This window comes from Pseudobutyrivibrio xylanivorans, assembly GCF_008935055.1.
Lineage (GTDB): Bacteria > Bacillota > Clostridia > Lachnospirales > Lachnospiraceae > Pseudobutyrivibrio > Pseudobutyrivibrio xylanivorans_A.
Genome location: NZ_CP043028.1, coordinates 137,501 through 195,171, shown reverse-complemented (window position 1 = coordinate 195,171; position 57,671 = coordinate 137,501). Strand labels below are relative to the sequence as shown.

Annotated in this window: 46 protein-coding genes, 1 tRNA gene, 1 rRNA gene, 1 other RNA gene and 1 pseudogene (2 of these 50 running past the window's edge); 49 read left to right on the top strand and 1 reads right to left on the bottom strand. The window is 39.8% G+C overall.

Annotation, left to right across the window (positions count from 1 at the left end; genetic code table 11):
• The 41 genes and pseudogenes from FXF36_RS00890 to FXF36_RS00695 form a co-directional block, all read left to right on the top strand.
• Positions 1 to 368, top strand: the 3' portion of a protein-coding gene (locus tag FXF36_RS00890; RefSeq protein ID WP_151622028.1) for an aminoglycoside adenylyltransferase domain-containing protein. Its footprint begins 709 nt before the window's first position; 368 of the gene's 1,077 nt are visible here — the last part of the coding sequence; the start codon falls outside the window, past its left edge; the stop codon is at positions 366 to 368.
• Between the two features lie 22 nt (positions 369 to 390).
• Complete coding sequence (locus FXF36_RS00885; RefSeq protein ID WP_151622027.1) at positions 391 to 750, top strand: hypothetical protein; 360 nt, start codon at positions 391 to 393, stop codon at positions 748 to 750.
• Positions 751 to 988: 238 nt separating this feature from the next.
• On the top strand, positions 989 to 1,438 hold the full coding sequence (locus FXF36_RS00880; RefSeq protein ID WP_151622026.1) for a GNAT family N-acetyltransferase: 450 nt from the start codon (positions 989 to 991) through the stop codon (positions 1,436 to 1,438).
• 456 nt (positions 1,439 to 1,894) lie between these two features.
• Entirely contained in the window at positions 1,895 to 2,110 is a 216-nt protein-coding gene (locus tag FXF36_RS16515) for a hypothetical protein (RefSeq protein WP_243143548.1), read from the top strand.
• Between the two features lie 76 nt (positions 2,111 to 2,186).
• Positions 2,187 to 2,462 (top strand): hypothetical protein, encoded by a 276-nt coding sequence (locus FXF36_RS16510; protein ID WP_243143547.1) that lies wholly within the window; start codon positions 2,187 to 2,189, stop codon positions 2,460 to 2,462.
• A gap of 72 nt (positions 2,463 to 2,534) precedes the next feature.
• Positions 2,535 to 2,990 (top strand): annotated as a pseudogene (locus FXF36_RS00870) (GNAT family N-acetyltransferase); the annotation flags it as partial.
• Positions 2,991 to 3,438: 448 nt separating this feature from the next.
• Entirely contained in the window at positions 3,439 to 3,666 is a 228-nt protein-coding gene (locus tag FXF36_RS00865; protein WP_151622024.1) for a FeoA family protein, read from the top strand.
• Positions 3,663 to 5,693, top strand: coding sequence for a ferrous iron transport protein B (feoB, locus tag FXF36_RS00860; protein WP_151622023.1), 2,031 nt, complete (start codon positions 3,663 to 3,665; stop codon positions 5,691 to 5,693). The genes FXF36_RS00865 and feoB overlap by 4 nt, the downstream gene beginning before the upstream one ends.
• A 13-nt stretch (positions 5,694 to 5,706) precedes the next feature.
• Complete coding sequence (locus tag FXF36_RS00855) at positions 5,707 to 5,985, top strand: helix-turn-helix domain-containing protein (RefSeq protein WP_151622022.1); 279 nt, start codon at positions 5,707 to 5,709, stop codon at positions 5,983 to 5,985.
• A complete protein-coding gene (locus FXF36_RS00850) occupies positions 5,982 to 6,170 on the top strand; it encodes a hypothetical protein (protein ID WP_151622021.1) in 189 nt (62 codons plus the stop codon). Before FXF36_RS00855 ends, FXF36_RS00850 begins: the two co-directional genes overlap by 4 nt.
• A gap of 10 nt (positions 6,171 to 6,180) precedes the next feature.
• Entirely contained in the window at positions 6,181 to 7,089 is a 909-nt protein-coding gene (locus tag FXF36_RS00845; RefSeq protein ID WP_151622020.1) for an alpha/beta hydrolase, read from the top strand.
• Positions 7,090 to 7,094: 5 nt separating this feature from the next.
• Positions 7,095 to 7,661, top strand: coding sequence for an alpha/beta fold hydrolase (locus FXF36_RS00840; RefSeq protein ID WP_243143546.1), 567 nt, complete (start codon positions 7,095 to 7,097; stop codon positions 7,659 to 7,661).
• A 113-nt stretch (positions 7,662 to 7,774) separates the two neighbouring features.
• On the top strand, positions 7,775 to 8,413 hold the full coding sequence (locus FXF36_RS00835) for a class I SAM-dependent methyltransferase (protein ID WP_151622019.1): 639 nt from the start codon (positions 7,775 to 7,777) through the stop codon (positions 8,411 to 8,413).
• A gap of 330 nt (positions 8,414 to 8,743) precedes the next feature.
• A complete protein-coding gene (locus FXF36_RS00830; RefSeq protein WP_151622018.1) occupies positions 8,744 to 9,217 on the top strand; it encodes a hypothetical protein in 474 nt (157 codons plus the stop codon).
• Between the two features lie 95 nt (positions 9,218 to 9,312).
• A complete protein-coding gene (locus tag FXF36_RS00825; RefSeq protein ID WP_151622017.1) occupies positions 9,313 to 10,059 on the top strand; it encodes a hypothetical protein in 747 nt (248 codons plus the stop codon).
• A gap of 159 nt (positions 10,060 to 10,218) precedes the next feature.
• On the top strand, positions 10,219 to 11,061 hold the full coding sequence (locus tag FXF36_RS00820; RefSeq protein WP_202880051.1) for a Cof-type HAD-IIB family hydrolase: 843 nt from the start codon (positions 10,219 to 10,221) through the stop codon (positions 11,059 to 11,061).
• 94 nt (positions 11,062 to 11,155) lie between these two features.
• Positions 11,156 to 11,521 (top strand): hypothetical protein, encoded by a 366-nt coding sequence (locus FXF36_RS00815; RefSeq protein WP_243143545.1) that lies wholly within the window; start codon positions 11,156 to 11,158, stop codon positions 11,519 to 11,521.
• A gap of 204 nt (positions 11,522 to 11,725) precedes the next feature.
• Positions 11,726 to 12,469 carry a nucleoside/nucleotide kinase family protein gene (locus FXF36_RS00810; RefSeq protein WP_151622016.1) on the top strand — a complete coding sequence of 248 codons (744 nt, stop codon included), beginning with the start codon at positions 11,726 to 11,728 and terminating at the stop codon, positions 12,467 to 12,469.
• 572 nt (positions 12,470 to 13,041) lie between these two features.
• Positions 13,042 to 13,125: transfer RNA gene (locus FXF36_RS00805), tRNA-Leu, on the top strand.
• Between the two features lie 305 nt (positions 13,126 to 13,430).
• Positions 13,431 to 14,447 carry a deoxyguanosinetriphosphate triphosphohydrolase gene (locus FXF36_RS00800; protein WP_151622015.1) on the top strand — a complete coding sequence of 339 codons (1,017 nt, stop codon included), beginning with the start codon at positions 13,431 to 13,433 and terminating at the stop codon, positions 14,445 to 14,447.
• Between the two features lie 12 nt (positions 14,448 to 14,459).
• Positions 14,460 to 16,232, top strand: coding sequence for a DNA primase (gene dnaG, locus FXF36_RS00795; RefSeq protein WP_151622014.1), 1,773 nt, complete (start codon positions 14,460 to 14,462; stop codon positions 16,230 to 16,232).
• A 338-nt stretch (positions 16,233 to 16,570) separates the two neighbouring features.
• Positions 16,571 to 17,671: an RNA polymerase sigma factor RpoD gene (gene rpoD, locus FXF36_RS00790; RefSeq protein WP_151625597.1), complete on the top strand. Its 1,101-nt coding sequence runs from the start codon at positions 16,571 to 16,573 to the stop codon at positions 17,669 to 17,671.
• Positions 17,672 to 17,801: 130 nt separating this feature from the next.
• Positions 17,802 to 18,506 carry a tRNA (adenine(22)-N(1))-methyltransferase gene (locus tag FXF36_RS00785; RefSeq protein WP_167511246.1) on the top strand — a complete coding sequence of 235 codons (705 nt, stop codon included), beginning with the start codon at positions 17,802 to 17,804 and terminating at the stop codon, positions 18,504 to 18,506.
• 14 nt (positions 18,507 to 18,520) lie between these two features.
• Positions 18,521 to 20,185, top strand: coding sequence for a nucleoside kinase (locus FXF36_RS00780; RefSeq protein ID WP_151622012.1), 1,665 nt, complete (start codon positions 18,521 to 18,523; stop codon positions 20,183 to 20,185).
• A gap of 27 nt (positions 20,186 to 20,212) precedes the next feature.
• Positions 20,213 to 20,678, top strand: an RNA gene (gene rnpB / locus FXF36_RS00775) — RNase P RNA component class A.
• 199 nt (positions 20,679 to 20,877) lie between these two features.
• Entirely contained in the window at positions 20,878 to 21,411 is a 534-nt protein-coding gene (locus FXF36_RS00770; RefSeq protein WP_151622011.1) for a CarD family transcriptional regulator, read from the top strand.
• Between the two features lie 3 nt (positions 21,412 to 21,414).
• Positions 21,415 to 21,948, top strand: a complete 534-nt coding sequence (locus FXF36_RS00765) for a phosphatase PAP2 family protein (RefSeq protein WP_151622010.1) — start codon at positions 21,415 to 21,417, stop codon at positions 21,946 to 21,948.
• Positions 21,949 to 21,974: 26 nt separating this feature from the next.
• Positions 21,975 to 22,238 (top strand): hypothetical protein, encoded by a 264-nt coding sequence (locus tag FXF36_RS00760; RefSeq protein WP_151622009.1) that lies wholly within the window; start codon positions 21,975 to 21,977, stop codon positions 22,236 to 22,238.
• A gap of 85 nt (positions 22,239 to 22,323) precedes the next feature.
• Positions 22,324 to 23,562, top strand: coding sequence for a 6-phosphofructokinase (locus FXF36_RS00755; protein WP_151622008.1), 1,239 nt, complete (start codon positions 22,324 to 22,326; stop codon positions 23,560 to 23,562).
• A 34-nt stretch (positions 23,563 to 23,596) separates the two neighbouring features.
• Complete coding sequence (locus FXF36_RS00750) at positions 23,597 to 25,144, top strand: amidohydrolase (RefSeq protein ID WP_151622007.1); 1,548 nt, start codon at positions 23,597 to 23,599, stop codon at positions 25,142 to 25,144.
• 51 nt (positions 25,145 to 25,195) lie between these two features.
• Positions 25,196 to 28,675, top strand: coding sequence for a PD-(D/E)XK nuclease family protein (locus FXF36_RS00745; RefSeq protein WP_151622006.1), 3,480 nt, complete (start codon positions 25,196 to 25,198; stop codon positions 28,673 to 28,675).
• Positions 28,662 to 32,288 carry a helicase-exonuclease AddAB subunit AddA gene (gene addA / locus FXF36_RS00740; RefSeq protein ID WP_167511245.1) on the top strand — a complete coding sequence of 1,209 codons (3,627 nt, stop codon included), beginning with the start codon at positions 28,662 to 28,664 and terminating at the stop codon, positions 32,286 to 32,288. Before FXF36_RS00745 ends, addA begins: the two co-directional genes overlap by 14 nt.
• A 138-nt stretch (positions 32,289 to 32,426) precedes the next feature.
• A complete protein-coding gene (locus FXF36_RS00735) occupies positions 32,427 to 32,681 on the top strand; it encodes a glyoxalase (RefSeq protein ID WP_151622004.1) in 255 nt (84 codons plus the stop codon).
• 2 nt (positions 32,682 to 32,683) lie between these two features.
• A complete protein-coding gene (locus FXF36_RS00730; RefSeq protein ID WP_151622003.1) occupies positions 32,684 to 33,670 on the top strand; it encodes a peptidylprolyl isomerase in 987 nt (328 codons plus the stop codon).
• 252 nt (positions 33,671 to 33,922) lie between these two features.
• The gene (locus tag FXF36_RS00725) at positions 33,923 to 34,384 is read left to right on the top strand and encodes a DUF6465 family protein (protein ID WP_151622002.1); all 462 of its coding nucleotides are present in this window, start codon (positions 33,923 to 33,925) and stop codon (positions 34,382 to 34,384) included.
• Positions 34,385 to 34,716: 332 nt separating this feature from the next.
• Positions 34,717 to 36,018 (top strand): ABC transporter substrate-binding protein, encoded by a 1,302-nt coding sequence (locus tag FXF36_RS00720; RefSeq protein ID WP_151622001.1) that lies wholly within the window; start codon positions 34,717 to 34,719, stop codon positions 36,016 to 36,018.
• A 78-nt stretch (positions 36,019 to 36,096) separates the two neighbouring features.
• Complete coding sequence (locus tag FXF36_RS00715; protein WP_243143544.1) at positions 36,097 to 36,960, top strand: carbohydrate ABC transporter permease; 864 nt, start codon at positions 36,097 to 36,099, stop codon at positions 36,958 to 36,960.
• Entirely contained in the window at positions 36,960 to 37,814 is an 855-nt protein-coding gene (locus FXF36_RS00710) for a carbohydrate ABC transporter permease (protein ID WP_151621999.1), read from the top strand. Before FXF36_RS00715 ends, FXF36_RS00710 begins: the two co-directional genes overlap by 1 nt.
• An 11-nt stretch (positions 37,815 to 37,825) precedes the next feature.
• Complete coding sequence (locus tag FXF36_RS00705) at positions 37,826 to 38,803, top strand: LacI family DNA-binding transcriptional regulator (protein WP_151621998.1); 978 nt, start codon at positions 37,826 to 37,828, stop codon at positions 38,801 to 38,803.
• A 285-nt stretch (positions 38,804 to 39,088) separates the two neighbouring features.
• Complete coding sequence (gene htpG / locus FXF36_RS00700; protein ID WP_151621997.1) at positions 39,089 to 41,164, top strand: molecular chaperone HtpG; 2,076 nt, start codon at positions 39,089 to 39,091, stop codon at positions 41,162 to 41,164.
• Positions 41,165 to 41,382: 218 nt separating this feature from the next.
• Positions 41,383 to 43,020 (top strand): glycoside hydrolase family 13 protein, encoded by a 1,638-nt coding sequence (locus FXF36_RS00695; protein WP_151621996.1) that lies wholly within the window; start codon positions 41,383 to 41,385, stop codon positions 43,018 to 43,020.
• Positions 43,021 to 43,038: 18 nt separating this feature from the next.
• Here FXF36_RS00695 and FXF36_RS00690 read toward each other — a convergent pair whose 3' ends face one another.
• On the bottom strand, positions 43,039 to 47,295 hold the full coding sequence (locus FXF36_RS00690; RefSeq protein ID WP_151621995.1) for a 2-hydroxyacyl-CoA dehydratase: 4,257 nt from the start codon (positions 47,293 to 47,295) through the stop codon (positions 43,039 to 43,041).
• 600 nt (positions 47,296 to 47,895) lie between these two features.
• Between FXF36_RS00690 and pyrG the strand changes: the two genes are divergently transcribed.
• The 8 genes from pyrG to FXF36_RS00650 form a co-directional block, all read left to right on the top strand.
• The gene (pyrG, locus tag FXF36_RS00685; protein WP_151621994.1) at positions 47,896 to 49,488 is read left to right on the top strand and encodes a CTP synthase; all 1,593 of its coding nucleotides are present in this window, start codon (positions 47,896 to 47,898) and stop codon (positions 49,486 to 49,488) included.
• Between the two features lie 35 nt (positions 49,489 to 49,523).
• Positions 49,524 to 50,951: an NCS2 family permease gene (locus FXF36_RS00680; protein WP_151621993.1), complete on the top strand. Its 1,428-nt coding sequence runs from the start codon at positions 49,524 to 49,526 to the stop codon at positions 50,949 to 50,951.
• Between the two features lie 73 nt (positions 50,952 to 51,024).
• Entirely contained in the window at positions 51,025 to 51,216 is a 192-nt protein-coding gene (locus FXF36_RS00675) for a hypothetical protein (protein WP_151621992.1), read from the top strand.
• Between the two features lie 113 nt (positions 51,217 to 51,329).
• Entirely contained in the window at positions 51,330 to 52,775 is a 1,446-nt protein-coding gene (locus tag FXF36_RS00670; protein ID WP_151621991.1) for a hypothetical protein, read from the top strand.
• Positions 52,776 to 52,793: 18 nt separating this feature from the next.
• Positions 52,794 to 55,232 (top strand): ATP-dependent Clp protease ATP-binding subunit, encoded by a 2,439-nt coding sequence (locus FXF36_RS00665; protein WP_151621990.1) that lies wholly within the window; start codon positions 52,794 to 52,796, stop codon positions 55,230 to 55,232.
• Between the two features lie 94 nt (positions 55,233 to 55,326).
• Positions 55,327 to 55,740, top strand: coding sequence for an endosialidase (locus FXF36_RS00660; RefSeq protein ID WP_151621989.1), 414 nt, complete (start codon positions 55,327 to 55,329; stop codon positions 55,738 to 55,740).
• Positions 55,741 to 55,812: 72 nt separating this feature from the next.
• Positions 55,813 to 57,198, top strand: coding sequence for a DNA repair protein RadA (radA, locus tag FXF36_RS00655; protein ID WP_151621988.1), 1,386 nt, complete (start codon positions 55,813 to 55,815; stop codon positions 57,196 to 57,198).
• 407 nt (positions 57,199 to 57,605) lie between these two features.
• A 16S ribosomal RNA gene (locus FXF36_RS00650) occupies positions 57,606 to 57,671 on the top strand (it continues 1,460 nt past the right edge of the window).

The following is a 57,671-nucleotide window of genomic DNA, read 5'->3' as shown; positions in this document are numbered from 1 at the left end:
AATACTCTGCTTATATGCTTGAAGAAATTCAAAAGTCCTGCGAGATAATTGGAACTACCGTAAAAGGGCATATCGACCGTCCATTAGGTTCTACTCATCCCAATTATCCAGGCATGATTTATCCAATTAACTATGGGTATGTTGATGGTGTTTTTGCTGCTGATGGCGAGGAGCAGGATGTTTATGTGTTTGGCACAAACGAGCCTTTAAAGATATTTGAAGGAAAAGTCATTGCTGTTTATCATAGAACTAATGATAATGAGGACAAATGGATTGTTTCATTGGATGGTACCGATTATTCGGATGAAGACATTTTGTCTGCAATTGAGTTTCAGGAACAATACTTTGAAGGTGAGCTTTTAAGATAACACAAGAATAGGGGGAATAATTATGGCAGCAGCAATAATTTATTTATCAATTTCATTTTTAGTTTCATTAATTTTTGTGATTATAGGGATAGTCCAGGTTCATGCAAAAGAGCCAGTAAGTATAAATACAGGAGAAAAACCTCCTAAGGCAGAAGAGTTGGTTAGTGTCACAGAATGGAATCGTAAACATGGTAGAAATTTTATTGTATATGGATGCTTATTATTTTTAACGTTGGTTTTGTTTGGAATATCTCAAATAATGATTGATAATACTAAGCTATCATTAATCCTATTTGCTGTGGCAATAATTGGCGAAATAGCTTGGCTTGAGATAGACCACATCCTTCTTAAGAAAAAGCTTATTATAAAAGATGTTGCATAAACATTTTCAAAAATGTATGATGGATACATAAATTACAGGAAAGTGAGGTGTTCAATTATGATGAATAGCAAGAAAAATACAAAATCTGAATATCTATTGAAAACCTCGGCATTTCTAAAATAAGAATTCTACTGTACCGTGGTTTATTAGCCACGGTATTTTTTTGCCATTCCTTCATAAGATATTCATACAAGACTTTTGTTACCAATCAATTATTTTAATTTTATGGAGGAATCTTATGATTAATCTTAGAAAAATCTCAGAAGAAAATTTTATTGATGCATTTAATCTTAAGTTGGGACATGGTCAGGACAAGTTCGTTTCCCATCCAATTCGAAGTCTGGCACAGGCTTATGTTTATAGAGACCAATGTCAGCCATTTGGAATTTATGATGATGACATTATGGTTGGATATGTTATGGTAATTTATGATTATGACATTCCAGAATACAACATCTGGCATATGATGATTGATGAAAAGCATCAAGGAAAAGGTTATGGGAAAGCAGCTCTTGAGCAGATTCTAGCATATATAAGCACAAAGCCATTTGGAAATTCGATTAGAGTTACACTAACTTGCAATAAAGATAACAAGACTGCACTGGCATTGTATCGAAATATAGGTTTTATAGAGACAGGTGTGGTAGACGATGATGAAATTGAGCTTACACTAGATATATCTATGTAACATATACATTAAATATTGCTGTAGTATACCGTATTCTGGGTGAACTTCAAGGGTTCCCTTTCGGGAGACGGTGTCAGAACCTCCTTTCTTAGCGGGTTTCTGGACTGACAGAACTGTTCAAGGCCCGCCTTCCTTTGGATCTGCTACGTCATTATTGTCATTTTTGGGAAATTACCACGTAGTTTTTTCGTGAGTGTCCATAAACTTATACTCGATATATTAAGAAGCGTTGTTTATCTTTGGCGTTATGGACATTTGAATGATAATATAAGAGTTAAACTTTGGGTTTATGTTCAAATACAAGAATTTACTACGTGCCATATATGGAATTTCATTATTTGCCACGTAGTCACCAAAAAGATAAGCCTCACTATAGAAGATATAATTGTCCAATCACGATTGCACAATTACCAAATATACGATATTGTAGAATAACGAGAATGCTGGGGGAATACTATGAGTAATGTATATGCGGAATGTCCAATTTTTGAAAGTGAGAGATTTGTACTGAGGTTTGTTACTAAAGAAGATTCTACTGATTTACTGAAGGTATATAGTGATAAAAATGCTTTACCATTTTTCAATAGTGATAACTGTCACGGGGATAACTTCTATTATCCTACAAAGGAAAAGATGGATAAGGCTATAGATTTTTTGGTTCTATTATTTTAATCAAAAATTCTTTGTACGTTGGACAATTATTGATAAGAAGACAGAAGAAGCTATTGGAACTATAGAGCTATTTCATATGACTGTTGAAGATGATTTTAATCACGTTGGAGTGCTTAGGTTGGATGTCAGAAGTGATCATGAAAAAGCTGAGACAATAAATGAATTGTTATCAATTATTATTTCACCTGCATTTGATTTGTTTGAATGTACAGAAATAATATCTAAGGTTCCAGTTTATGGCATAGAGCGTATGGATGCCTTTTTAAAGTTTGGATTTGAAAAGAGCGAGTCTATGATTGAAGGCACAATGAATCACTATTTATATAAAGATTACTGGAAGATAATAAAATGAAAAATATTACCAAAAGCCATTATAAGAACTTCATAACCTGGGCTAAAGAAAGAAAATACAGCCAACACAGTATACCCATGTTCCATTGCAGAGGGCTTTCAATCTGGGGATATTTATGTGAATGATGGAGCTGTTGTGGAGGCAGTTTTCTTCTGGCATTATTGTGGCTTTGGATATGTTTCTGGTAATCCATCAGAAGAGTTTTTTGAAGAAATATACAAGAAAATCATATCACCTAGTGAACGAAGATTAGTTTTGATTACATCCGATAAGAATGTAATAGAATTCTTTCAGAATAAGGATGTTTTGATAGATTCCAGAGCTGAATATTCTTTCCTTAAAGCGGAAATGAACACTTCAAAAGATTTTAATTCTTTTCAGATAGAACTGATTGATGAGAATAACATATCAGCGATTGAGGGAAGAATTAACCCTTCATTTTCCTGGAAATCGGCAGAGCAGTTCTTAAAAGATGGATTTGGGTATATTGCCATAGAACAAGGAAAAGTCTGTGCTGTTGCTTTTTAAGCAGCTGTTAGCTCAGATGAAATAGATATAGGTGTAGAAACACATGAAGATTATCGGAGGAATGGACTGGCAGCAGCAATAATTTATTTATCAATTTCATTTTTAGTTTCATTAATTTTTGTGATTATAGGAATAGTCCAGGTTCATGCAAAAGAGCCAGTAAGTATAAACACAGGAGAGAAGCCACCTAAGGCTGAAGAACTAATTAGTGTTGAAGTATGTTTCTCATCCAATTCGAAGCCTTGCCCAGGCTTATGTTTACAGAGATCATAAGTGGAATACTTATATTTAATGGAACGTCCTCGTAAAAGAGGACGTTCTTTTTGATAGAAGTAAATGTTTCATAAAGAAAAGCTTGTTGACAAAATAATAATAGTGGGGTAGATTTTACACGAGGGTTAGATAGAACTAACGCGAAATAGATTAGTCTAATAAAAGGAGGAAATGTATGAGTTTAAACGAAGTAAAAGAGAATCGTGAGGCAGTTATCACTCAGGTTGAGGGTGATACAAGGTTTATGAGCAGAATTACATCTATTGGACTTACTCCTGGATGTAAGGTGAGCGTTGTGAAGAATGATAAGAATAGGCCTATGCTTGTTTATTCGAGAGACACAATGATTGCTTTGAATCGAAATGAATGTAAGGGTATCCAAGTAGAGGAGGTGGCACAGTGAGCACAGCAACTATAGCACTTCTGGGACAACCAAATTCAGGTAAATCAACTCTATTTAATGCTCTTACAGGTATGAGGCAGCATGTAGGTAACTGGCCTGGCAAAACCGTAGAAAAGAAGGAGGGCTCCTTTACATACGCAGGTAAAGAATATAATGTGGCTGACTTACCTGGTTCCTACAGCCTTTCTGCCAATTCAGACGAAGAGGTAATTACAAGAGATTTTATTACTTCTGGCAAGGCTGATGTTGTGTGCATTTTGGCTGATAGCTCACAGCTTCAGAGAAGTCTTTTTATGCTGGCAGATTATGCTGGTATCAATGCACCATGTTTTCTTCTTTTAAACATGGCAGATGTGGCAGCTGATCAGGGAAAGAAAATTGATGCGAAGGCTATTGAAGAGAAGCTTGGAATTCCAGTTATTCCATTTTCAGCAACAGATCTAAAATCTTATACTGGCTTTTATAAAACTTTGGAGAAAGCTCTTAGCAAGGGCTCAAAGTTAAATGTAGCAGAGCTTGAAAAACAGTATGACAGCATCAGGGGATATCAGGAAATATGTAATCTTATTCCTGAGAATACAATTCCTGGTTATTCATCAATGTGGCTTGCTACAAAGGTTCTTGAAAATGACAAGGTTGTTATCGAAAAGCTAAAGCAGGCTTTAGGTGCTGCATCATTTGCGGCTATTGAAGAGATAAAGAGGAATGCGCAGGGCGCTGTTGCTGTAGGTGGATGTAAGTTCGCATGGATTGATGATGTGATTGCAGGTGCAGTTGAAGCTAAAACACAAAAGGTATCTCTGGGAAAATTAGATAGAATTTACACCAGCAAGAGATGGGGAAAGCTTGCAGTTGTTCTTACTGTATTACTTGGACTTATAGCTTCATTTATTCCGGCCCTTCCACTTATGTTTGTGGGGGAAGGTGTTTTGGCCTTAAAGGGTCCTGTAAATGCATTATTAATTGCAATCGACTGTCACGAATTCGTAAGACTTATTGTTACTGATGTTATTATTCAGTCTTTCTCATACATTTTTAAAATGTTAGGATTTGTCTTCGGCGTTACACTTGTGTTTGGACTTCTCGAGGAAGTGGGAATTATGGCACGTATCTCATATGTGTTTGATAACACAATGGGAAAGCTTGGATTACAGGGAAAATCAGTGATGCCATTTTTAGTTAGCTTTGGTTGTACAATGGGTGGTGCTGCAGGTTCTCGTGTTATTGATAACTGGGGTCAGAAGGTTCTTACTATAGCTCTTGCATGGGCTGTACCATGTGGAGCTGCATGGGCTACTATTCCAATGCTGGCTTCAATTTTCTTTGGGCCAGGTGCAGTACTTGTCATTGTAGTTATTCTTCTTACAATGCTTTTACATATGTGGGTTACTGCAAAAGTATTTGGTGCAAAGCTTGTTCAAAAGGAAGATAGATATGGAATGATTATGGAGCTACCTCCTTATCATAAGCCGAAGTGGGGAGCACTTTTCAGATATGTATTTGGCAGAACGAAAGAGACATTCGTCAGAGTAACAAGAGTTGTTCTTTTGGTATGTGGAGTGTTCTGGTTACTTAGTTATTCACCATCTGGTACAGGTGGAATTCTTTATACAATTGGTGTTGTTATTGAGCCGGTTACAAAGTTATTTGGTATGCCATGGCAGTTGTTCTTATCATATATTGCTTCAGCTGTAGGTAAGGAAGGAGCAGTAGGTGTTATCAGTGCATTATACAGCGGTGGCTCTTATAGTACCGCATTTACGAATGCAATGAGTGGTGCAGGCAGTACAGCTGCAATTACTGGACCAGGAAGTCTGAGTTCTGTTCTTCTTGCAAATGTTTCAAAACCGGAGGCATTAGCATTTATTTTCGCTATGACCTTTAATATGCCATGTGTTGTTGCTCTTGCTGCAACATATCAGGAAACACACTCGGCAAAATGGACTGGAAGAATCGTACTTTACTACACCGTGGTTTCATTGATTCTTGCATTTATCGCTTATCACATTGGTTTGCTTATCTGGTAAGAAGGTGATTTGAGTGGAGCAACTACTGGAATTATTAAAAGATGGCAATGCCAGAACGATTGATTTACTAGCACTAGAAATGAACACAACTGTTGATGATGTTAACAGGCAGCTGGAGTATTTGGAAAACATGGGGATAATCAAGAAGGTTATTTTCAATGTTCATGGGTGTAATAGCTGTGAAGATTGTTCATCAGAGGGAGGGCACACCTGTAAAGGTTGCCTTCCTGATGGTGGTTTTGAAAACATGGGACAGATGTGGGAGATTACTACAAGGGAGGATTTTAAATGAGATTATTTAAGAATTTTGTTAGTCAGACCAGAAAACCTGAAGGATTTTTAGGTCAGATGATGGTAAATGGAATGAACAGTGGGCATGCTGAAATTGAAGGAGCACTAAAAGACGCTGGTTTTTCAGCTATAAAAACAGACCATCATGAGAGCAAACCTTGGATTACTGTGATTGCAGAGAAATGAGGTTGATATTATGAGTGCAAAATACGAAATACTTAAGTTTTTGGTGAAGGCTTTAAATTTGAAAAAGCTTTATTTTGGTGGTAATGATGAGGATTTTATTGATAGTAAAAGAAAATTAAATGCTAGAATTACTGTTCCTGATTTACAGGATGATGAATTTAACATAAGTCAAATTCAGGTTATGGGATGTAAAGTTCTGAAATTGATTCATAAGAAAAAAGTAAATAGAGCCAATATGTTTATCATAGGTGGTGGTATGGTTATAGCTCCCAGAGCTGGTTCAATAAAAAAAGCACTTAGATTTGCTAAGGAAACAGGTTTAGATTTGTACATACCTTATTATCCTTTATGTTTAGATTATCCAATTTCAAAAGCCTATGAAATGATACACGAAACATACAAGGAGATGCTTAAAGATTATGATGAAAAGAATATAAGCATACTTGGTTCATCTTCGGGCGGAAACTTAGCTCTGGGATTGGTAGCTTATATTAACGATGGACATAATGATGTTCCGATGCCAGCACATATCATTGCGCTTTCGCCAGGTACTTGTGTAAATTCAGAGGAAGAATGGAAGCGTATGCTTGAACTTGAAAAAAAGGATGTCATGGTTCCAGCAGATTATATGAAAAGAGCTGTGGATATTATGAGACATGGTGATAATTCAGTTCCTGATTACATGATTTGGTTACAAAAAGGTGACTTTACAAATTGCCCACCAGTTACTTTTATATATGGTTCTGATGAAACTTTATATGCTTGTGCTCCATCTTTTGAGAGAGTAATGAAACGATATAGTGTTAGCTACAATATGATTGTAGGAAAAGGAATGTTCCATTGTTATCCAGTGTTCCCAATAGTAAAAGAAGCAAAAGAGGGGTGGGAGCAGATGGTTCAATTAGCGAGAGAGGCTTAGATATTATGCAATTTGAAGAAATAGGAAACATGTCAGGAAAGACGCTTATGCTACTTCCTGGAACGTGCTGCGATTGGCAGACAAATTTTGGAACAGTCATACCGGAGCTTGCTGAAAAATATCATCTTATATGTGTAAACTATGATGGTTTTGATGGAAGTGATGATATATTTCCTGACATGATAACTGTAACAGAGAAAATTGAGAATTATATAAGGGAGAATCACTATGGCAGACTTGATGGTGCTATAGGTTCTTCTCTTGGTTCCAGCTTTGTAGGACAGCTTGTTATGAGAAAAAATGTGCATATAGACCATGCCATTTTTGGTAGTCCAGACCTTGACCAAAGTGGAAAAGTAGCTGCAAAGCTTCAGTCTATGCTTGTAGTTCCGCTACTTACCAGCTTTACAAAGAGCGAAAAGAAGCGGAATAAGACTAAAGAAAAATTGAAGAGTTTTTTTCTGATGAATGACGAGACTGCTGAGAAGTTTATGACCCTGATATTAGAGAGTTTGATATGCAACATGAGCAGTGGCTTTTCGGAGAAAAAGAATATTCTGAGCCTGTGCTGAAAGCTATAGATGAATTTATGGATGTGGCAGTTTAAGGGCGGCCAGAATTTTAGAAGCCATTTCTATTAGAATATTGATGGCATAATTTATTTACTAGAAGAGGTGATGGTTTTATGAGAACGGCAGAAGAATATAAGGACTTAACAATTAAAGAGTTTACCAAGGCAGCAGATATTTATGAGTCGAATCAGGCTGGTATTTATGAAATGTGTAAGGATGATTATCCATACATAGCATCTGAATTAGCTCAAGAAGATTATCAGGATTTATTAGATTGTGGATGTGGTACTGGACCTATGATTTCTTTATTACATGAAAAGGATTCAACAAAGCATTACACAGGTCTAGATATCACCCCTAGGATGATAGAGGTCGCTAAGTCAAAGAATTTAAATGGTGTAGATTGGGTTGTTGGAGATTGCGAGAATTTACCATTTGAAGACAATTCTTTTGATGTAATTATATGCTCAAACAGTTTTCATCATTATCCAAATCCACAGAAATTTTTTAACAGTGTGAAGCGTGTATTAAGACCAAATGGAAGGCTAATTCTGCAGGATTATACAGCGCCAAGTATCGTTCTTTGGTTTATGAATCATACAGAAATGCCACTTGCAAACTTAATCGGACATGGAGATGTTAAGGCATATTCATTAGATGAGATTAGAAAGTTTTGTTCTGTCGCAGATCTTAAGATAGATAACCTAGAGGCATGCGAGAAATTTAGAATGCATTTGGTAGCAAGAAAATAGTAGAGGTGAGTAATGTTAAAGAATTACATGAGTGAGGGACAAAAGACACTTTCTTCCAAAACAAATGAATAGCATTGTAGTCAGAATCCAGCTGAATGGATAAGCCCATATGATAAAAGTGATATCTTCCATACTAAGGGCACTAGTTTTACTGTTTCTGCATCGCTTTTTATTTTGGCGTATGCATCCTGTGATGTGGCAGCGGTAGTGGAGTTTGGTAAAACGACCGCAAGTTCTTGAAAACTTCCTGAAGTTATACTATACTAACTTGGCCGGTACATATTACTCAAAATGAGTAATAAATATACTGTACCCAGGAAGAGGATATATATGAAAAGAAAGGTATTAAAATTACTTCGCTCAGGTGTTGCAGTTATGGGTGTGGTAGCTATGCTTAGCACGACGCACTCATATACTTTGACTGTTGCAGCAGCTGAACAGGGAGTCATCAAGAACCACGAAAGTATCACTCTTGAAATTGGAGATACCGTCATTCTCCAAGGTGAGCGTGCTTATGGTTACAGTGATTATGAAATCTCATGGACATCAGACAATGATGGAATTATTAGTATTGAATCTACTGATGATGGTAATTCATGGGATAAATATACCACTGCAGAGATAAAGGCTGTTTCTCCAGGAACTGCCACAGTTAATCTTAAGGCAGATTATCACGGAATGTGGTCATATGATGAAAGCTTTACAATTACCGTAAATGGAACTGCATCAGAGGAACCTCCAGTAGATGAGCCTGTTATGGTCGAAGATGATAAGAATCTTTTTCTACTATCGAAGGTATATTAGAGGTTCGCAGAGGAGGAACACTTTCTGTAGATTATATTGATTACGGTGAGGATGCTGGATTCACTCATGGCTCGGTAATCAATGGTCAGATTAGAATGATGAATGGTTCTACATTAGAAAATGCCAGAATCGTTTCGCATACAAATTATTCAGCGAGAGATGACATTAATCGCAATAACAGCAATCCAGTAGTAGTTACTAATGGAACTGTTTATGTAAAAGGAAATGTTTATATCAAGGGTGATGAAGCTGCTGATTATGGCGTAGGTCAAAAAGGACTTGCCGTAAAAGGAAAACTAGTTGTACCAGATGGTTCTGTATTGGCTGTATTTGGCGGTGGAGAGTCTCAGCTTTCTTCTATGGGTGGAGATGCAATCACACTTAATAATGGTACTATTTATGGCGATGGAAAAGTAATTGCAGTCGGTGGATTTGGCATGAATCTAACAGGTAATCGTGATATCCTCGGTGGTGGAGCAGCCGTTTCTGGAATAGGAACAATTGACACAGACAGAGCATATCTTGAGGGCGGTTATAGTTTTGAAAAAGAGACTCAGCCTATCAATGGAAACATTACTCTGTCTTATAGAACTGACCGTAATCTGGTTACTGGAAAGTGCATTATGGGTACAGAAGAAACTACTAGTCCAAATTATTGGCATGGTACAGGTGATTCAGATGGAATCTGTCCTGATTTAAGCAAATATGTTGTAGAGGACAATGCTCCAATCAGAAGACACTCATATCGTAATTCATACTGGTATCCATCATATGGTTGCAGTTATTACAATTGGTATTCTAATTATTTATTTAATACCATAATGTGGTATTGGTTTTTCTAAAATCTAAGAATTATAAGACGGGAGTGGTTACTAGTAGTAGCCACTCTCTTTCTTGGTACTACCATTTGAAATTTGTTATGTCAATTCCTTAGACAATCATATACAATATATGTCATTAGTGTATTATCATAAAAAAGCGAAAGTTCTTGGAGAAGCGAAATGAATAAAGATAATATGAAAAAAGTAATTTTTATAGATGTAGATGGTACCTTGGTTGATTATGAAAATAACCTACCAGAAAGTGCTGTAAGAGCCATTAGAGAAGCACGTAAAAACGGCCACAAAGTATATATCTGCACAGGTAGAAGTGAGGCAGAGGTATATCAGAATATTTGGGACATTGGGCTGGATGGAATGATTGGTGGAAATGGTTCATATGTTAAGGATGGGGACAATGTGGTGATGCACCAGCTGATAACAACAGAGCAGTGTAAACATATTGTTGACTGGTGCCATTCCCGGAATTTGGATTTTTATCTTGAAAGTAATAATGGACTTTTTGGCAGTGAGCACTTTGAAGAAAATGCTTTACCAGTGCTTCAGGAGTATTCAGCTCGCAAAGGTAGAGATACTAACATAACTATTCGCCAGATTTTCCCTGATATGATTTTTGATGGAGATTTGTATCGCTCAGATGTAAACAAGGTTTCCTTCGTTCTTAGTACATATCAGGATCACTTGGATTCCATTATGGAGTTCTCTGATTTAACGGCAGGCACCTGGGGTGGCGCTGGTGAGAAAGCACTCTTTGGAGATTTAGGTGTAAAAGATATTTCAAAAAAACGCGCGGTGGATGTATTACTTGAGCATCTCGGGGCCACAAAAGAAGATACCATAGCGTTTGGCGATGCAAAGGTTGATATTCCAATGTTTGAGGCTTGTGGTTATTCGGTGGCTATGGGCTCTGGCGGTGAAGAATGTAAGGCAGCTGCAGACTATGTTACGGATGATGTAGACAAAGACGGTTTATACAATGCGTTTAAGTATTTAAGATTGATATAGTAGAAATAGCTTCTTGCGGGCAATCTCAGAGGAGGACATATGAATACGGACAGAATTAACGAACTAAGAAAAGCATGGGAAGCTGAGGAGAAAATTGCTCATATTCACGGATGGCATTTTTATCACAGAACAGGTTGGCGGTGATAATGACAGAGATTTGGTAGAGATGGTATTACCGGAAGTTCCGGCACCATTTCCTGAACTTACATTAGCTATTCAGAAAGAGAAGTTTGAGAAGGCAGGTTTTGAAATTGTTAGAGCTGAGGAGGCTTATCGTCCAATTCGTTTTTACGATATAGGTGCCTTCGTTTGGTTCGCCCACATCATTGAATGGGAGTTCCCAGGATTCTCTGTAGATAAATGTTTTGACAAGCTTTTAGAAATGCAGGAAGTAATAGATAAAAACGGAGTTGTAGAGGGAACAATCCACAGATATCTTATTGTTGCCAAGAAGAAGTAATAACATATAGTGGGAGAAGGCTATTGTCATGAGCTAAATGCTGGCATAGCAAACAGTGAACTGTATATTTTTGATGGATATGGTCATGGTGTGTTTGAAGAGGATAAGGATTTTTACAATAAAGTACTGGAATTTTGCAACAGAGTCTAGCGGACAAAATAAAGTCCAGACTAATGGAGTGAAGAAGAGGGTTTTGAAGAGGAAATGGTAGATTATAAAATTAACATAAATGGCCTAGATGTAGATGCCCATTATAGCGAAGAGAATATCAATGAGATATTCCTTCCATTATTGGAGCGTCTGACAAAGCTTCAAAAGGATAAGAATAGACGAATCCTTGTTATGCTTGCTGCGCCTCCGGGAGCAGGGAAGAGCACTTTAGTTTCATTTTTGGAGAAGCTAGCAAAGGAGACTGAGGGAATCACAGAGCTTCAGGCTGTTGGCATGGATGGATTCCACAGAAGACAGGAATATCTCACTAGCCACACCACAGTTCGTGATGGGCAGGAGATGCTTATGGTGAAAATCAAGGGTGCACCCATCACCTTTGATTTGCCTCTTCTTAAGGAACGTATTGAAAAAGTTGCAGCAGGACATAACTGTGGATGGCCAATTTATGACAGGACCTTGCACAATCCAGTGGATAATGTAATCACTGTATCCGCTCCAATTGTGTTGCTAGAGGGGAATTATCTGCTTTTGGATGAAACAGGTTGGGATGAACTGGCAAGCTTTGCGGACTACACAATTAGAATAACGGCAGAAGAGGAGCATCTGAAAAAACGTCTTATAGAAAGAAAGGCTGCTAGTGGAAACTCAATAGAAGATGCTACAGCTTTTGTGGACTTTTCGGATATGGCAAATGTACATACCTGTCTCACAAAATCAAAGAAGGCTGATCTAACACTAGAGGTTTTGGAAGATGATACCTTAAGAATTGAGGCATAAATAATTCAATAATATGTACAATCCTTTGCCCATGCGAGTTCCCAAAAATACAACCCGTAATCTTTACCAAAACATTAAATCGAACTTTGAACTATCTGACAAATATGATTAAAATGGATAAATTATCTTGCAATTTATAAATCTCACGCTATAATGATAATTACAAAATAGAAAACAGCAAAGAGAAAGGGAGGTAAAGACCACCAGAGAATTAAGTTTTAAAACTAATTGTATTATTAAAATCTAGTGATTGGAGGTACGGTCCACCAGAGATTTAAGTTTTAAAACCAAAGTTATTTGTTAAAATCTAGGAAATGGAGGTATGGTCCACCAGAGGTTTAACATTTTAACACACGCGACAATTTCATTATGAGGTCCATCACTGATTAAAAGTTTTCAAATGGACAGCAACAATGAAAAATAAAGCTGAATGAGAGGTATAGTCCATTGGGATCGAATTTCAGGGGCGGCACTAGTTAGGAATCAAGAGATTTCGAATTAGTGTCGCCCGTTTTTTATTATAAAAACGGGCTTGACTTGGAACGTATAATTCCATACAATATTAAATGTTCGCAGAAGTGGCGGAATTGGCAGACGCGCAGGCTTCAGGTGCCTGTGGTAGCAATATCGTGTGGGTTCAAGTCCCATCTTCTGCATAAAAATATCCCTCAGGTTATCCTGAGGGATATTTTTTTGCAGAAGATAGAAATAACTCAATTTCATGAAATTGCTCGCAATATCGAGTGGGGTGCGGTCATCCAGTGGATGACCCTCGCGAAGCGAGGAGCACCGACCGAGCCGGCAGGCGAGACTCAAGTCCCATTCCCTACGGTGCAATACCAAGGCTTGTATTCGTGACTGGCGTAAATTTTATAGAATTTCAAATAAAAAAAGGATATCCTTTTTTTCTACGTAATACGTTTTATAGGAGTGTCGTTTGCTACATGTATGGGAGGCTAAAATGGGCACAATTCGCGAGATGATTGAGCAGATGGAGAGGGAGACTTTGAGCCCTTATGCCACACTCAATGAAAATTCACGTGGCCGCGAGAAGGATGAGCCACAATGTGACATTCGCCCTCTATTTCAGAGGGATAGAGATAGAATTCTTCACAGCAAGGCTTTTCGCCGCTTGAAGAATAAAACTCAGGTTTTTCTTACACCTCAGGGTGATCACTACAGAACCAGATTATCTCACACTTTGGAAGTTTCACAGAATGCCAGGACAATTGCCAAGGCTTTGAGACTCAATGAGGATTTGGTGGAGGCAATTGCGCTTGGTCATGATTTGGGCCACACCCCGTTTGGACATGCAGGAGAGGCTCAGCTTAATGCTATGTGCTCTACAGGTTTTGTTCATTCGGAGCAGAGCGTTCGTATAGTGGAAAAGCTGGAAAAGGGCGGCCAGGGATTGAACCTTACATGGGAGGTTCGTGATGGAATTCGTAATCACAGAACCAGTGGCAAGCCAGCTACACCTGAGGGGCAGATTGTGCGCCTTTCTGACAAGATTGCCTATGTTAACAGCGATATTGATGATGCTATCCGCGCCCAGATTTTAAAGGAAGAGGATATTCCTATAGAGATTCGAAGGACTCTTGGTATGACTTCAGCCCTACGTCTGGACACGCTTATTCATGATGTTATCATCGAAAGTCAGGATAGTCCTCAGATAAAGATGTCTCCAGAGATTGAGGAGGCAATGTCGGATCTTCGTAAATTCATGTTTGCCAATGTTTACAAGGATTCAGTGGCAAAGGTGGAAGAGGTGAAGGCGAAGCGAATGATTCGCGAGCTTTACGAGTACTATACATACCATTTTGAGGAACTTCCACCACGCTATCGTGCAATGGAGGAGGAAGGCGAGACACAGGAGCGCATTATTTGTGACTATATTTCTGGTATGACAGACCAGTATTGTATTACTAAATTTAATGAATTCTTCATGCCAAAGGCATGGGTTGTAGACGGATTTTAATCGGGAGAATAAATGCCTTATTATTCAGACGACATCGTTGAGGAGGTCCGCTCGCGGTCAGATATTGTCGATGTCATTTCACACTATGTTAATTTACAAAAAAAGGGCAGTCAGTATTTTGGACTTTGTCCCTTTCATAATGAGAAAACAGGTTCATTCTCTGTAAGCCCTCAGAAGCAGATGTATTATTGCTTTGGTTGTGGCGCAGGCGGTAATGTTTTCAGCTTCCTAATGAACTATGAGAATATGACCTTCAAGGAGGCTGTGGAGGAACTGGCTGGAAAGGCCGGTGTCACCTTGCCTCAGCGAGAGATGACCTATCAGGAACGCCTGCGAGCCGACAGGCGTAGCCGTCTTTTTGAAATTAATAAAGAAGCGGCGGCCTACTATTATAAGATGCTTCGTTCTGATGCAGGTAAGCAGGCGATGGAGTATTTCACAAAGCGTGAGCTCACTCCTGATACTATGCACAGGTTTGGATTGGGTTGCACCAGCAAGTATTCCGATTCCCTATATAAATATCTGAAGGGAAAGGGATACGAGGATGATATTCTGAAGGATTGCGGCCTTATCACTATCGATGAGAAACGAGGCGGCCATGACAAGTTCTGGAATCGTGCGATGTTTCCAATCTTTGATGCCAATGGCAAGGTTGTTGCCTTTGGTGGACGTGTTATGGGTGATGGAGAGCCGAAATATCTGAACTCACCAGAGACAGAGATTTTCAACAAATCAAAGACTCTGTTTGGGCTATATTTCGCCAGAAAGACAAGGCGGCAGCAGTTTATACTATGCGAAGGCTATATGGATGTTATTTCCCTACACCAGGCAGGCTTTGATAATGCGGTTGCTTCCCTTGGAACTGCTCTGACAGAGGGGCACGCAGGAATTCTGAAGCGCTATGTAAAGGATGTTTACCTTAGCTATGATTCCGACGGCGCAGGTCAGAAGGCTGCACTTCGAGCAATTCCTATATTGAAGAATGCGGGAATTTCCTGCAGGGTTATCAACATGTCGCCTTACAAGGACCCTGATGAGTTCATCAAGAACCTGGGAGCCGAGGAATATGAAAAGCGAATTCAGAATGCTGAAAACAGCTTCATGTATCAGATTCGCATGCTACAGAACAATTACGATATGACTGATCCTGAAAAGAAGTCGGACTTCCAAAAAGAAGCGGCGCGGATGATTGTTCTGGAATTTCCAACTCAGCTTGAGAGGGAAAATTACACAGAGTCTGTGGCGGACAGGTTTGGAATTCCAAAGGCTGCTCTTTCGAAATATATTTTGGAGCTTGGCCAGTCAGGAATCACTGCGAAGCGCGACAGCGGGCAGCAGACAGAGCATAGGCGTGCAATTAAGCCTAAAGATGATGGAATGAAGATGTCTCAGAGGTTGCTTTTGACATGGATTGTTGAGACACCTACCATATATACAAAGATAAGGCCATACGTTGATCCAGCGGATTTTGAAGATGGCGTTTATCGAACAGTTGCGTATGAGGTTTTCAAATATTGTGATGAAAACACTCCTGTAGACACCGCACGAATCGTCGATTTATTCATGGATGACGAGGACCGCAAGACAGTTGCGGCATTGTTTAACACCACAGTTGGCGAACTTACAGACAATAGTGATCTTAGCAAGGCTCTTAAGGAGACCCTGCTTAGAATAAAAAAGAACTCCCTGGAGCTGGCTCAGAAAAATGGAGCGGATTTTAAAAGCCTGGTGGAGGGCAAGAAGACACTACAACGCCTTGAGCGTTTAGACATTTCACTTGGTTAGTTTTTTACCTATCAAGATTTTTTACATGGAAAGGATTAAAAATGGCAAAAAAGAAAGTTGATGAGTTAATCGAAAGCGGAGACTTAAATGCTGCTGCGGAGGCATTTCTTGCTGAAGCAGAGGAAGATGTGGATGACGTTGATGATGCCGAGGTAGAGGACAAGGACGTTGATTTTGGCGACCTTGAGGAAATCTCTGTTGAGGATCTTGAGTTCAACGAGCATGATTTCGACAACATTGACGAGACAGAAGAGGATGATGATGTTGATGAATTCCTTGCTTCAGTTGGAGCAAAGACATCTATCGATGACGATTTGGATGACGATGAGGATGACGACATCGATACATTCGGAAGCGATGAGCTCGATTCAAAGATTGCAGAGCTTATCAAAATTGCTAAGACACAGAAGAACATCCTTGAAGACTACGAAATTTCTGAGTTCTTAAAGGATTACAAAATCGATGCAAAGCAGATGGAGCGCATCCTTACTCACCTTGACAAGAAGGGTATCGATGTAAACTTCTCATCTGGTCCATCTGATGCACTTTTACTTGCTAGCAATGACGAGGATTTAGAAGATATCGATATGTCAGTGCCTGACTCAGTCAGCATTGAGGATCCGGTTCGTATGTACCTTAAGGAAATCGGTAAGGTACCACTTCTTTCTGCTGATGAAGAGGTTGAGCTTGCAAAGCGCATGGAGAATGGTGATCAGGAAGCTAAGAACAAGCTTGCTGAGGCAAACCTTCGTCTTGTTGTTTCTATTGCAAAGCGTTACGTTGGCCGTGGTATGCTTTTCCTTGATTTGATTCAGGAAGGTAACCTTGGTCTTATGAAGGCTGTTGAGAAGTTCGATTATACAAAGGGTTACAAGTTCTCTACATATGCTACATGGTGGATTCGTCAGGCTATCACACGTGCTATCGCTGATCAGGCTCGTACAATTCGTATTCCTGTACATATGGTTGAAACTATCAACAAGCTCATCAGAGTTTCTCGTCAGTTACTTCAGGAGTATGGCCGCGAACCGACTCCAGAGGAAATCGCTGCAGCTATGGGCATCACAGTAGACAGAGTTCATGAGATTCTTAAGATTTCTCAGGAGCCAGTTTCACTTGAGACACCTATCGGTGAGGAGGAAGACAGCCACCTTGGAGACTTCCTTCCAGATGAAAATGTACCAGTGCCAGCAGAGGCAGCTACTTTCACACTTTTGAAAGAGCAGCTCCACGAGGTGCTTGATACACTTACAGAGCGTGAGCAGAGAGTTCTTATCCTTAGATTTGGTCTTGAGGATGGCAAGGCTCGCACACTTGAAGAGGTAGGTAAGGAGTTCAACGTTACTCGTGAGCGTATTCGTCAGATCGAGGCGAAGGCTCTTAGAAAGCTTCGTCACCCTAGCCGTAGTAGAAAATTAAAGGATTACTTGGATCAGTAATCGCATGATAAAATCCGAACAATAGTGAAGGATTTTATTATGCTCAAGAACTGCCCATTGCCGAAGGCAATTATAATGGCAGTTTTTCCTTAGAAATGAAACAAGAAAAGAACATATTTTAATGATAAAATTGTCACCAAGATTACAAATTGTATATGACATGATTCCTCATTGTGAAACTGTTGCAGATGTTGGCTGTGACCACGGTTACCTCAGCATCGCACTTCTGGAAAATGGAGTCGCAAAAAAGGTTATCCCAATGGATGTAAACAAGGGCCCTCTCAGTAAGGCACGCGAAAATATCCAGGCGGCTGGCTTTGAAGCACAGGCAGATCTTCGTTTATCGGATGGTCTTGCCAAGCTTTCAGGAGATGAGGCTGATGTCATATGCATTTGTGGCATGGGTGGTGCACTTATCGCTCGTATTATCAGGGCAGGACTCCAGGTTGCAAAAAGTGCCAGCTGTCTCGTTATAGAGCCACAGTCTGAGTACTATGAACTTAGAAGCTTCCTTATGGATGCCGGCTTCGTGATTGATGATGAAGACTTAATCTCAGAGGAAAATAAGATTTATCCTATCATCAAGCTTCACTATGAATCAGACAATGCCAAGCGTTTGTCTTATTCATCTGCGCAGCTTGAATACGGTCCAGTGATAATCGAAAAGGCGCCACAGCTTTTACATACGCTTTTAGACAAAAATGAAAGTGAATACAGCTCAATTATTAACAAGCTTGAAAATGGGGGAGTTCCATCAACAGAGGCTACAATGGCTCGCTGTCAGGAACTTAAAGAAAAGCTTGAAATAATAACTCAAATTAAAAATTCACTGTAGGAGGAGAAGGTGCTATGGCAAAAGTAATCATTAATGGCAATGAAGAAACCTACGAGGAAGGCACACGACTTTTGGATATCGCCGAAAAACACAAGGCTGATTTTAAAGACGATATCGTCCTTGCAAAGTACAAGGGAAGCCTCACAGAGTTGAACAAGGCTGTTACCGGCGTTGCCGATTTGGAGTTTCTTACAACAGCTGACAAGGATGGACGCAGAGCATACAGACGAAGCGTTGTTTTCCTTCTTCAGCGTGCCCTTATGGATGTTTATCCATTGCCGGCAAATCCATATCTTAGGGTTGAACATTCTCTTGGACAGGGCGATTTCTGCACCTTGGAAGGTGTAGGAGAGGTCACCGAAGAGGATTTGAAAGAGCTAAAAAGGGTTATGCTTGATTTAGTGGACAAGAATATTCCACTAAAGAAATATTCCATCAAGACTACTCAGGCAAAGGAGATGTTCCATAGCTTCAATATGAAGGACAAGGAACAGCTTTTAAAATACCGCACAAGCTCGAATATTAATGTATATGATTTGGATGGATGCATTGACTATTTCTATGGTTACATGGTTCCATCCACTAAATATCTTCAGTATTTTGATTTACTGAAGTTTGAAAATGGCTTTATGCTCATGTATCCTGACGGAAGTCTGCCAGGAATTGACACTCGCGAGGTAGCAGAATTCAAAAAGCCTATGAAGCTTTTTAGTGTACAGCAGGCTGCTTCAGAGTTTGGCCAGACCATGGGCGTTCCAACAGTTGGAGCCTTGAATGAGGCTATAGCCAATGGAAGAATTCGTGATATCGTCCTTTCACAGGAGGCTATTATGGAGCGCAACATTGGCGATTTGGCTCGCACAATTGCAGCCAACAAGGATGTTAAGTTTGTCATGATGGCAGGTCCTTCTTCATCAGGAAAGACGACCTTCTCACACAAGCTGTCAGCTCACCTTAGAGCCTTAGGCTGTGTGCCACATCCCCTTCCATTGGATGATTTCTATTTAGACAGAGATAAGATGCCAATTGATGAGTATGGTGAGAAGGATTTTGAGGCTATTGAAGGCTTGGATATTCCATATTTCAACGAATGCATGGTGAAGCTCCTTAATGGAGAGCGTGTTCTTTTGCCAAACTTTAACTTTAAAATTGGTAGAAGAGAGTACAATGACCATTACATGCAGTTGGGCAAGAATGATATTCTTGTCATTGAAGGAATTCACGGCCTCAACGACAGAATGAGTGCGTCCCTTCCAGCAGAGTCTAAGTACAAGATTTATCTTTCTGCTTTGACCCAGCTTTCCATTGATGAGCACAATCCACTATCTACAGCAGACGGTCGATTGATTCGTCGAATTGTTAGAGATGCCAGAACAAGAGCCACTACAGCGGCAGAGACTATAGCTATGTGGGACTCAGTTCGTCGTGGAGAGGAGAAGAATATCTTCCCATTCCAGGAAAAGGCTGATTATATATTCAATACAGCCTTGATTTATGAAATGGCTGTGCTAAAATTATATGTCGACCCAATGCTTTATGCTATCGAGCCTGACCACCCAATGTATGCGGAGGCCAAGCGCTTGATTAAGCTTTTGGATTATTTCATTCCAATGGCACCAGATGTAATTCCAAATAATTCACTGGTTAGAGAGTTCATTGGAGGTTCATGCATCCTGTAGAATTAGGATGCTATAAAACAGTTAAATAAGGTCCGATGAGTAGTCGCTGCTTCATTGTAATGGTGGAGGAGAGGAAAGTCCGGGCTTCACAGGGCAAGGATGCCGGCTAACGGCCGGTGGAGGTAACTCCAAGGATAGTGCAACAGAGATATACCGCTCAGCTATGAGCGGAGTATGGCTGTAATAATGCACAGATTCAAGCTTGCTTGAGTATCTGTGTATTATTGCAGCTGTACTGGGCGACAGCCCGTACCGAGAAAAGTGTAACTTTTCGAGGGACCGCTCATTTGAGTAAGGGTGGAAAGGCGGTGTAAGAGACCACCGTACCGCTGGTAACAGCGGTAGCCATGTAAACCCCATCCGAAGCAAGTTCTAAGAGGTGCGTACGCGGCCCGCCAGCACCAGGTTGAACGCTTGAGGCTGTTGGCAACAGCAGTCCTAGATAGATGACTACTTTAAATGACATAACCCGGCTCACAGTCGGGCCTTTTTTTATTCACTGGAAAGTGTCAGACTATATTGTGATTTTTCACTAAATGACAACGCAAAACACACGAACCTGTGTATATTATTAACGAATGTGAACTTTTTGTGTCTTAAAAGTTTTTTTCGTGGTATAATGAAAGCAGATTATGCGGGAGAATGGAGTTGTGGTTTACGTGTTGTTTTTGTTTTAGTAAGGATGGTGAAAAATGGAATATCAGGTAGGCGATTTTTTAGTTCATGAGGCAAGTGGTGTGTGTCAGATTGAGGATATCGATGACATGGAGCTTATGGGCAAAGGTTCAAAAAAGACCTACTACTGCATGTCACCTGTATTTAAGGCAGGGGCAAAAGTTTTTACTCCAACTATTGGTTCAACCGTTAGACTTCGTCCGGTAGCAGACCAGACAAGATTCTCCCAGATACTCGATAATATTGACAATATCGAATGTATTCATGAGCCAAATGACAGAATGCTTCAGGAACGTTTCAAGGAGGTCATGGGTGATTTTACACCAGAGGCTCTTGCCAGAGTGGTAAAGACTGTCCTCATCAGAAAGTGGCAGCGTATCGAATCTGGAAAGAAGGTCATGGCCTTAGATGAAAAGGTACTGAGCGTTGCAGGTCGCAAGCTATATGAGGAAATGGCATTTTCCATGGGAAAGGATATCCAGTCAGTTCAGAATATGTTTGAGGATGCAGTAAAGCATCATTCTCTTCAGTCTGTTTTGATTGGCGCTTAATTTATGATTTCATACTCGAATTTATCAGCTAGAATAAAAGATAATAATGGTCTTGTTACAGCCTTAAATGTGCTGGACAAGGCCATTACTTATATTACAGTTTTATTTTACGTAGGCCTTCTTGCCTATTGTCTCTACATCATTCCTGTCAGTGGAGGAACTCTGCTTTACAGGTGTCTTTTAGTTCCAGGGGTGTCTTTTGCCCTTGTCAGTTTTTTCAGAAAGGTAATCAGTTCTCCAAGACCTTACGAGGCCTATAATTTTGTCCCAGCCTTGAAAAAGGATACAAAAGGAAAAAGCTTTCCTAGCAGGCATGTTTTTTCGATTTTTATGGTGGCTTTCACTTATTTTCAGGTGAGTACAGTAATAGGAATCGTTCTTTTAGTACTTGGCGTGGCCCTTGCTGTGATTCGCGTGGTAGGTGGAGTTCATTTTATCAAGGACGTTGTAGCAGGCGCAGCAATGGCATTTCTTGTTGCTACCATATGCTATTGGATTTTTTGTGGCGTTTTTGGTCTTATTATGCTACCATTTTAGATATAAATAATTACCGGAGAAAATTTATGAAGAAGAATGCAAAAAGAGCGCTTGCTGTGTTGTTTAGCATTCTTGGCACGGTTTTGGGGCTGTACATAGGTGGCTATGTACTGTTCGTGCGCTCAGTTTATTGGTTAGTTACAGGTTTTACTGCAGGTACACTTTCGGCGGGAATGTTGCTTGTAAATGTCATAAAGATTTTTATTGCATCGACAGTCGGCGGGGCTATTTGGTGCTTATGTGACATTATTGCCAGCCATATCAAAGGCTTGCCGGAGGATGACGATTAGTTTTGGCATTATAGTTGTTTGCAACAATTTGTGGGTGAATGACTAAAAAATATAATGTAACAAAAGAATTGGGAGGTAAAATGTAATGACTGGAAACGTAATTGTGGGACAATCAGGCGGACCGACCGCCGCAATCAACTCCTCTTTAGCAGGAGTTATCAGGACAGCAAAAGACCGTGGCGCTGGTAAAGTCTACGGAATGTTAAACGGTATTAAGGGACTCATGGAAGAGAAATACATTGATCTTTCCGATTACATCAAAAATGATTTGGATGTAGAGCTTCTTAAAAGAACACCAGCAGCATATTTGGGCTCATGCCGCTTTAAGTTACCTGAAATTCACGAGGACATGAGCACCTACGAAAAAATCTTTGAAATTCTCAACAAATTAGAGATTGAAGCTCTGATTTACATTGGTGGAAATGATTCCATGGACACTATCAAAAAACTTTCTGATTACGCCATCTTAACTGGCTCTCAGATCAGGTTTATCGGTTGCCCAAAGACTATCGATAATGACCTGGCTCTCACCGATCATACACCAGGATTTGGTAGCGCAGCTAAATATATCGGTACCTCTGTAAAGGAGATTATCCGCGATAGCTTTTGCCTTGAGTATAGCAAGGGACTTGTTACTATCGTAGAGATTATGGGACGTAATGCAGGCTGGCTTACAGGTGCCTCTATTCTTGCAAAGGGCGAGGATTGTGATGGCCCAGATTTGATTTATCTGCCAGAGGTTCCATTTGATATTGAGAAATTCAAGGAGCGTGTTGAGAAACTCCTTAAGACACAGCCATCAGTTGTCGTATGTATTTCTGAAGGTATTCATACTAAGGAAGGTAAATATGTCTGCGAGTACGCTCACAACAATGAGTTTGTAGATGCTTTCAACCACAAGCAGCTTACAGGAACAGCAGCTTACCTTTGCAATTACATTGGCGCAGAGCTTGGCTGTAAAACTAGAGCAATCGAGCTTTCAACACTTCAGCGTGCAGGCTCACATCTTGCATCTCGTATCGATATCCTTGAGGCCTATCAGGTAGGTGGTGCCGCAGTTCTTGCTGCTGATGAGGGCGATACTGGAAAGATGGTTACACTCATCCGCCATTCTGATGATCCATATCAGTGTGGAACAGAGGTAAAGGATGTTCACAAGATTGCCAATGATGAAAAGCTTGTTCCACGTAACTGGATTACACATGATGGTTCATACGTAACTGAAGCATTCATCACTTATGTTAGACCACTTATTCAGGGAGATGTTTCACCTATCATGGTAGACGGTATCCCAAGACATATTATTCGTCCTACCAAAAAGTAGGATGTTCTAAACATTTGATTTCGGAGGGGATCATATGCAGGTATTTCATGGAACGATTATTACTTGCGACGAGAACAATACTATAGCCAATTATTTGGTTGAACGAGAGGGAAGAATTGCCTACATCGGCAAGAAGCTTCCTACTCAGTACGAGGTTGTGCCACCAATTGAGCTTGGAGATAATGTGCTTGTTCCAGCATTTGCTGATACACATATGCATTATTCTGGTTTTTCTGTTCTGCACAAGATGTTTCCTATCAATGATACGGATTCGAATGCTAAGATTTTAGAGCAGCTACGTGCATACGCAAACAATACCAGAGAGAATATTATTGTTGGTTTTGGTGCTACTGAGTTTGCGGTTTCCGAGGGACACTTGATTTTACGTGAGCAGATGGATATGTCGTGCCCAGATAAGCCAGCTTTCATTATCAAGCATGATGCACATTCGGGTGTTGCCAATAGTTTATTCATGGATGCTATCAAATCCAAGGTATCAAACCTGAGAGGCTACAATCCTGAGACAGGTGAGTTAAAGCAGGAGGCATTTTTATCTGCATGCGAGTTCATTACCCATGGCATGTCTACCAAAAAGGTGATTGATTCCATGGTCGAGACTTCAGATTTCCTTGCCAGCAAAGGCATAGGACTTATCTGTTCTGCCAGCGGAATGGGCTTCATTCGTGATTATGATTTCGATATGGAGCGCTCAGTTGCCAAAGGTCTTGATAATGGTATGCAGGTCAAGGTAGCTTACCAATGCTCAAATGTTGATAAGATTTCCAAGAAGGATATGACTCGAGTAGTCTTTGGAAATCTTGATGGTACCTTCGCAAACAAAGATGCGTCATTGAACGAAGACTACATTACAATAAATAATAAAGGTGTTTCATTTTTCAGTGACGCTGATGTTCAAAAATTCTGTATAAATGCCAACAGAGCTGGTTATCAGATAGCTCTTCACGCTGTTGGTGATGCGGCATTTGAACAGGCTGTTAATTCAATTGCGATGGCACTTGAGGATTACCCTCGCTATGACCACAGGCATATTATTATCCATGGATGTCTTCCATCGGAGAGCGCATTAAAGACCTGTGCAAAGTACAACATCATGATTTCGGTACAGCCTTCGTTACTTTCGCACATCGATGGAGTTTATGGTTTCGTTGAGTCAATTCTTTCAAAGGAAAGAGCGCAGCGTATTAATCCTCTGAAGACAATTTCTGAGCTTGGAGTTAAGGTTTGCTTTAATTCTGATGCACCAGCCTCAGACCCGAACCCTGTAATGTGGATTCATGATGCATGCAACAACAAGAATCCTGAGCAGTCGGTTTCAGTTTACGAAGCCTTTCGAATGGCTACATACAACGGAGCTTTCTCGTGCTTCGATGAGAAGGAACGAGGCACCCTGGAAATGGGTAAGAGCTGCGATCTTGTCGTATTAGACAAGAATCCTTACGAAATTCCAGTTGAGGAATTGAAGACAATAAACGTCTTGGAACTTTATCTGAAGGGTAAGCCATATAAACGGTCACGTACCGGTTCCATGGCAACCATGCTTCGAGGAATGTTTCCACAATAAATATTTATCCCTCCCTGAAAAGGGAGGGTGTTATTTTCTTTAGGAGAATTTATGTCGTTATCACTTGTTATCGGAAGTTCTGGAAGTGGCAAATCCACGTCCATTTACAATAGAATAATTCAGGAATCAATTGCCAACAAAGATAAAAATTTTTTGGTGATTGTTCCTGAACAGTATACAATGTCAACCCAGCGTCTGCTGGTATCTATGCACCCAAATCACTGTATCATGAATATTGATGTTTTGTCCTTTAATCGCTTGGCTTATCGTGTATTTGAGGAGCTTGGTGCGGCAGTTCACGGCGTCCTTGATGATACGGGAAAGGCTCTTGTCATTCGAAAGCTGGTAAATAACCATTTGAATGAGATGACTACCCTCAGAAATAATATAACCCGCATCACTTATATCACTCAGGTGAAGTCACTAATTTCAGAGCTTACACAGTACAACATTACTCCAGAGCGACTGAAAGATATGATTGATACACCGGTTATGTCCCAGAGTTTCAAGCGCAGAGCCTCAGATTTGTTGGTTTTGTATCAGGCGTTTCTTGATTTCATTGATGGAAAATATGTTACTACCGAGTCGATTCTTTCAATGCTAAATTCTATGCTTGATAACTCGGAAATTGTGCTTGGTTCGACAGTAGTATTGGATGGCTTTACTGGATTCACGCCAATTCAGTATCAGCTTGTTGAGCATATGCTAAAGCTATGTGATGAGGTGGCTGTCACAATCACAGCAGATGAGTCGGATTCATTATTGGAGCAAAAGCCAGATGATGAGCTTTTTGCCATGTCCTCAGAGTTCGCCCTGAAGATGACAGGTCTTGCCAAAAAGGCAAAGGTTGAGATTAACGAGCCTGTGATTATCTCTGATGAGAGTGGCTGGCTTTCTGAGAATGAACCACTTAAATTTTTAGAGCGAAATATTTTTAGAAATAAAAAAGTTGTTTATGATGGGATGAATGCAGCCGATTCGTTGGAAATTATTAGCCTCCGCAGTCCTCGAGAGGAGCTTAGAAATATTGCTATCACTATCAATCAGCTTGTTCGAGGTGGTATGCATTACAAGGACATTGCTGTGGTTGCGCCAGATTTGGAACAATATAGATATCTTTTGACTGGAATTTGGAAGGAATATGATATTCCATATTTCATTGACACTAAGACCGAGATTTTGTTCCATCCAATGTCTGAGGCTATCGATGCTCTGTTTGATATTTTCAACAGAAATTTCAGACGAGAGGATGTGGTTAGATTCCTTAGGGCAGGTCTTACGGATTTATCTTTTGAAGAGATAGATTTTGTTGATAATTATCTTCTTGCAACAGGTATTCGTGGAAAGAATAAATACTTCCATCCATTTGCTATTCGCGCAAACAGTTTTTCAGAGGATGAGGATATGCTTCGGGTTAATGAAATTCGAAGCAGATTCATTGAGCCTTTTGAAGCTTTTGACAGAGCTATTTCAAAGACGACAACAGTGCGTGAAATCGCTACTGCTCTCTATGATTTTATCGTCGCATTTGATTTTGAAAATAAAATTTCAGCCCGTCAGGAAATCTATGAGGATAGTGACAATGCAGTAAAGGCAAAAGAGTATAGCCAAATTTATCATGTCATCATGAATGTGCTTGATAAGATGGTTTCCATCCTGGATGATGAGGTGATGGATCTGGAGGAGTTCAAGGATGTCTTCAAGGCTGGACTTTCTGCTGCTACAATCGGTGTTATTCCGCCTGCAAATGATAGTGTCATTGTGGGTGATATTGAGCGTACCAGGCTTTCAAATATCAAGGTTCTATTTTGTATGGGGGCCTCTGATAATGCCATCCCTAAAAAGGTAGAGAACGGAGGTATCCTTTCTCAGCTTGAGAGAGAGCAGCTTTTGGAAGCCGGTTTTGAGCTTGCACCATCAGACAGACAGAAGAATTTCCGTCAGAGATTTTATCTCTATCTGATGCTTACAAAACCAAATCAGAAGCTATATATCACAATGCCTCGTGTAGATGCAAGTGGCGCTGCAGTGAACCCCTCGTATTTAATTGGAATTCTAACCAAGATGTTTCCAGAAGTTACCATGAAGGAAATCGAGGATTTCAATATGTCAGTCAGGCTCCTTTCGAAGAAGAGTGCTGTGGACTATTTAATTGAGCTTTTGAAAAATGCAGTTTTCCTTGGCATGGATAGTCTTTCAGAAGACGAGCTTCGTGTTTTTGAACAGCTGCTTTCCTGGGCAGTAAATGATTCAGAGGTGGACATAGATTCCATCATTGATGCAGCATTTTATGTTCACAATAAGGAAACGGTTTCTGCTGACATTATGGATGCTGTTAATGAAGCCTTCAATGAAGATGAGACTGTATCAGGTTCGGTTTCACGATTTGAACTGTACAATGAGTGTGCCTACAAATATTTCCTTACATATATTATGCAGCTTCAGGAAAGAGAAAAGTTTGAGCTTTCCAGCATTGACTTGGGAAATTTCTGCCATGAGGCTTTGCAGCGCTATTCTGACAGAATTAAAGAAGATGAAAGAACCTGGAAATCATTATCAGCTGATGAGCGTAATGCATATATCGACCTTGCCATTGGTCAGACCATAGATTCTATGCCAAAGGTTGGAACCCTTGAGGATAGCACTCAGCGCTATATCGTAAATACGATGAAGACCACACTTAAGAGAACTGTTGAGGTCATCACAACTCAGGTTAGTCGTGGTGAGTTTGAACCTGCCTTTTTTGAAGAAAGAATTGATTCTGAAATTAAGGATTTTGAAACGGGTGAGGTTATGGCAAACCTTAAGGGCAAGGTGGATAGAATTGATTTAACAGATTCGGTTGATAAAGCTGTTCGTATTATTGATTACAAATCAAGCGGTCGCGAGCTCAGCCTTGAGGAGTGCTATTATGGTATATCAATGCAGCTTCCAATTTATATGGGAGTTGTGCTGAACAAGCTGAAGGATAAATATCCAAATGCTACATTACACCCTTCAGCAATGCTTTATTACGAGATGACAGATAAATATCTTAGCGGTGAGGGGGACAGCCCATCTGATACGAAGGAGAAGCGTCTTACTCTAAATAAAATGAATGGGCTTCTCTCTTCAGAGGAGTCGGATTTGCGCGCCAATGATTCAACAGTTGGACTGGAAGATGGTCAGGTTAAGACTTCAGCTATTGTTCCTTACGGCGTGACAACCAAGGGAGAACTGTCCAAGCGCTCAAAGGTAGTAAGTCGGGAGGATATGCAGACTGTCATTGATTATGGCTTTTATTCTGCCGCAAATACGGCTGGGAAAATCATAGCAGGTGAGTTTGATTGTGAGCCTGTAAAGCTTGGCTCGGTGGATGCCTGCGAATACTGTAGCTTTAAGAGCGTTTGTCATTTTGATGAAAATGCAGAGGGCTTTTCTGTAAAAAAGATTAATAAGCTTGGAGAAAATTCTGTGATAATCCAACTTATGAAGGATGCAATGAATCCAGATAATAATCAGGAAGGAGATGAGAGCAGTGGGGCTGACTAAAGAACAGGAATTAGTTCGTGATACAAGACACAAAAATATGCTTGTTAGCGCTGCGGCTGGCTCAGGTAAAACCTTTGTATTAGTTAAGCGAATTATTTCAGAAATATTAGATGAGAAAAATGGAATAGATGTAGATAGAATTTTGGTGGTGACCTTCACCAATGCTGCTGCGGCAGAGATGAAGGATAGAATCCGAGTTGCCATTGACGAGGCCGTTGCAAAGAACAGCTCTGATCTTCGAATCAGAGCCCAGGCAACCCTTATTCATGGTGCTCATATTCGAACCATTGATAGTTTTTGTAACTGGGTTGTGAAGAACTATTTCTATGAGATAGACCGGGACCCATCATTTCGAATTGCAACCACAGGTGAACTTCGTATGCTTGAGGACGAGGTTTTTACAGACCTTCTTTCAGAAAGCTTAGAGTCTGGTGACGAGGATTTCAAGCTTTTGGCTGATGCTTATATCACAGGTCGTAAAACTGGTGCTCTGAAAGAGATGGTTACCTCACTTCACGATAAGGCCACAAGCTTCCCTTGGGTTGATGAGTGGTATGATGACGCACTTCGTATATACGATATTAATACTGAAGAGGAGTTGGCATCTTCGGAATTTATCAAGTGTATTTTAGAAAGGACGAATCTTATTGTAGGGCAGCTTTCAGAGAAGCTTTCTAATATAGTTTCTCTCTATGATGAAGACTGCGGCTCAAAAGATAAGGAGCTATTCAATAATGAGTTAAACCAGATGCTTAGGATTCTGGAAGCAGAAACCTTTAAAGAAAAATACCAGGTGTTTTCAAATTTATCTTTTTCAACTTTCCCTCGTTCAACTAAGGATTCAAGCCTTAGTGCTGAGGAGCTTGAAATGGCAAAGGATTTTAGGACCAACGATTATAAGCCGATGTTAAATGACTTGGCTTCAGATTTTTATTCAGAAAATCTTGAAGAAATGCTTGCCTCAATTCAGTTTATTGGAAGACAGGCGAAGGCGCTGATTCATTTTTCAAAGGAATATACCAATCGCCTTTTCGCTGAAAAATCAAAGAAAAATATTTTCAGCTTTAATGATATCGAGCACATGGCTCTTGAAATCCTTCGAAATAAGGATTCAAAGGAGCATGAGCGACGCCCTGTAGCAATTGAACTTTCAAACCATTTTAAAGAGGTAATGGTTGACGAGTATCAGGATTCAAATGAGCTACAGGAACAGATTTTGACAGCAGTTTGCTCAGGTGATAATTATTTTACAGTAGGTGATGTTAAGCAGTCGATTTATGCATTTAGACAGGCCAGCCCACAGCTGTTTATTGATAAGCTTTCTTCCTATCCAAGTGATGGTTCTACTGGCTCAATCAGAATTGATCTAGATAATAATTTCCGAAGCCGAGGCGAGGTTCTAAATTTCTGCAATGAGGTTTTTGAACCATTGATGCAGGAGGATATGGGAGGCGTACGCTACGATGAAAAGGCAGCCCTAAAGGTTGGAGATAAAACTTTTAAGGGGAACACCTTAGATTATCAGTCAGAAATTATTATAGCCACACAAAATCCTCAGGATATGGCTGAGCTTGAAATAGATAATAAGGATACGTTAGAGGCTCTGGTTGTTGCCAAGCGCATCAAGGAGCTTATGCAGGATAATTTTCAGGTTAGCACAAAGGTGGACGACGAGCGTCAGCTTCGCCCTATGAAATATTCGGACGTTGTTATTTTGATGAACGCAGTGTCAGGTCATGCTACCAATTTTATAAATGCACTTAAGGAAAGCGGAATTCCTGCTTATGTTGCCGAGGAAAAAGGCTTCTTTGAACGTGAGGAAATTGAAACGGTTTTATCCATGCTGATGGTTATCGACAATCCATTTAATGATATTCCGTTGGCTGCTGTTTTACATTCGCCGATGTTTAAATTTACGTCGAATCGTCTGGCACAGATAAAGGCAGGTGGACAAGGTGAGTCGTTATATGCGTCCCTTTTGGATTACAGCAAAAATCATCAGGCGCAGGATATCAATTCGTTTATACGAATTCTTAACCGGTATCGTGATATGGCAATTGATACCCCTATTCACGAGCTGCTTGAGTCAGTTTTAGAGGAAACAGGGTATGGTACATATGTCAGCGCACTTCCGATGGGAAAGATGGCTGCTGCCAACCTGAACAAGCTGGTTGATGAGGCTGTTGCTTTTGAGAGTACCAGTTACAAGGGGCTCTCCAGATTTGTTGCCTATATCGAAGGATTGAAAACCTATGATGAGGATTTAGGCCTTGCCAAAACAGTGGGAGAGAATGATGATGCAGTCAGAATCATGACTATTCATAAGAGTAAAGGTCTGGAATTTCCGATAGTGTTTGTCTGCGGCTGTGGCTCGTCAGGTCGTAATAATACCGATAGTTTTTCTGTGGATAGAGATTTTGGTATTGCACTTAAATATAAAAATCCAGAAACCAGAATTGAGCGCTCAACAGCCTTTTTCAACTTTCTTCGAATAAAGGCAAATGCTTATGATAAGGGAGAGCTCTTTAGAAAATATTATGTTGCACTTACTCGTCCTGTGGACAAGCTTATAATAACGGCAAGCATAAAGCCTACCACAAAGCTATCAGTGCCTGATATTATTGAAAGCTACAAGCCGTCTTCTGGAGTGCTTGACTATCTTACAAAGGAAAAGGCGAGCACTATTATAGAGCTTATTATAAGGGCAATCAGGACTTCAAAATCTCAGGTTCCAATCAGGATTGTGGACTGCGCAGATCTTTTTATAGATGATGTGAAAAAAGAGATTCTTAAAAAGGATACTAGGGATAGAATCAATGCACTTGTGACAGCAGCAAGAGCAAATAAGGATGAGGATAACATTATCGTAAATACGTTATCTTATAATTATCCAAATGCCTTGGATAGCAAATATAAGAGTAAATATTCGGTATCGGAAATTAAGCATCAGGCCATGGAAGAGGCCTTTGAATTTGAGGCTGATGCAGCGCCAGCATTCATTCATAATGAGGACGCAAGCTATGTACCTGCCTTCATCCGAAGACGTGATATGGAAGCGTTAGAAAAAGATGAGGGAGAAGAGAAATCTTCTGTTCCAGCAGGTGCTCTTTATGGAACTGCCATGCACAGATTTATGGAGTGTTTTGACTTTGCAAGAGAGGATTTTGCAAACTCTTTTTCAGAGCAGCTTGATTATATGAAATCAGTAGGCAGCCTTTCTGAGGAAGAACAAAATCGAATCAGATATAAGAAGCTCATTACGTTTATTAATTCACCTATTGCAAAGCGCATGTCTGATGCGGCACTTAATGGAAAACTTTATAAGGAAAAACCATTCGTCTTTGGCAGCAATGCAGATAGTCTTTTTGGTGATGAAATTGCCAGTGATGAAATGATTCTTGTCCAAGGAATAATCGATGTGTATTTCGAGGAAAATGACGGTATAGTTCTTTTGGATTATAAGACTGATAGAGTGGACGAAGACCAGGAATTAGTGCTAAGATATGAGAAGCAATTACAGCTTTACAAATCCGCAATCGAAAAAGCATACAACGTTCCAGTAAAGGAAGTTGTAATCTACTCGTTTGCGTTGGATAAAGCGATACCTTTATAAGATGTAGTTCACATAATAGCTTATATTTTTAAATGAGGCGGTAGGCAGCAAGCTCTTAGGTTTCTCAAGCGCATTCTAAGCTGAGCGGAGAAACACTAAGGCTTGTAGCTGTAACCGCCGGATTAGGAGAATTAGATCATGTATGATAAGAAAGTAATAGAAGTATTTTTAAAGGACCAGCTTAAGCTCTTCCCAGAGAAGGTTGCAGAAGATGAGCAGGAAGCCGCAGAATTCCTTGAGGATGTCTGTGCTGTTGTTTGCAAGAATAAAAAAGAAGTCCTTGAATATCTTGAAGATGCCATGGATACCACTGGTATGACAGAGGATGAAATCCTCTCTGCAGAGGAAGTCTTTGCGATTGGTGATGGAAGATATTTGATAGTAGAGGGATAGGAATGAAGCTTTACAAAAAAATCTGTGCAGCACTTTTAGTGGGTGCAATTTCAATTTCTTTTTCTGGCTGCACATATAATGATAAAACTGTTTATTTTGACACTAATAGTGGCCGAAATACAGTGTTTAAAATCGGTGATATGAAGTGCTCAAAGAAAGAAGCACTTACATATCTTTTAAACGAAAAAAATATCTATGGTTCAGTTGATGGTGTGAACCTTTGGACAGAGGATTTTGATACCGACACAATGACTGGTTCCATCAAGGATTTAACAATGGAACATTTAACACGTGTTTTTGTTTTAAATCTCTACGCAGAGGAACATGAAATTGTACTGACAGAGACTGAGCAAAAAGCATGCCAGGATGCAGCAAAGGAATATTATTCTTCACTTAATTCTGCAGAAAAATCTTTCACCGGTGCAAGCAAAAAAGACATTGCTGCAATGTATGAAAAATACGTTCTAGCAATGAAGGTATATAGAAGCTTAATGGACTCAGTTGATGAGGAAGTTTCAGAAGATGAATCCCGTGTTATGGAAGCATTTGTTTTGTTTGTCTCCGATAAGGAAAAGGCAAATGAAATCCAAGGCATGATTGATTATGGATATACATTTGAACGTCTTGCGTCCACTTATACAGAGCTTGATTCTTACCAGGTTACATTTGCTCGTGGAGAGTACCCAGACGAGGTTGATAAGGTAGTTTTCAATCTTGATACAGATGAAGTTTCAACTGCAATTTCTGCAGATGGTGGTTACTACTTTTTCCAGTGTTTGGATAAGTATAATGAAGAGCTTTCTGAAGCAAATAAACAGGTCATAATCGATAATAGAAGAAAGCAGGTTTTGAATGATATTGTTACTGATTTAGAGGAGAGATATTTCTCTGATATGAATACTAAATTATGGGATGAAATTTCATTCCCAGAGGATGTTTCTGAACTCACATCTGCATCATTTTTTAAAACCTTAAACGACAATTTATAAGGCTTCATAATTTCAAAAAAAATAAAAGTTATTATTCGTAATAAAGTTCATACGAATAATAATTTTTTTCTTTTTATTAAGAATAGTGATTCTTTTGATGTAAAATTATCATAAAAAGAATTTATATATTTGGTTTTATTGTTAATTTGGTAGAAAATTACACCAATAGACTAGCAATTAAAATAGAGAATGACTATAATATGTTTTAAATAAAAAAACAAAGAATTTATTACTCAAATAGGAGGGTGAAAAATGGTTACTAATGTAAAGAGCGCTAGTGCAAAAGTTACAGTTGAAGATGTTAAAAAATCAGCTGCATCTGCAGCATCAACTGTAAAGGCAGCAGTCGCTAGTACAACAGAGGCTACTAAGAAAGCAGTAGAAGAAGTTAAGAAAGAAGCTACAGCAGCAAAGAAGACTGCGACAGCTGCTAAGAAGACAGCTACAAAGAAAGCTACTACAGCAAAGAAGGCTGCAACAAAGACAGTTAAGAAGACAGCTGCAAAGGCTAAGAAGGCAGTTTCTACTTCAGCAGTTATTCAGTATCAGGGACTTGAGTTCTCAGAGGCTGATTGCTTAAAGAAGGCACAGGCTGCTTTCAAGAAAGACTACAAGGGCAAGACACTTGAAGAGCTTAGCATCTATATCAAGCCAGAAGAGCGTAAGATTTATTACGTTGCTAATAAGGACAGTGTTGGTTCAGTAGATCTTTAATTATTATTTTTGAGAAGTAAATTTTATTGTTGTAACGTATGGTCATATCGTATATACGATATGACCTTTTTTAACGGGTGTATGTCATTCGTATGACATACACCCGTTAAAAGAATATCTACAGGATTACCCTAAATACTCAAAAACAATCAAATGTACTCAAACATTGTAGTAAATTTACACAAATTCACTATATTATTTTTGCATTCTATTCACAAATCTAGTATTTTACACAATAAATCGTATGTCAACCGATTGACACAATCACATAGCAATGATAATATCTTCACATAAACAACACACAACCTATTTTTGAAGGAGGGTTAATTGTAATGAAGAAGAAGTTAGTGTCACTTGCAATGGTAGCTGCTATGTCAGCTTCACTTGTAGCATGTGGTGGTTCTGATGGAGGAGCAGCTTCATCAGGTGAGAAGGCAGAGAGCACAGGGGTTTCAATCACAATCCTTAACTCTAAGACAGAGATTCAGACTCAGTTCGAGGAGATGGCTGAGGAGTACGAAGCAGCAAAGGGTGTTCACGTTGAAGTATATAATGCTGATACAGATACAACAGTTGCATCTCAGGTTGCTACAAAGTATGCATCAAACGATCCATACACAATTACAATGGTAGATGCAAAGGATATTTACTCACTTGCAGATGATTATGCTTATGATCTTTCAGGTCAGGATTGGGCTAGTCATACAACACTTGGTATCACAGTTAATAATAAGCTCGCAGGTTTCCCATTCTGCGTAGAGGCTAGAGGAATTATTTACAACGCTGACGCAATCGAGAAGGTTACAGGCGAAGCTTTTGATCCATCATCTGTTGCAACACTTGATGATTTCCAGGCACTTCTTGATAAGCTCGTAGCTGGTGGCATGGAGCAGCCAGTAGGTATTCTTTCAGAGTACTGGTCACTTGGAGCTCACTGGTTCCCAATGGTTTATGAGGAGCAGGCTGATCCAGATGCTTATGTAAACGGACTTCTTGCTGGTACAGAGGACCTTGCTGGAAATCAGAAGTACAACGAGCTTATGGATACATTTGAGACACTTGTTAAGTACAACTACGCTAAGGGTTCTGCTTCAAATGCTGATCGTGAAGAGACATCTATGAAGCTTGCTCAGGGCGATATCGCTTTCATGTTTGGTGGTAACTGGGATTGGTCAGTAATCAACCAGTATGACTACACAGAGCACCTTGGCATGATGCCAGTTCCACAGAACACAACAGATGGTTCTAATGGAAAGCTTGTTGGTGGTGGTTCTAAGTACATCTTCGTTGATAGCTCTGATGCAACATCTGAGGAGCAGAGACAGGCTGCACTTGATTTCCTTAACTGGCTTGTAAACGATGCTGAAGGAAATACATTCCTTACAGAGAAGTGTGCACTTGTTCCAGCATTTGATAATATCGATGCTTCAGCACTTGACCCACTTTCACTTTCAGTTAAGAACTACGCTGATGCAAACAATCTTATCCCTAACTACAACTATCTTCCAGATGATCACATGACAGTTGTTGGACAGGAGATTATGCAGAAGTATCTTGACGAGGCTATTGATAGAGCAGAGGTAGCAAAGGAAGTTACTGACTACTTCAAGACAGCAACTCCTATTGCTCACTAATCCTTAATTGACATGATAGGGCCTTGGGATAACCTAAGGCCCTAATATATGAAAGGGAATAATATGAAAACAAATACAATGAGCTACAAATTAAAGCAGTATTTGCTTTTTGCAGGTGTATCCACAGTGATTTTCGCTTGCGTTGTAATCATACCTTTTATTTATGGTTTATACCTTACATTTACAAGCTGGGATGGTGTATCTCGTAGCAAACCATTTGTTGGAATTACCAACTACGTAAATGCGTTTGCAGACGCTGGATACTGGACATCTCTTGGACGTACATTTATCTATTCAGCAATCGCTGTAATTTTGGTAAATGCGGTGGCCTTCATTATCGCTTACATGGTTACAAGTGGTATCAAAGGTCAGAATTTCTTTAGAGCAGGTTTCTTTGTTCCAAACCTTATCGGTGGTATCGTACTCGGTTATGTTTGGAAGTTTGTATTCAATAAAGCTTTGGTTTCGTTGGCAGGCTCTATCTCATCAGGCCAGGCTAAGTCACTCCTTGCAACAGAAACAGGGGCGATAGCAGCACTTATCATCGTATCTGTTTGGCAGTACGCTGGTTATATGATGCTTATCTATGTTGCAGGTTTCATGAGCGTTTCAGAAGATGTTATTGAGGCGGCAAAAATTGATGGCTGTACAGGAACACAGTCAATCATTCACATATCAATTCCACTTATGACAGCATCATTTGTTCAGTGCTTGTTCCTTACAATCACAAGATGCTTCATGGTTTACGATGTTAACCTTTCATTGACAAATGGCGATCCTTACGGTAGCTCAGCACTTGCAGCTATGCATGTGTACAATCAGGCATTCGTCAATAAGAATTATGGTACAGGCCAGGCTGAGGCTCTTATCCTCTTCGTAATCTGTGCAATTATTGGTGGAATTCAAGTATACGTTGGTAAGAAAGGGGAGGTGCAGGCATAATGGAAAACGAAAAGGCAGCTCGCAACAAAAAAATAAGACATGCCATTATGATTATTTTCCTTACACTTTTGTTTATAGCATTTGTATTCCCTTTCATAATGGTTATCATCAATGTGTTCAAGGTTAAGGCAGATATTACTGCAAATCCTTTGGCACTTATCGGTAAGCATGGATTTACCTTGGAAAATTTCCCAAATGCGGTAAAGAAGATGAACTTCTTCCTCTCATTTGGAAATTCACTTTTCATCACAATTCTTTCTACAATCGGAACTATCATTTTATCATCAATGACAGCTTATCTTATTGTTAGAAATAATTGGAAGGCAAACAAAATCTTATTTGTACTTATGATTGCTTCAATGGTTATTCCATTCCAGGTTCTCATGATTCCTCTTGTTTCTCTTTATGGTGGAATCTTTGGTGTACTCAATCATAGAATTACATTGATTTTCATGCACATAGGTTTTTCACTTTCAATGGCTACATTTATGTTCCATGGAAGTATTCACACAAATGTGCCTATCTCTCTTGAGGAGGCAGCTACAATTGATGGATGTAACAAATGGCAGATTTTCTCTCAAATCGTATTTCCGATATTGAAGCCAACAATTGCTACAGTTGCTATTATCGACGCAATGGCATTTTGGAATGATTATCTCCTTCCATCACTTGTTCTTGGACGCAAGGAATTATATACTATTCCTATTGCAACAAAAGTATTCTACGGCACCTATTCAACAGATACAGGATTGATTATGGCAGCACTTCTTTTAGCAATGCTTCCTATTCTTCTTTTGTATTTGTTCCTGCAAAGATATATCGTAGAAGGAATTACTGCTGGGGCAGTTAAATAAGGAGAGAGTATATGGCGACACTAAAGGATGTGGCAGCAGAATGCGGACTGACTGTTACAACTGTTTCAAGGGTTTTAAACAACAGGGGGTATATTAGCGACGAGACTCGGAAGAAGGTATACGCTGCTATGGATAAGCTCAATTATAGGCCCAATGAAGTCGCTAGATCTCTATCTAAAAAAACTACAAATACAATCGGGGTAATTGTGCCACACATTAGGCATCCATATTTTTCGGAAATGATTAGCAACATCGAAAATGCTGCTAGTAAAAAAGGGTACAAGATTATCCTTTGTAATACTAAGGGGAGAAATAACAAAGAAAAAGAGTATCTGGACATGTGCACTAGCAATCGTGTGGCTGGAATTATACTTTTCTCAGCCAGCGTTGCAGTGCAGGAGTTCACTGACAGCAATATTGCACTTGTCACTGTTGAGCGATTCGTTGAAAACGGTACTGCGGCCGTTGAATGCGATAACCGACAGGGCGGTGAGCTTGCTGCTCAGCATTTGATTGATTGCGGTTGTAAAAAGCTTTTGATGGTCAGTGGTGTTTCAGAAAATTTGATGCCTGCTGATGATCGAGCTATAGGATTTGAGGATGTTTGTAAGCGGAACAATGTCTTCTACCAAATAGTTTCAACTTCAATTGGTCAGTATAATAGTTTGGATTATCATGAGCTGTTGGAAGGGGCTCTTGAGTTGGACGAAGAGATAGACGGTGTTTTCGCCAGCTCGGATCTTATCGCTGCACAGGTTCTTCAGGTCTGCGCAAAGATAGGTCGAAGAGTTCCAGAGGATTTAAAGATTGTGGGCTTTGATGATGTTATGATTTCACAAATCACCGACCCACCGATTTCCACAATCCATCAGCCAATAAAAGAAATGGCAGAGGCAGCTGTTGATATGGTTATCGACGCCTCAGAAGGCAAAACTGTTCCAAAGCGAACCCTCTTGCCAGTTACGCTAGTAAAACGAGAAAGTACATAAATACGAAAGCACTTTGCAAAGTTTGTAAAGTGCTTTTATTTGTATGACATTTTATGGCATGAAAGTGTAACAGCCAGAAATATCGTATTTTTGTTAGCACTCTTATTAATAGAGTGCTAAAAATCTATTGACTTCTCAAATCCTCAGTATTATCATATATTTCAGTGATAAATAATGAGCTGTAGCTAACAAGCTCTTAGGTTTCTGAATGAGGCATTCTATAGCCGAAAGAAGAAACTCTAAGGCTTGTTAGCGTAACAGCGGTGTATATAAGGAGTGAGGATAATGAGTAACAAAAAAGGTAGTTTATCAATCACAAGTGAAAATATTTTTCCAGTAATTAAGAAGTGGTTATATAGTGACCATGATATTTTTTATAGAGAGCTTATCTCAAATGGCTGTGATGCTATCACAAAGCTTAAGAAGTTAGACATGATGGGAGAATATTCTCTTCCACTTGATTACAAGGCAAAGATTCAGGTTATCGTAAGCCCTGAGGACAAGACTCTTACATTCATTGATAATGGTCTTGGTATGACAGCTGAAGAGGTTGATGAATACATTAATCAGATTGCTTTCTCTGGCGCTACAGATTTCCTTGAGAAATACAAGGACAAGGCTGATTCGGATCAGATTATTGGACATTTCGGTCTTGGATTTTATTCTGCATTCATGGTTGCAGATGAGGTTCACATTGATACTCTTTCATATAAGGATGGCGCTACAGCAGTTCATTGGGAATGTGATGGCGGCACAGAGTTTGAAATGGGCGATGGCGACTGGGATTCAGTTGGAACAAAGATTACACTTTTCTTGAATGAAGATTGCCTTGAGTTTGCTAACGAGTATCGTGCTCGTGAGGTTATCGAGAAGTATTGCTCATTCATGCCTACAGAGATTTATCTTTCAAAGAAGGATGCACCTGAAGAGTATGAGACAATCGATGCAGCTGACAAGAGAGACACAGATAAAGTAATCGAAGAGATTCACGAGGAAGCCAAGTTTGAAGAAAAGGAAAACGAAAACGGAGAGAAGGAGCAGGTAGAGGTTTCTCCAGCAAAGGACAAACTGAAGATTGTTAAGCGCCCAGTTCCTCTTAATGAGACTCAGCCACTTTGGACAAAGTCTCCATCTGAGTGCACAGAAGAAGACTACAAGAAGTTCTATCGTGATGTTTTCCGTGATTATAAGGAGCCACTTTTCTGGATTCATCTTAACATGGATTATCCATTCAATCTCAAGGGTATTTTATATTTCCCTAAGATTAATACTGAGTACGATTCAATTGAAGGAACAATCAAGCTTTACAATAATCAGGTATTTATCGCTGATAATATTAAGGAAGTCATTCCTGAATTCTTAATGCTCCTTAAGGGTGTCATTGACTGTCCAGATCTTCCTCTTAATGTATCACGTTCTGCACTTCAGAATGATGGATTTGTTACAAAGATTTCTGAGTACATTACAAAGAAGGTTGCTGATAAGCTTACTGGAATGTGCAAGACTGAAAAGGAATCTTATGAGAAGTATTGGGATGATATCGCTCCATTCATCAAGTTCGGTTGCTTAAAGGATAATAAGTTCTGCGATAAGATGAATGACTACATCTTATTCAAGGATATTAATGATGCTTATATTACTCTTCCAGAGCTTCTAGTTAAGGAAGAAAAGGCTACAGATGAAAATGGCGATAAGGTTGAGGCAGAGGTTGTCGATGAGACAAAGGATGCAGATGCAAACAAGGAGCCAGAGGACACTAGAAAGACAGTTTACTATGTAACAGATCTTCAGCAGCAGTCACAGTATGTAAACATGTTCAAGGAGCAGGGACAGAATGCGGTTATCCTTGATCACGCAATTGATACTTCATTTATTACTCAGCTTGAGCAGCGTAATGAGAATTATAAGTTCTGCCGTATCGATGCAGATGTTACAGATACTATGGTAGAGGAGACAGCCGAGGACGAGCTTAAGTCTGAGACAGAGACTCTTACTGAAGTATTCCGTAAGGCACTTAATAATGAAGGCCTTGATGTTAAGGTTGAGAAGTTCAAGAACAAGGATCTTTCTTCAATGCTCACAGTATCTGAAGAGAGCCGCCGTATGCAGGACATGATGAAGATGTATGCTATGGGTGGAATGGACATGGGAATGTTTGGCTCAGCTTCAGAGACACTTGTACTTAATGCAAACAATGATTTAGTTCAGTACATTCTTAACAATAAGGACTCTGAAAACGTGCCAACTTTTGCAGCTCAGCTATATGATTTGGCTAAGATTGCAAATGCACCATTATCACCTGAGGCAATGACTGAATTTGTTGCACGTTCTAACAAAATCATGATGTTATTAGCAAAGTAATATTTGAATGCAAGCTTGCATTTATAACGAATGGCAGACAGAAATGTCTGCCATTTTCTAATAATTGCTATAATGTAGAGCAAGAATTCGTAATAATATGTTAGTAATGTGATAGAAGTGTGAATAAATTATTGAAAAACTATGTACATTAGACTATCATAGATTCATGGGGAGGATACGCACTATAATCAGCGTATTTTTTATGAGTTGGGGGAAATATGGCGACAGCTAGTAACAAAAAATGGTGGAAGAATTCTATTGTATATCAAATCTATCCACGCTCTTTTTGCGACAGTAATGGGGATGGAATAGGTGATATTCCTGGAATCATTTCTAAACTTCATTATCTTAAGGATTTAGGGGTCGATATTATTTGGCTCAGTCCTGTTTATCAAAGCCCTGGCTATGACAATGGCTATGATATTTCTGATTATAAGGGCATCAATCCAGAATATGGCACAATGGAGGATATGGAACGGCTTATCAGTCGTGCCAAAAGACTCGGTATAAAAATAATAATGGACCTTGTTATTAATCACACCTCGGATGAGCATGAGTGGTTCAAAAAGGCTCTTGATGGTGATGAAAAGTATAGAGACTTCTATTATTTTAGAGAGGGCAAGGGAAGAAAAAGGCCAAATAATTGGGGGTCTTTTTTTGGCGGCGCAGCATGGTCGAAGACAGATAAAGGTGATTACTATCTTCATCTTTTTAGCAAAAAACAACCAGATTTGAATTGGCATAATCCTGAAGTCTATAATGAAATTACAGATATTATGCGCTTCTGGCTTGATAAAGGTATTGCAGGTTTCAGATGTGATGTCATTAACATCATATACAAAACAAGTCTGGATAATGGAAAAAAACATTTAGCCCTAACAGGAAAGGAATATTACTTAAATACCGAGGGCTGCCATGACTTGCTCAGACGTTTTAATGAAGATGTTTGGTCTAAGTACAAGACATTTATTGTTGGGGAAACGGTGCTGGTTACGCCTGACGATGCTAAGCAGCTGTGTGACGAGGAAAAAAGAGAGCTTGATACGGTATTCTTTTTTGAACACATGGATGTAGATAGCAGGGGCGGAATTAAATGGTTTAAAAAGCGTTATAAGCCATATAAATTGATAAAGGTATTGGATAAGTGGCAGAATGCCCTAGAGATTCCAGCAAATTATCTAGAGAACCATGATCAGGTTCGTTCGATAAATCATTTTGGAAATACTAAGGAGTACTGGGAGAAAAGTGCGAAGCTTTTGTGCGGGCTAAATCTTTCTTTAAAAGGTATTCCGTTTATATATGAAGGCGAAGAAATTGGAATGACAAATGGTGATTTCCGAGGTCTTAGCGATATAAGAGATATAGAATCCTATAATGTAAATAAAGCGTTAAAGCGTATGCTTCTGACACATTCAATTAGAAGAAAAATCATTCTTCGCACAAGCCGCGATAATGCTCGTACACCAGTGCAGTGGGATTCAACTGATAATGCAGGTTTTACAAATGGTGAGCCTTGGCTGAAGATAAATGAAAATAAATCATTTATAAACGTAGCTTCTGAATCAGATGATGAAAATAGCATCCTGAATTTCTATAAGAAAATGATTGAGTTTAGAAAGAACTCAAAGGCTCTATCAGAGGGGACATATAGAAAGGTTGCATCACCAAGTGATGTCTTTATCTATACCCGTGAGGCAAAAGAGGAACGCCTTTACGTTTATTGTAATCTTACCTCTTATCCACGTGAGGTTGAGTTCTATGGAGACCGTATTATCTTCGGTAACTACGATGAAGACGACCGACAGGACTTTATTCTCCAACCATATGAATATCGTATAGTAGCATCAAATATCTAATGATATAAAAAAAGAGGCCTAGGCCTCTTTTTTGTTTAGATTTTTATTAGCTGTTGAAAGCATAAGTTTAATTCGATTAAGCTGATTTACTTCTGATGCGCCTGGATCATAGTCAATTGCTACTATATTTGCATCAGGATGCTCGTGTCTGATTCGCTTGATAACACCTTTACCTACAACGTGGTTAGGCAAGCATCCGAAAGGCTGGATACATACAATATTGCTAGCTCCCATCTCAATGAGTTCGAGCATCTCGCCTGTAAGGAACCAACCCTCACCTGTTTGGTTACCAATAGAAACAATATCTTTTGCTTTGTCTGCAGTATCAAGAATATACGCAGGAGCAGTAAATCTCTTTGATTTATTAAATTCATCTCTTGCGGCACTTCTGAGCCACTCGAAGAACTTGATTCCCAGGTCACAGACAATTCTGGTCTTCTTGCTTGCTCCAAGATTCTCTTCCTTGAAGGTTGCATCGTAGAAGCAGTAGAGAAGGAAGTCTGTTAAATCAGGAATAACAGCCTCAGCGCCTTCCTGTTCAAGCAAGTCTGCTAAGTGATTGTTAGCAGCTGGAAGGAACTTAACAAGGATTTCTCCAACGATACCAACACGTGGTTTAACAAGTCCTTCGATGATTGGGAGATTGTCAAAGTCTCTAATCATCTCGCGACACATCTTCTTGAACTTTCTATGAGAAAGAATCTTCTTGTTGGAAACGAATTCAACAATCTTTTCTTTCCATTTTTCATGGAGTTCATTTGTTGAACCCTTAATTGCTTCATAAGGACGAACTCTGTAAACACATCTGAGGAGAATATCACCAAATGTAAGAGCATAAAGTCCGTGCTGAATAAGGCTAGGTGAAAGCTTAAAGCCTGGGTTACCCTCAAGACCACTAAGGTTAAGAGAGATAACAGGTACATCTGGGTAACCTGCCTTGGCAAGCGCTCTACGGATAAATCCAATGTAGTTTGAAGCACGGCAACCACCACCAGTCTGAGAAATCAATAGGGCAGTACGGCTCATATCAAATTCGCCTGTATCGATTGCAGCCATGAGTTGTCCAACAACCATAAGTGAAGGATAGCATGCATCGTTGTTAACGTACTTAAGACCTTCATCGACACAAGTACGTGTTGGAATGTCAGGAATCACAAGATTATATCCAGCCGCGTTAAATGCAGGCTCAATTAAATCAAAGTGGATAGGTGACATCTGAGGACAAAGAATTGTGTAATTCTTCTTCATTTCCTCTGTAAATATAATACGGTTATAGTTTGCAGGAACAATCTTTCTTTCCTGTTTCTTCTTTTTCTTTACGCGAAGCGCAGCAAGGAGTGAACGCACACGAATTCTTGCTGCACCAAGGTTGTTAACCTCATCAATCTTAAGGCAGGTATAAATTTTGCCTGAGTTTGTAAGGATATCAGCAACCTGATCAGTTGTAACGGCATCAAGACCACAACCGAATGAGTTAAGCTGAATTAAATCAATGTTGTCATGCTTTTTAACATAGTTTGCTGCAGCATACATTCTTGAGTGGAACATCCATTGATCCATTACGATGAGAGGACGCTCAACTTCGCCGAGATTAGAAATAGAATCCTCGGTCAAAACAGCAATACCATAGCTGTTGATAAGCTCTGGAATACCATGGTTAATCTCTGGATCAACGTGGTATGGACGGCCAGCAAGTACAATACCATGCTTTCCTGTTTCCTCAAGGTACTTAAGAACTTCAGCACCCTTTGCATACATATCGTTACGGAAGTTTTCCTGCTCAGCCCATGCAGCATGTGCAGCACTTCTAACTTCAGACTCGCCAATGTTGAATTCTGCTTTGAATACCTTTACGAGCTGTGAAGCTAAAATCTCTTCACTTGTGAATGCCATAAATGGATTCAGGAAACGGACCTTGCCACTGGTAATCTCATCTACGTTGTTCTTAATATTTTCAGCGTATGAGGTAACGATAGGGCAGTTGTAGTGGTTGTTAGAATCAGGGAACTCGTTTCTTTCATATGGAATACATGGATAATAAATGAAATCAACGTTTCCTTCATTGATAAGCCACTGCACATGACCGTGCGCCATCTTTGCTGGATAACATTCTGACTCAGATGGGATTGATTCAATACCAAGCTCATATACCTTTCGGTTTGAACGTGGAGAAAGAACAACTCTGAATCCAAGCTTTTTAAAGAAAGTTGCCCAATAAGGATAGTTTTCATACATATTTAAAACTCTTGGAATACCAACGGTTCCGCGAGTAGCCTCTTCTTCTGTTAGAGGCTCATATTCGAATAATCTATTGTATTTATAATCGAAAAGGTTTGGAATGTTTTCTTTATTCTTGACACCGCCTGCACCCTTTTCACAACGGTTTCCAGTGATGAATGAGCGACCACCTGAAAAACGGTTAATTGTAAGTAAGCAGTGGTTTACGCATCCCTGACAACGTGTGAGCTTTGTATCGAAAGTAAGCTCGTTAATCTCGTCAATGCCAAGTGTTGTAGTAGTAGGATTTTCCTCGTAACGCTCTTTTGCAATGAGGGCACAACCGAAGGCACCCATAATACCAGCAATATCAGGACGAACGACATTTACACCAGCTGTCTTCTCAAGAGAACGAAGAACAGCATCATTGTAGAAAGTTCCACCCTGAACTACGATATTCTTACCAAGCTCTGAAGCGTCAGAAAGCTTGATAACCTTGAATAATGCGTTCTTAATTACTGAGTAAGCAAGACCAGAAGAAATGTCTGCTACAGATGCACCTTCTTTTTGAGCCTGCTTAACCTTTGAATTCATAAATACAGTACAGCGAGTTCCAAGGTCAATAGGGTTAAGTGCGAATAAAGCTTCCTCAGCGAAATCCTGAACAGTGAAGTCAAGAGACTTTGCGAAGGTTTCGATAAATGAACCACAACCAGAAGAACAAGCCTCGTTAAGCTGAACGCTATCAACAACACCATTCTTGATGCGGATACATTTCATATCCTGTCCACCGATATCCAAAATACAGTCTACATCTGGATTGAAGAATGCAGCTGCATAATAATGTGCAATGGTCTCAACTTCGCCATCGTCAAGCTGAAGTGCAGCCTTTAAAAGTGCTTCGCCGTAACCAGTAGAGCAGGAGTGTACAATATGTGTATCCTCAGGCATGATAGAGTAAATCTCCTTCAAAGCCTTGAGAGAAGTAGCAAGAGGGCTACCATTGTTGCTTGAGTAGAATGAGTAAAGAAGAGTTCCGTCCTCGCCTACAACTGCAAGCTTTGTAGTTGTAGAACCTGCATCAATACCAAGGTAAACATTGCCGTGATATGTGGATAAATCACCCTTCTTAACCTCTGCCTGTGCATGACGGTCCTTGAATTCACGAAAATCCTCTTCGGATTCAAATAATGGCTCAAGTCTTGCAACTTCAAATTCCATTTTTATGCCATCTGCAAGTTTATCAATAAGATCATCCATAGGAACGTGATTTTCTTCCTTTGAATTAAGTGCAGAACCAATTGCTGCAAAAAGGTGAGAATTATCAAGCTCGATAGCGTGCTCCTCGTCAAGCTTTAAGGTGCGAACAAATGCCTCTTTAAGCTGATCCAGGAAGTGAAGGGGGCCACCGAGGAATGCAACGTGTCCACGGATTGGCTTACCACAGGCAAGACCAGAAATTGTCTGGTTAACTACTGCCTGGAAGATAGAAGCTGAAAGGTCTTCCTTTGAAGCGCCCTCGTTGATAAGTGGCTGTATATCTGTTTTGGCGAATACACCGCAACGAGCTGCGATAGGATAGATCGCCTTGTAATCTTTTGCATAAGTATTAAGACCAGGAGCATCTGTCTGTAAAAGTGATGCCATCTGATCAATGAAAGAACCTGTACCACCAGCGCAAATACCATTCATACGCTGCTCAACATTTCCATTTTCAAAATAGATAATCTTTGCATCCTCGCCACCAAGCTCAATAGCAACATCTGTCTGTGGAGCGTAGTGAGTGAGTGAGGTTGAAACGGCAATAACCTCCTGTACAAATTCAACGCCAAGATGCTTAGCAAGTGTAAGTCCGCCTGAACCAGTAATCATTGGACGAACTTCTATCTTTCCAAGCTTAGACTTAGCCTGTGTTAATAAATCAGTGAGAGTTTGCTGGATGTTAGCAAAGTGTCTCTGATAATCAGAAAATAATAAATTGTTTTTGTCATCTAAAACGGCAATTTTTACAGTAGTAGAGCCGATATCGATTCCGAGTTTGAATAATTTGTTTTCCATAGTTCTCCTAATTCTAGGCTTCCCCTGGAGGGAAAGCTATCACCGAAGGTGACTGATAAGGTGTTAACCTTCTTATTATATGTACTTAAATAATTAACCTCAGCTATTATAAATGTAGACGCAAAAAATGACAATAAACAAAATCTTAATTTTGTCCTGAGGCCGCTGTAGACCCCACAGCTGATTTATGAGGTGTTTTCTTTTTTTTCTCTTTACAAAAATTAAACCTTGTTGTATATTCTTTAAGTACAGGGCGTACATTTTTGCAGGAACGAAAGTTCTTGTAAAAAAAAACGCTTTTTTTTATTTTCAGGAGGAAATATGTGGCAGCTATACCATTGTGCAATAGTTGGAATTCATATTTGAATATTTAGGAGTTGAAGGCACCTTAGTCTAAGGGTGTAACTTTCGACTCCTTTTTTGTTTACTATTCAGAGCCAAGTAATATTTAATAGAAAAAACTTACTTGTAAGTGCTTTTCTATTAAATATTATTTGGAGAGAACACCACATGAGCAAAAGGAAAACACTGTAAGTGTGATTTTGCGAATGTGTTCTGAATAGTAAACACAGATATTATTATTTTATAAAGGAGTATAAGATGACAAAACACGTATTTGTTACTGGTGGTGTAGTATCAGGTTTAGGAAAAGGTATTACAGCAGCGTCTTTGGGACGTCTACTTAAAATGAGGGGTTATAAGGTTGCTTCACAGAAGCTTGATCCTTACATGAACGTAGACCCAGGCACCATGAGTCCATATCAGCATGGTGAGGTTTTCGTTACAGATGATGGAGCAGAGACTGACCTTGATCTTGGTCACTATGAGCGTTTCATTGACGAAAGTCTTAACAAATATTCTAATCTTACTTCTGGTAGAGTTTACTGGAATGTTTTGAACCGTGAGCGTAAGGGTGAGTACCTTGGCCAGACAGTTCAGGTTATTCCTCATATCACAGAAGAGATTAAGCGTTTTATATACATGGGCGCAGAGACATCTGATTGTGATGTTCTTATTACCGAGATTGGTGGTACAACAGGTGATATCGAGTCTCAGCCATTCCTTGAAGCTATCAGACAGGTTTCATTGGAAAAGGGTCGTGAGAATTGTCTATTCATCCATGTTACACTTGTTCCTTGGCTTTCTGGCTCAGAAGAGCACAAGTCAAAGCCTACACAGCACTCTGTTAAGGAGCTTCAGTCACTTGGTATCGCTCCAAATATTATCGTTTGTCGTGTAGATCATCCACTTGAGCAGTCTATCAAGGATAAGATTTCTCTTTTCTGTAATGTTAAGAAGGACTGCGTAATTGAGAATGATACTCTTGATTGCTTATACGAGGCTCCACTTATGATGCATAAGTATGGCCTTGATGATGTTGTTTGCCGTGAGCTTGGTCTTGAAAACCGCACTCCTAAGATTGATGAGTGGGAGAAGATGGTTAAGACTATCAAGGGTCTTAAGAAGACAACTAAAATTGCTATCGTTGGAAAGTATGTTGCTCTTCACGATGCATATCTTTCAGTTCGTGAAGCTCTTTACCACGGTGGCTATGCTAACAATGCTCACGTTGAAGTTGAATGGGTTGATTCAGAAGAAATCACAAAAGACAATGTTAAGGAAAAGCTTGGAATGTGCGATGGTATTTTAGTTCCAGGTGGTTTCGGCGACAGAGGTGTAGAAGGAAAGATTGCTGCTTGTCAGTTTGCTCGTGAAAACGACATTCCTTATCTTGGTATCTGCCTTGGTATGCAGGTTGCTGCTATCGAGTTTGCCAGAAATGTTTGCGGACTTACAGATGCAAACTCTCGTGAGTTCAATAGCACAGGCAAGAACTGCGTAATCGACCTTATGGAAGAGCAGATGGCTGTTCTTAGAAAGGGCGGAACAATGAGACTTGGTGCTTATCCATGTGCAGTTCGTACTGGTACAAAGCTTTATGAAGCATACGGCGCAGAAAATATTTCAGAGCGTCATAGACATAGATTTGAGTTTAACAATTCGTACAGAGATATTATGACTGAAAAGGGACTTACTATTTCTGGTACATCACCTAATGATGAGGTTGTTGAGGCAGTGGAAGTTTCTACAAACAAGTTCCACGTGGGTGTTCAGTTCCATCCAGAATTCAAGAGCCGTCCAAACAAGCCACATCCATTATTCTCAGCTTTTATTAAGGCGAGCTTGAACTAGGAATCAATAAATTTTCATATATAAGGAGAGAAAATATGTTAGAAAAAAGATTCAAACTCAGTGCTAACAACACTACAGTAAAGACTGAGATTTTAGCCGGTCTTACCACATTCATGACAATGGCTTATATCATTGCCTTGAATCCAAACATCCTTACAAACTATGGAGCTGGTGGAGCACAGCTTTGGAATGGTGTATTCCTTGCAACTTGTCTTTCATCAGCAGTTGCAATGCTTGTAATGGCATTACTTGCTAACAAGCCTTTCTGTCTTGCTCCAGGTATGGGTCTTAACTCATTCATGGCAATCGTTATTGGCAACCTTGTAGCAGCTACATCAATGGATTATGTACAGTCTTTCCAGGCTATGCTTTGCATCATCCTTATCGAAGGTATTGTATTCTTCATCCTTTCACTTCTTAATGTTCGTGAGAAGATTGTAGATGCTATTCCACTTGGAATTCGTCTTGGTATTTCACCTGCAATTGGCCTTATGCTTCTTAACATCGGCTTTGGTTCAAATGTTTACATTGCAGATTCTAACTACAATCAGTTCTATGTAATGAGAGATTTCTTTGGAGCACTTACAGCTTCACACGCTAAGGAAATGATGACAGACGCTTATCCAGTAATGGTTCTTTCAGCTGTTACAATGTTTGTTGGACTTTTTGTTATCGTTGTACTTGCAACAAAGGGCTTCAAGGGTGCTGTTATCACAGGTATGCTCGTAGCTTCAGTTCTTTATTGGATTTGCGATGCTGTATTCCTTGGACAGAATCCATTTGCTTCACTTGAGACAGCTTCATTTGTTCCAGCATTTGGTGACATGGCAGCTACAACACTCTTCAAGTTCAACTTCGCTGGTCTTGCTCAGATGGGCTGGTTCACAGCAGTTACACTTGTTATTACTTTCTGCATCATCGATATGTTCGATACAATTGGTACACTTGTTGGTACAGCATCACGTGCAGGTATGGTAGACCGTGAAGGTAACATGCCAAACATGAAGGAAGCACTTCTTTCAGATTCAGTTGGAACAATGTTTGGTGCTTGCACAGGTACTTCTACAGTTACAACTTTCATCGAGTCAGCTTCAGGTGTTGAGGCAGGCGGACGCACAGGTCTTACATCACTTACATGTGGTATTGCATTCTTCCTTTGCATCTTCCTTGCACCAATCGCAGCAATCATTCCAGCAGCAGCTACATCAGCAGCTCTTATCTATGTTGGTGTACTTATGATGACTGGTCTTAAGAAGGTTAACTTTGATGATCTTACAGTTTGTGTACCTGTTACAATCATGCTTATTGCTATGCCAATATCTGGTTCAATCGGACATGGTATCGGTCTTGCAATGATTTCATACACATTCATCAAGGTTTTCACAGGAAAGGCAAAGGAAGTTTCAGCACTTACATATGTAATTTCTGTTCTCTTCCTCATTAAGTTCTTCTTAGCAGTATAGGCTGTCCATAATTAGACACACTTACCTCCGCTATACTACATTCATAAGAAATGTAGAAGCGGAGGTATTTTTTATGAAAAAGAAGCTGGATAAAGAATTAATTATCTCATTTGGAACTTTGGCATTATTATTTGCCATGGGAATTATTTTCTTCATTTTATATGTTTTTAATATCGATGTTTCATCCCATATTACTGGAATAGTGGGTTCCTATTCGGGTTTATCAGGTGGTATTTGGCTATTCCTTCTTTGCCGAAATTGTTGACTATGTATAGGGGTTTATCTATAATTAAATTATCTATATATAGTGTGATAAGTAGGGGATTATAGCAATCTCTTGTGTTATCGCCTCTTTTGAGAAATGGAAGGTAATTTGTTATGAAGAAACTGTTTAAACGAACTATGAATGTAATCGCCGTGTGCGCTTTTGTATTTGCATTAAATCTTGTGGCTTTTGCACAGGGTACCACTATGATTTCTGTGTCTAAGAATGCACCTGCTGTAGGGGACTCTGTCACAATTTCAGTTACTGCGTCAGAGTCTGGTACTATCACTGTGAAGTACACCTCAAGCATGCTTACATTTTCTAGTTGTAATGTTTCCGGTTATAGTGCTTCTGGAAACACAGTTTCTTTCTCTGGCAAAAATGGAGATATCGTATTTTCGGCCACTTCTGCAGGTACAGCATCTATAATTGTTTCGTCATCAAGCTGTTCAGGAAGTAGTACAACTCTTGCAATTGGCGGAAGTGCACCAGCAGAGCCAGCTGCTCAGGAAAAGCCAGCTGAGACTACTCAGGAGACAACTGTAGACGAAGCACCAGTTGAAGTTGAAGAGGCTCCAGCAGAGGAACCAACTGAAACATCAGAGGCTAGTGTACCTACTGCAGGTAGCATCGGTACTCTCAATTCAAATGGTGGATTTGATATTAATGGCGTTTCTTATGTTGTTTCTGAAAGATATTCAGATTCTGAAATGCCTTCAGGCTTTTCAAAGACTACAGTAAAAATCGGAAGCAGCACATACAGCGAGCCAACAAATGGTTCAATCACACTGTTGTACCTTAAGCCAGCAGATAATATTGCAGGTTCAGGTGTATTCTACCTCTACAATGCTGAGGCGGGCACAGTTTCTGATTTTCTTTTACTTAGCGGAAGTGATGATTTTGTTATTATTTCTTCATCTGATTCAGCACCTTCATCTGCATTTCAGGCTACAACTCTTGAAGTAACAGGTGGCACAGCATCAGCTTATACACTTGATGGCTCCTTCTATTATGTTTATGGAACTAACAAATCAGGCGATTCTGGCTGGTTTGTATATGACAGTGCAAATGGTACAGTTTCACGCCTGGACGAGAGTCTTCTTAGTGCTACAACTACTGCATCTTCTAGTGAAGTAGATGATGAGACTGCTACATCTAATGATAATGTGGATGTTTATGTTAAGAAGCTTGACATTTACCGCAAGGTAATCATGGGACTTATTGTTCTTTGCGTAGTCCTTGTTTTTATTATCATTAATTCACTTGTCAGATCACGTGACAGAGACGATTTTGATGGTGATATTTTCGCTAAAGCTCCAGTAAGATCTTCTTCAAAGAAGGTTCCTCGTTCAATTGTATTTAAAGGTTCTTCAAAAAATGACGATTATTATGATGAAGAGGATGATGAATACGACGAAGAATTCGACGAGGAAGAGGAGTACGAAGAAGAGTACGAGGATGAATATGATGAGCCAGCCATCTCATCACGTGAACCAATTTCAAATTACAATGCTCGTAGAACTTCGAGCTTAAAAATGATGGATCTTAATGATCTTTAAACCTAAAAGGAGACGAGAATGGAATATTCAAAACAGGCAAAGCGAGCTATAACAGGTGCATCCAAACTTTCTAAATCTTTAAATCACAGTTATGTTGGAACTGAGCACCTCCTTATCTCTATTATCGAGCAGGAGAATTCTCTTGCTGCCAAAGTTTTGAACTCTAATGGAGTTAACAGGGATGCATTATTGAAGTTGGTGGAGGAGCTTATTTCACCAGGTGGAGATGTTGTTATTCGTGAGAGGGATGGTTACACTCCAAAGATGGAGCAACTTCTTGACCATGCTGCCGAAGAGGCAGACAAATGCAATTCTAAAACTATAGGAACTGAGCACCTGCTTCTTGCAATGATTCGTATGCAGGATTGCTCTGGCGCGAGACTTCTTAATTCACTTGATGTAAATCCTCACAAGCTCTTTTCAGAATTGGTTGCTGGAATGGGCGCAGAGGGTGCAGTTTATAAGGAAGAAATGCAGGCTATGAACAGTGGCCGCAAGCGAAATGAGACTTCTTACCTCGAACAGTTTTCCAGAGATCTTACAGCTATGGCTGAGGATGGAGAGCTTGATCCTATTGTAGGGCGTGACTCAGAAATACAGCGTGTAATTCAGATTTTATCTCGACGCGGCAAGAATAATCCTTGTCTTATTGGCGAGCCAGGTGTTGGAAAGACAGCAATTGTTGAGGGGCTTGCTCAGCGAATAGTCGAGGGCAATGTGCCTGATTCAGTGATGGGGATTAGAGTTTTATCTCTTGATTTGTCTGGTATGGTTGCCGGTTCGAAGTATCGCGGAGAGTTTGAGGAGCGCATCAAGCGAGTTATTGCAGAGGTGATTGAGGAAGGGAATATCCTTCTTTTCATAGATGAAATCCATACACTTATTGGTGCTGGTGGAGCCGAGGGAGCTATTGATGCTTCCAATATTCTCAAACCTGCCATGGCTAGAGGTGAAATACAAATCCTTGGTGCGACAACCATAACAGAATATCGTAAATATGTGGAGAAGGACGCTGCTCTTGAGCGCCGTTTCCAACCGGTTATGGTAGAGGAGCCTAGCACAGAGGAAACTATCGAAATTTTAAAGGGTGTTCGTCATTTATATGAGGAGCATCACGGTGTAACAATACCAGACGATGCGGTAGAGGCTTGTGTAAATCTTTCTGAAAGATATATTGCAGATCGTTTTCTCCCTGATAAAGCTATCGATTTGATGGATGAGGCAGCTGCATCGCTCAAGCTTACTTTTGTAAAGAATAACACAAAGGACGATACCTTATCTTCAAGAATAGATGAGCTTGCAGTGGAGATGGAGGAAGCAATCATTTCTGGAGATATTGCTCTTGCCAGCTCTCTTAAAAAGGAAAAAGATGAGCTCATTGCAAAGAAAGAAGCAGATGACAAAAAGCTTTCAAGAAAGCGCAAGACAAAACCTGCCGTTCTCACAGAAAATGATGTAGCAGCAGTTGTTGCTCTTTGGACAAAGATTCCAGTTACTAAGTTGACTGAACAAGAGTCTGTTCGTCTTAGAAAGATTGAAAGCATATTACATAAGCGTGTAATTGGTCAGGAGGAAGCTGTTTCAGCTGTTGCTCGTGCCGTTAGACGTGGACGTGTTGGACTTAAGGAAAAGGGAAGACCTATTGGTTCATTCTTGTTCTTGGGTCCTACAGGTGTAGGTAAAACTGAGATTTCAAAGGCTTTGGCTGAGGCAGTTTTTGGCACGGAAAATGCCATGATTCGTGTAGATATGAGTGAATACATGGAGAAACACTCAGTGTCAAAGATGATAGGTTCACCTCCAGGTTATGTTGGTTATGAGGAAGGTGGTCAGCTTTCTGAAAAGGTTAGAAGAAATCCGTATTCAGTTATTCTTTTTGACGAGATTGAGAAGGCGCATCCAGATGTATTCAATGTTCTTCTTCAGATTCTTGATGATGGACATGTTACAGATTCTCAGGGCCGCAAGGTCGACTTCAAGAACACTATTATCATCATGACATCCAATGCCGGAGCGCAGGCAATCATAGAGCCTAAAAAACTTGGATTTGCATCAAAGGAAGATGCAAGCAAGGACTACGAGTTCATGAAGAATGGTGTTATGGAAGAGGTGAAGCGAATATTTAAACCAGAGTTCCTTAACCGAATCGATGAGACTATAGTATTTAGAGCTCTGAACAAAGATGATATGAAGGAAATTGCAGGTCTTCAGGTTAAACAGTTTGTTGAACGCTGCAAGGAGCAGATGGATATTACTGTTACTATTCCTGCTACGGTCAAGACATGGATTGTTGAAAAATCTTTCGATCCTAAATATGGTGCACGACCAATTCGTAGAAAAATACAGACAGCATTGGAAGATGTTATGGCAGAGGAGATTCTTGCCGGCAAGATTAAATCCTCTGATACAGTCAAAGCTAAGGTTAAAAATGATGCTGTAGTTTTTGAAAAATGCTAATTTTATTTGCTCCCATTTATTGTTAAAACCAAATTCGTTTGCTATAATTTGTCTAAGACAATCTGCAAACAGGCAGTACATAGGAGGAATGAGAATGGCTGTAATTAGCGAGTTGATTCGCAGTGAAGCAGATGGAAGCATCAGCTTTGGGGATTACACATTAGCTGACAAGAAGAAGCTAGAGGACTACAAGCATGAAGGGGATTTGTACAAGGTAAAGACATTTGCTGATATTACCAAGCTTGAACGAAATGGAATGTTCGTATATGAATCTGTTCCAGGTACGGCAGTTGAGAAGTTCGCTTGCTCAGCTGATTTGGTTTCCTTTACCGTAGAAGGTAAGGAAGATGCAATGATTACCCTAGAGCTTGAGCCGGAGACCGAGTATGCCATTACTGTTGGGGGCTCCGCAACTAGTCAAATGAAGACAAACCTTGGCGGAAAGCTGAATTTATCAGTTGAATTAGACCCAGGGGTTGCTGTTGACGTACAGGTCAAAAGAATTTAATAGAACAATAAAATTATTTAATCAATCTTCCCATCCATTATCGGATGGGGAGATTTTTTGTAAGGAGAAAGAATGGCTAAAAAAAATATTTCTGTTTTTTTCTGTCAGAATTGCGGTAACGAAACTTCAAAATGGTCAGGCCAGTGTCCTGCCTGTGGCGCATGGAATACTCTTGTAGAAGAGGTTGTTGATAAAGCAACAGTTAAAACAAGAGCTAAGGTCTCTGACGTGAAACCGACGAAGCTTATAGATGTCACTACGTCAAATGAGATGAGGATTTCCACAAATATTGAGGAATTTGACAGAGTTTTAGGCGGTGGAATCGTTCCAGGTTCAATGGTTCTTGTGGGTGGAGATCCAGGTATTGGAAAATCTACATTACTATTGCAGACTTGTCAGAAACTTTGCAATGCAGGTACCAATGTCATGTATGTTTCAGGCGAGGAATCTCTCCAACAAATTAAAATTCGTGCAGACAGAATAGGGACCTTTAACGATAAATTGGATTTATTCTGTGAAACAAATCTTGATACAATAAAGGCTGTAGTTGAACGAGAAAAGCCAACTGTTCTCATAATAGATTCTATTCAAACAATGTATAATGAGACTGTAGGCTCTGCGCCAGGCTCAGTTTCTCAGGTGAGGGAATCAACGGGCGTATTGATGGAAATCGCCAAAGGAATTGGGATTGCGGTATTTATTGTTGGACATGTAACAAAAGAGGGAACAGTGGCTGGTCCTAGAGTACTTGAACACATGGTTGATACGGTACTTTATTTTGAAGGTGACAGACATGCTTCCTATAGGATCCTTAGAGGTGTAAAGAATAGATTTGGCTCCACAAACGAAATTGGTGTTTTTGAAATGCGTGATACTGGACTTGAACAGGTTAAGAATCCTTCTTCTGTAATGTTGGACGGTCGTCCTGACAATGCAACCGGGTCTATTGTAACCTGCTCAATGGAGGGAACTCGCCCAATTCTTGTGGAGATTCAGTCTCTGGTTAGCAAGACAGCGTTTGAAATTCCACGTAGAATGGCCACAGGCTGTGATTACAATCGCGTAAACCTTTTAGTTGCAGTTCTTGAAAGGATGAGAGATGTAAAAGCAAATAAATCTTGTGGTATCTTCCTCGGACGTTCTGATATATATGTAAATATCGCTGGCGGAATCCGCATTAATGAGCCCGCTGTTGATTTGGCAATAGCATTGGCAATCTATACTAGCGAAAAGGATATAGCTGTTGATCCTGGCGTGATTGTGTTTGGCGAGATAGGACTTACAGGTGAAGTGCGTTCTGTTTCTATGGCAGAGCAGCGTGTTACAGAAGCTAAAAAGCTTGGTTTCAATAAAGCAATAATTCCAGCATCTAATTTACCTTCAGTCAAATCTATAAAAGGAATAGATATTGTTGGTGTTTCTAATATCAAAGAAGCAGTTGATGCCATATCTCGTTAGAGGTATGGCATTGTTTTTTGAGGATTAAAAACCAATTGTCGAAAGAATTAGCACAATTCAAACAAATTAGAGATTTTTGAAGAATAGATTTACTTTAAAAAATCACAGTTTTTTTGTTGACACCATGGGTTTAGGATGTTATTATAATCGAGCACTGAGGGACAGCAAGTCACACAGAGCAAAACAAATAAACGAAGATTGATAACTGAACAGTGAAACAAACCTTGAATTAATACAAGTTTTTGAAACATGTATCCTTGAAATTCATTTAAGTTTCTTAATGAAACGAAACCTTTATAGTAAACAAGTCAGTTTTATACTGATTCGGAATTAAACTTATTGTAGCGAACGAGTTCGCTACTTGCATAACTTTTTGCTTCGCGAAAGCTCGCAAAAAGTCATGATTATAACATGAGAGTTTGATCCTGGCTCAGGATGAACGCTGGCGGCGTGCTTAACACATGCAAGTCGAA

Coding starts and splice junctions, on each gene's coding strand:
- FXF36_RS00670 (WP_151621991.1), top strand. CDS start 51,330: ATGAAGAAACTGTTTAAACGAACTATGAATGTAATCGCCGTGTGCGCT.
- FXF36_RS00780 (WP_151622012.1), top strand. CDS start 18,521: ATGGCAAAAGTAATCATTAATGGCAATGAAGAAACCTACGAGGAAGGC.
- FXF36_RS00840 (WP_243143546.1), top strand. CDS start 7,095: ATGCAATTTGAAGAAATAGGAAACATGTCAGGAAAGACGCTTATGCTA.
- FXF36_RS00710 (WP_151621999.1), top strand. CDS start 36,960: ATGGAAAACGAAAAGGCAGCTCGCAACAAAAAAATAAGACATGCCATT.
- FXF36_RS00730 (WP_151622003.1), top strand. CDS start 32,684: ATGAAGCTTTACAAAAAAATCTGTGCAGCACTTTTAGTGGGTGCAATT.
- FXF36_RS00715 (WP_243143544.1), top strand. CDS start 36,097: ATGAGCTACAAATTAAAGCAGTATTTGCTTTTTGCAGGTGTATCCACA.
- FXF36_RS16515 (WP_243143548.1), top strand. CDS start 1,895: ATGAGTAATGTATATGCGGAATGTCCAATTTTTGAAAGTGAGAGATTT.
- FXF36_RS00830 (WP_151622018.1), top strand. CDS start 8,744: ATGAAAAGAAAGGTATTAAAATTACTTCGCTCAGGTGTTGCAGTTATG.
- FXF36_RS00885 (WP_151622027.1), top strand. CDS start 391: ATGGCAGCAGCAATAATTTATTTATCAATTTCATTTTTAGTTTCATTA.
- FXF36_RS00735 (WP_151622004.1), top strand. CDS start 32,427: ATGTATGATAAGAAAGTAATAGAAGTATTTTTAAAGGACCAGCTTAAG.
- FXF36_RS00745 (WP_151622006.1), top strand. CDS start 25,196: ATGTCGTTATCACTTGTTATCGGAAGTTCTGGAAGTGGCAAATCCACG.
- dnaG (WP_151622014.1), top strand. CDS start 14,460: ATGCCTTATTATTCAGACGACATCGTTGAGGAGGTCCGCTCGCGGTCA.
- FXF36_RS00820 (WP_202880051.1), top strand. CDS start 10,219: ATGAATAAAGATAATATGAAAAAAGTAATTTTTATAGATGTAGATGGT.
- radA (WP_151621988.1), top strand. CDS start 55,813: ATGGCTAAAAAAAATATTTCTGTTTTTTTCTGTCAGAATTGCGGTAAC.
- FXF36_RS00675 (WP_151621992.1), top strand. CDS start 51,025: ATGAAAAAGAAGCTGGATAAAGAATTAATTATCTCATTTGGAACTTTG.
- FXF36_RS00880 (WP_151622026.1), top strand. CDS start 989: ATGATTAATCTTAGAAAAATCTCAGAAGAAAATTTTATTGATGCATTT.
- FXF36_RS00665 (WP_151621990.1), top strand. CDS start 52,794: ATGGAATATTCAAAACAGGCAAAGCGAGCTATAACAGGTGCATCCAAA.
- htpG (WP_151621997.1), top strand. CDS start 39,089: ATGAGTAACAAAAAAGGTAGTTTATCAATCACAAGTGAAAATATTTTT.
- FXF36_RS00760 (WP_151622009.1), top strand. CDS start 21,975: ATGAAGAAGAATGCAAAAAGAGCGCTTGCTGTGTTGTTTAGCATTCTT.
- FXF36_RS00680 (WP_151621993.1), top strand. CDS start 49,524: ATGTTAGAAAAAAGATTCAAACTCAGTGCTAACAACACTACAGTAAAG.
- FXF36_RS00660 (WP_151621989.1), top strand. CDS start 55,327: ATGGCTGTAATTAGCGAGTTGATTCGCAGTGAAGCAGATGGAAGCATC.
- FXF36_RS00705 (WP_151621998.1), top strand. CDS start 37,826: ATGGCGACACTAAAGGATGTGGCAGCAGAATGCGGACTGACTGTTACA.
- FXF36_RS00750 (WP_151622007.1), top strand. CDS start 23,597: ATGCAGGTATTTCATGGAACGATTATTACTTGCGACGAGAACAATACT.
- FXF36_RS00865 (WP_151622024.1), top strand. CDS start 3,439: ATGAGTTTAAACGAAGTAAAAGAGAATCGTGAGGCAGTTATCACTCAG.
- FXF36_RS00690 (WP_151621995.1), bottom strand. CDS start 47,295: ATGGAAAACAAATTATTCAAACTCGGAATCGATATCGGCTCTACTACT.
- FXF36_RS00765 (WP_151622010.1), top strand. CDS start 21,415: ATGATTTCATACTCGAATTTATCAGCTAGAATAAAAGATAATAATGGT.
- FXF36_RS00755 (WP_151622008.1), top strand. CDS start 22,324: ATGACTGGAAACGTAATTGTGGGACAATCAGGCGGACCGACCGCCGCA.
- FXF36_RS00810 (WP_151622016.1), top strand. CDS start 11,726: ATGGTAGATTATAAAATTAACATAAATGGCCTAGATGTAGATGCCCAT.
- FXF36_RS00845 (WP_151622020.1), top strand. CDS start 6,181: ATGAGTGCAAAATACGAAATACTTAAGTTTTTGGTGAAGGCTTTAAAT.
- FXF36_RS00825 (WP_151622017.1), top strand. CDS start 9,313: ATGATGAATGGTTCTACATTAGAAAATGCCAGAATCGTTTCGCATACA.
- FXF36_RS00725 (WP_151622002.1), top strand. CDS start 33,923: ATGGTTACTAATGTAAAGAGCGCTAGTGCAAAAGTTACAGTTGAAGAT.
- FXF36_RS00850 (WP_151622021.1), top strand. CDS start 5,982: ATGAGATTATTTAAGAATTTTGTTAGTCAGACCAGAAAACCTGAAGGA.
- FXF36_RS16510 (WP_243143547.1), top strand. CDS start 2,187: ATGACTGTTGAAGATGATTTTAATCACGTTGGAGTGCTTAGGTTGGAT.
- FXF36_RS00835 (WP_151622019.1), top strand. CDS start 7,775: ATGAGAACGGCAGAAGAATATAAGGACTTAACAATTAAAGAGTTTACC.
- FXF36_RS00720 (WP_151622001.1), top strand. CDS start 34,717: ATGAAGAAGAAGTTAGTGTCACTTGCAATGGTAGCTGCTATGTCAGCT.
- FXF36_RS00770 (WP_151622011.1), top strand. CDS start 20,878: ATGGAATATCAGGTAGGCGATTTTTTAGTTCATGAGGCAAGTGGTGTG.
- FXF36_RS00800 (WP_151622015.1), top strand. CDS start 13,431: ATGGGCACAATTCGCGAGATGATTGAGCAGATGGAGAGGGAGACTTTG.
- pyrG (WP_151621994.1), top strand. CDS start 47,896: ATGACAAAACACGTATTTGTTACTGGTGGTGTAGTATCAGGTTTAGGA.
- FXF36_RS00695 (WP_151621996.1), top strand. CDS start 41,383: ATGGCGACAGCTAGTAACAAAAAATGGTGGAAGAATTCTATTGTATAT.